This window comes from Catellatospora sp. NPDC049111, from assembly GCF_040648615.1.
Classification (GTDB): Bacteria; Actinomycetota; Actinomycetes; order Mycobacteriales; family Micromonosporaceae; genus Catellatospora; species Catellatospora aurea.
On the sequence record NZ_JBEZEB010000044.1, the window covers coordinates 1 to 57,470 of the forward strand.

General features: G+C 71.7%; 56 protein-coding genes and 1 pseudogene (1 of these 57 running past the window's edge). 51 read left to right on the forward strand and 6 right to left on the reverse strand.

Going from position 1 to position 57,470, the window contains the following annotated elements; genetic code table 11:
- Positions 1-97 precede the first annotated feature (97 nt).
- The 15 genes from AB0B66_RS36055 to aroQ all read left to right on the forward strand — a co-directional run bounded on the left by AB0B66_RS36055 (position 98) and on the right by aroQ (position 17,118).
- A complete protein-coding gene (locus AB0B66_RS36055) occupies positions 98-1,483 on the forward strand; it encodes a hypothetical protein (protein WP_360538546.1) in 1,386 nt (461 codons plus the stop codon).
- Between the two features lie 80 nt (positions 1,484-1,563).
- Positions 1,564-2,016, forward strand: coding sequence for a DUF948 domain-containing protein (locus AB0B66_RS36060; RefSeq protein ID WP_120320084.1), 453 nt, complete (start codon positions 1,564-1,566; stop codon positions 2,014-2,016).
- A 15-nt stretch (positions 2,017-2,031) separates the two neighbouring features.
- Positions 2,032-2,337, forward strand: a complete 306-nt coding sequence (locus tag AB0B66_RS36065; RefSeq protein ID WP_360538548.1) for a hypothetical protein — start codon at positions 2,032-2,034, stop codon at positions 2,335-2,337.
- Positions 2,334-5,012, forward strand: coding sequence for an alanine--tRNA ligase (gene alaS / locus AB0B66_RS36070; protein ID WP_360538550.1), 2,679 nt, complete (start codon positions 2,334-2,336; stop codon positions 5,010-5,012). The genes AB0B66_RS36065 and alaS overlap by 4 nt, the downstream gene beginning before the upstream one ends.
- 166 nt (positions 5,013-5,178) lie before the next feature.
- The gene (ruvX, locus tag AB0B66_RS36075; RefSeq protein WP_360538552.1) at positions 5,179-5,637 is read left to right on the forward strand and encodes a Holliday junction resolvase RuvX; all 459 of its coding nucleotides are present in this window, start codon (positions 5,179-5,181) and stop codon (positions 5,635-5,637) included.
- Positions 5,634-6,857 carry an endolytic transglycosylase MltG gene (mltG, locus tag AB0B66_RS36080; protein ID WP_360538554.1) on the forward strand — a complete coding sequence of 408 codons (1,224 nt, stop codon included), beginning with the start codon at positions 5,634-5,636 and terminating at the stop codon, positions 6,855-6,857. The genes ruvX and mltG (AB0B66_RS36080) overlap by 4 nt, the downstream gene beginning before the upstream one ends.
- Before the next feature lie 133 nt (positions 6,858-6,990).
- Entirely contained in the window at positions 6,991-8,235 is a 1,245-nt protein-coding gene (mltG, locus tag AB0B66_RS36085) for an endolytic transglycosylase MltG (protein ID WP_360538556.1), read from the forward strand.
- Positions 8,235-9,041: a shikimate dehydrogenase gene (locus tag AB0B66_RS36090; RefSeq protein ID WP_360538558.1), complete on the forward strand. Its 807-nt coding sequence runs from the start codon at positions 8,235-8,237 to the stop codon at positions 9,039-9,041. The genes mltG (AB0B66_RS36085) and AB0B66_RS36090 overlap by 1 nt, the downstream gene beginning before the upstream one ends.
- Before the next feature lie 37 nt (positions 9,042-9,078).
- Positions 9,079-10,293 carry an endolytic transglycosylase MltG gene (mltG, locus tag AB0B66_RS36095; RefSeq protein WP_360538560.1) on the forward strand — a complete coding sequence of 405 codons (1,215 nt, stop codon included), beginning with the start codon at positions 9,079-9,081 and terminating at the stop codon, positions 10,291-10,293.
- A 115-nt stretch (positions 10,294-10,408) separates the two neighbouring features.
- Positions 10,409-11,527, forward strand: a complete 1,119-nt coding sequence (locus tag AB0B66_RS36100; RefSeq protein ID WP_360538562.1) for a glycerophosphodiester phosphodiesterase — start codon at positions 10,409-10,411, stop codon at positions 11,525-11,527.
- Between the two features lie 142 nt (positions 11,528-11,669).
- The gene (locus AB0B66_RS36105) at positions 11,670-13,751 is read left to right on the forward strand and encodes a PQQ-dependent sugar dehydrogenase (protein WP_360538564.1); all 2,082 of its coding nucleotides are present in this window, start codon (positions 11,670-11,672) and stop codon (positions 13,749-13,751) included.
- A 115-nt stretch (positions 13,752-13,866) separates the two neighbouring features.
- Positions 13,867-15,045 carry a chorismate synthase gene (gene aroC, locus AB0B66_RS36110; RefSeq protein WP_360538566.1) on the forward strand — a complete coding sequence of 393 codons (1,179 nt, stop codon included), beginning with the start codon at positions 13,867-13,869 and terminating at the stop codon, positions 15,043-15,045.
- Between the two features lie 42 nt (positions 15,046-15,087).
- Entirely contained in the window at positions 15,088-15,594 is a 507-nt protein-coding gene (locus AB0B66_RS36115; RefSeq protein WP_360538568.1) for a shikimate kinase, read from the forward strand.
- A 1-nt stretch (position 15,595) separates the two neighbouring features.
- Positions 15,596-16,672, forward strand: coding sequence for a 3-dehydroquinate synthase (aroB, locus tag AB0B66_RS36120; protein WP_360538570.1), 1,077 nt, complete (start codon positions 15,596-15,598; stop codon positions 16,670-16,672).
- Positions 16,673-16,683: 11 nt separating this feature from the next.
- A complete protein-coding gene (gene aroQ / locus AB0B66_RS36125; RefSeq protein WP_360538572.1) occupies positions 16,684-17,118 on the forward strand; it encodes a type II 3-dehydroquinate dehydratase in 435 nt (144 codons plus the stop codon).
- 328 nt (positions 17,119-17,446) lie between these two features.
- Here the strand turns inward: aroQ and AB0B66_RS36130 are convergent, their stop codons facing one another.
- The gene (locus AB0B66_RS36130; protein ID WP_360538573.1) at positions 17,447-18,097 is read right to left on the reverse strand and encodes a hypothetical protein; all 651 of its coding nucleotides are present in this window, start codon (positions 18,095-18,097) and stop codon (positions 17,447-17,449) included.
- Positions 18,098-18,120: 23 nt separating this feature from the next.
- Positions 18,121-19,272: a branched-chain amino acid ABC transporter substrate-binding protein gene (locus tag AB0B66_RS36135; protein WP_360538577.1), complete on the reverse strand. Its 1,152-nt coding sequence runs from the start codon at positions 19,270-19,272 to the stop codon at positions 18,121-18,123.
- Positions 19,273-19,330: 58 nt separating this feature from the next.
- Here AB0B66_RS36135 and AB0B66_RS36140 point away from each other — a divergent pair, with 58 nt between their 5' ends.
- The gene (locus AB0B66_RS36140) at positions 19,331-19,849 is read left to right on the forward strand and encodes a hypothetical protein (RefSeq protein ID WP_360538580.1); all 519 of its coding nucleotides are present in this window, start codon (positions 19,331-19,333) and stop codon (positions 19,847-19,849) included.
- Positions 19,850-19,876: 27 nt separating this feature from the next.
- Here AB0B66_RS36140 and AB0B66_RS36145 read toward each other — a convergent pair whose 3' ends face one another.
- Both AB0B66_RS36145 and AB0B66_RS36150 read right to left on the reverse strand, forming a co-directional pair.
- Positions 19,877-21,148 (reverse strand): HAMP domain-containing sensor histidine kinase, encoded by a 1,272-nt coding sequence (locus AB0B66_RS36145; RefSeq protein ID WP_360538583.1) that lies wholly within the window; start codon positions 21,146-21,148, stop codon positions 19,877-19,879.
- A gap of 13 nt (positions 21,149-21,161) precedes the next feature.
- Entirely contained in the window at positions 21,162-21,830 is a 669-nt protein-coding gene (locus tag AB0B66_RS36150) for a response regulator transcription factor (RefSeq protein ID WP_360538586.1), read from the reverse strand.
- Positions 21,831-22,013: 183 nt separating this feature from the next.
- Here AB0B66_RS36150 and efp point away from each other — a divergent pair, with 183 nt between their 5' ends.
- Both efp and nusB read left to right on the forward strand, forming a co-directional pair.
- Complete coding sequence (efp, locus tag AB0B66_RS36155) at positions 22,014-22,571, forward strand: elongation factor P (RefSeq protein WP_360538589.1); 558 nt, start codon at positions 22,014-22,016, stop codon at positions 22,569-22,571.
- Positions 22,572-22,625: 54 nt separating this feature from the next.
- The gene (nusB, locus tag AB0B66_RS36160) at positions 22,626-23,039 is read left to right on the forward strand and encodes a transcription antitermination factor NusB (RefSeq protein ID WP_360538716.1); all 414 of its coding nucleotides are present in this window, start codon (positions 22,626-22,628) and stop codon (positions 23,037-23,039) included.
- A 72-nt stretch (positions 23,040-23,111) separates the two neighbouring features.
- Here nusB and AB0B66_RS36165 read toward each other — a convergent pair whose 3' ends face one another.
- A complete protein-coding gene (locus tag AB0B66_RS36165; protein ID WP_203689965.1) occupies positions 23,112-23,600 on the reverse strand; it encodes a transcriptional regulator in 489 nt (162 codons plus the stop codon).
- Positions 23,601-23,925: 325 nt separating this feature from the next.
- Between AB0B66_RS36165 and pyrR the strand changes: the two genes are divergently transcribed.
- The 24 genes and pseudogenes from pyrR to AB0B66_RS36285 all read left to right on the forward strand — a co-directional run bounded on the left by pyrR (position 23,926) and on the right by AB0B66_RS36285 (position 50,710).
- Positions 23,926-24,516 (forward strand): bifunctional pyr operon transcriptional regulator/uracil phosphoribosyltransferase PyrR, encoded by a 591-nt coding sequence (gene pyrR, locus AB0B66_RS36170; RefSeq protein WP_360538594.1) that lies wholly within the window; start codon positions 23,926-23,928, stop codon positions 24,514-24,516.
- Complete coding sequence (locus AB0B66_RS36175) at positions 24,513-25,421, forward strand: aspartate carbamoyltransferase catalytic subunit (RefSeq protein WP_360538597.1); 909 nt, start codon at positions 24,513-24,515, stop codon at positions 25,419-25,421. The genes pyrR and AB0B66_RS36175 overlap by 4 nt, the downstream gene beginning before the upstream one ends.
- Positions 25,418-26,713: a dihydroorotase gene (locus tag AB0B66_RS36180; RefSeq protein WP_360538600.1), complete on the forward strand. Its 1,296-nt coding sequence runs from the start codon at positions 25,418-25,420 to the stop codon at positions 26,711-26,713. Before AB0B66_RS36175 ends, AB0B66_RS36180 begins: the two co-directional genes overlap by 4 nt.
- Complete coding sequence (gene carA / locus AB0B66_RS36185) at positions 26,710-27,849, forward strand: glutamine-hydrolyzing carbamoyl-phosphate synthase small subunit (protein ID WP_360538603.1); 1,140 nt, start codon at positions 26,710-26,712, stop codon at positions 27,847-27,849. The genes AB0B66_RS36180 and carA overlap by 4 nt, the downstream gene beginning before the upstream one ends.
- A gap of 1 nt (position 27,850) precedes the next feature.
- On the forward strand, positions 27,851-31,189 hold the full coding sequence (carB, locus tag AB0B66_RS36190) for a carbamoyl-phosphate synthase large subunit (RefSeq protein WP_360538606.1): 3,339 nt from the start codon (positions 27,851-27,853) through the stop codon (positions 31,187-31,189).
- Positions 31,186-32,208: a quinone-dependent dihydroorotate dehydrogenase gene (locus AB0B66_RS36195; RefSeq protein ID WP_360538609.1), complete on the forward strand. Its 1,023-nt coding sequence runs from the start codon at positions 31,186-31,188 to the stop codon at positions 32,206-32,208. Before carB ends, AB0B66_RS36195 begins: the two co-directional genes overlap by 4 nt.
- Positions 32,209-32,282: 74 nt before the next feature.
- The gene (locus AB0B66_RS36200) at positions 32,283-33,542 is read left to right on the forward strand and encodes an adenosylmethionine--8-amino-7-oxononanoate transaminase (RefSeq protein ID WP_360538719.1); all 1,260 of its coding nucleotides are present in this window, start codon (positions 32,283-32,285) and stop codon (positions 33,540-33,542) included.
- Positions 33,543-33,616: 74 nt separating this feature from the next.
- Positions 33,617-34,462: an orotidine-5'-phosphate decarboxylase gene (gene pyrF, locus AB0B66_RS36205; RefSeq protein ID WP_360538612.1), complete on the forward strand. Its 846-nt coding sequence runs from the start codon at positions 33,617-33,619 to the stop codon at positions 34,460-34,462.
- A gap of 212 nt (positions 34,463-34,674) precedes the next feature.
- Positions 34,675-34,989 (forward strand): integration host factor, actinobacterial type, encoded by a 315-nt coding sequence (gene mihF, locus AB0B66_RS36210; RefSeq protein ID WP_120320109.1) that lies wholly within the window; start codon positions 34,675-34,677, stop codon positions 34,987-34,989.
- A 390-nt stretch (positions 34,990-35,379) separates the two neighbouring features.
- Positions 35,380-35,994, forward strand: a complete 615-nt coding sequence (gene gmk / locus AB0B66_RS36215; RefSeq protein WP_203689988.1) for a guanylate kinase — start codon at positions 35,380-35,382, stop codon at positions 35,992-35,994.
- Positions 35,995-36,028: 34 nt separating this feature from the next.
- Positions 36,029-36,295, forward strand: a complete 267-nt coding sequence (rpoZ, locus tag AB0B66_RS36220; protein WP_203689990.1) for a DNA-directed RNA polymerase subunit omega — start codon at positions 36,029-36,031, stop codon at positions 36,293-36,295.
- 10 nt (positions 36,296-36,305) lie between these two features.
- Positions 36,306-37,499: a bifunctional phosphopantothenoylcysteine decarboxylase/phosphopantothenate--cysteine ligase CoaBC gene (gene coaBC, locus AB0B66_RS36225; RefSeq protein ID WP_360538617.1), complete on the forward strand. Its 1,194-nt coding sequence runs from the start codon at positions 36,306-36,308 to the stop codon at positions 37,497-37,499.
- Positions 37,500-37,632: 133 nt separating this feature from the next.
- Positions 37,633-38,823 (forward strand): methionine adenosyltransferase, encoded by a 1,191-nt coding sequence (gene metK, locus AB0B66_RS36230; protein WP_155370367.1) that lies wholly within the window; start codon positions 37,633-37,635, stop codon positions 38,821-38,823.
- A gap of 224 nt (positions 38,824-39,047) precedes the next feature.
- On the forward strand, positions 39,048-40,946 hold the full coding sequence (locus AB0B66_RS36235; RefSeq protein ID WP_360538722.1) for a primosomal protein N': 1,899 nt from the start codon (positions 39,048-39,050) through the stop codon (positions 40,944-40,946).
- 228 nt (positions 40,947-41,174) lie between these two features.
- Positions 41,175-41,732, forward strand: a complete 558-nt coding sequence (gene def / locus AB0B66_RS36240; protein WP_360538621.1) for a peptide deformylase — start codon at positions 41,175-41,177, stop codon at positions 41,730-41,732.
- Positions 41,733-41,735: 3 nt separating this feature from the next.
- Entirely contained in the window at positions 41,736-42,662 is a 927-nt protein-coding gene (fmt, locus tag AB0B66_RS36245; protein ID WP_360538624.1) for a methionyl-tRNA formyltransferase, read from the forward strand.
- Positions 42,659-44,116 (forward strand): transcription antitermination factor NusB, encoded by a 1,458-nt coding sequence (locus AB0B66_RS36250; protein WP_360538627.1) that lies wholly within the window; start codon positions 42,659-42,661, stop codon positions 44,114-44,116. Before fmt ends, AB0B66_RS36250 begins: the two co-directional genes overlap by 4 nt.
- 210 nt (positions 44,117-44,326) lie before the next feature.
- Positions 44,327-45,034 carry a ribulose-phosphate 3-epimerase gene (rpe, locus tag AB0B66_RS36255; protein ID WP_360538630.1) on the forward strand — a complete coding sequence of 236 codons (708 nt, stop codon included), beginning with the start codon at positions 44,327-44,329 and terminating at the stop codon, positions 45,032-45,034.
- Positions 45,031-45,978, forward strand: a pseudogene (locus AB0B66_RS36260) (response regulator); the annotation flags it as partial. The gene rpe and the pseudogene AB0B66_RS36260, both read left to right, overlap by 4 nt.
- 268 nt (positions 45,979-46,246) lie before the next feature.
- Entirely contained in the window at positions 46,247-47,335 is a 1,089-nt protein-coding gene (gene ribD / locus AB0B66_RS36265) for a bifunctional diaminohydroxyphosphoribosylaminopyrimidine deaminase/5-amino-6-(5-phosphoribosylamino)uracil reductase RibD (protein WP_360538633.1), read from the forward strand.
- Positions 47,336-47,375: 40 nt separating this feature from the next.
- Positions 47,376-47,978, forward strand: coding sequence for a riboflavin synthase (locus tag AB0B66_RS36270; protein WP_360538636.1), 603 nt, complete (start codon positions 47,376-47,378; stop codon positions 47,976-47,978).
- Between the two features lie 2 nt (positions 47,979-47,980).
- Entirely contained in the window at positions 47,981-49,213 is a 1,233-nt protein-coding gene (locus AB0B66_RS36275) for a bifunctional 3,4-dihydroxy-2-butanone-4-phosphate synthase/GTP cyclohydrolase II (RefSeq protein WP_360538639.1), read from the forward strand.
- Positions 49,213-49,686, forward strand: coding sequence for a 6,7-dimethyl-8-ribityllumazine synthase (gene ribH, locus AB0B66_RS36280; RefSeq protein ID WP_203690014.1), 474 nt, complete (start codon positions 49,213-49,215; stop codon positions 49,684-49,686). Before AB0B66_RS36275 ends, ribH begins: the two co-directional genes overlap by 1 nt.
- Positions 49,687-49,801: 115 nt before the next feature.
- Complete coding sequence (locus AB0B66_RS36285) at positions 49,802-50,710, forward strand: GerMN domain-containing protein (protein WP_360538643.1); 909 nt, start codon at positions 49,802-49,804, stop codon at positions 50,708-50,710.
- Positions 50,711-50,745: 35 nt separating this feature from the next.
- Here AB0B66_RS36285 and AB0B66_RS36290 read toward each other — a convergent pair whose 3' ends face one another.
- A complete protein-coding gene (locus AB0B66_RS36290) occupies positions 50,746-51,693 on the reverse strand; it encodes an NADP-dependent oxidoreductase (RefSeq protein ID WP_360538646.1) in 948 nt (315 codons plus the stop codon).
- A gap of 85 nt (positions 51,694-51,778) precedes the next feature.
- Between AB0B66_RS36290 and AB0B66_RS36295 the strand changes: the two genes are divergently transcribed.
- The 9 genes from AB0B66_RS36295 to pheT all read left to right on the forward strand — a co-directional run.
- The gene (locus AB0B66_RS36295; protein ID WP_230690089.1) at positions 51,779-52,051 is read left to right on the forward strand and encodes a phosphoribosyl-ATP diphosphatase; all 273 of its coding nucleotides are present in this window, start codon (positions 51,779-51,781) and stop codon (positions 52,049-52,051) included.
- 108 nt (positions 52,052-52,159) lie between these two features.
- Entirely contained in the window at positions 52,160-53,005 is an 846-nt protein-coding gene (gene hisG / locus AB0B66_RS36300) for an ATP phosphoribosyltransferase (RefSeq protein WP_360538650.1), read from the forward strand.
- Positions 53,006-53,212: 207 nt separating this feature from the next.
- Positions 53,213-53,677, forward strand: coding sequence for a PH domain-containing protein (locus tag AB0B66_RS36305; RefSeq protein WP_360538653.1), 465 nt, complete (start codon positions 53,213-53,215; stop codon positions 53,675-53,677).
- A gap of 345 nt (positions 53,678-54,022) precedes the next feature.
- A complete protein-coding gene (gene infC / locus AB0B66_RS36310; protein WP_360538725.1) occupies positions 54,023-54,598 on the forward strand; it encodes a translation initiation factor IF-3 in 576 nt (191 codons plus the stop codon).
- Between the two features lie 70 nt (positions 54,599-54,668).
- Positions 54,669-54,863, forward strand: coding sequence for a 50S ribosomal protein L35 (gene rpmI / locus AB0B66_RS36315; protein WP_120320124.1), 195 nt, complete (start codon positions 54,669-54,671; stop codon positions 54,861-54,863).
- A 41-nt stretch (positions 54,864-54,904) separates the two neighbouring features.
- Positions 54,905-55,276 carry a 50S ribosomal protein L20 gene (gene rplT / locus AB0B66_RS36320; RefSeq protein WP_120320125.1) on the forward strand — a complete coding sequence of 124 codons (372 nt, stop codon included), beginning with the start codon at positions 54,905-54,907 and terminating at the stop codon, positions 55,274-55,276.
- Positions 55,277-55,284: 8 nt separating this feature from the next.
- A complete protein-coding gene (locus AB0B66_RS36325; RefSeq protein WP_360538656.1) occupies positions 55,285-56,097 on the forward strand; it encodes an RNA methyltransferase in 813 nt (270 codons plus the stop codon).
- A 228-nt stretch (positions 56,098-56,325) separates the two neighbouring features.
- Positions 56,326-57,417, forward strand: coding sequence for a phenylalanine--tRNA ligase subunit alpha (gene pheS, locus AB0B66_RS36330; protein ID WP_360538659.1), 1,092 nt, complete (start codon positions 56,326-56,328; stop codon positions 57,415-57,417).
- A 2-nt stretch (positions 57,418-57,419) separates the two neighbouring features.
- Positions 57,420-57,470 carry the start of a phenylalanine--tRNA ligase subunit beta gene (gene pheT, locus AB0B66_RS36335; RefSeq protein WP_360538662.1) on the forward strand. The gene runs 2,430 nt beyond the window's last position, so the window shows 51 of its 2,481 coding nt (coding positions 1-51); it begins with the start codon at positions 57,420-57,422; its stop codon lies off the right edge, out of view.

The window sequence follows — 57,470 nt, forward strand, 5'->3', positions numbered from 1 at the left end:
CCGGTGATCCGGGTCGAGGGAGCCGGTCGGCCGCCGTGCGGCGGAGGAGCCGCCAGGTCGCCGGGCCGCCGCCGACGACACCGGCAGCCGCCGCCACGTGGTGGACGAGCCCGCCGGCCGTCGTGCCGCGCGGCCGGAGCCGGAGGAGCCGCGCCGGGGCCGTCCCGAGCCCGCGCCGGTCGAGCCGCCGCCGGGCCGTGGCCGCCCGGAGCAGGCGCTGCGCAAGCCCGGCGGGGAGCCGCCGGTGGTGCGCCGCCGCGAGATGGACCCCACCCGTACCGGTGAGATGCCGCGCGCCGTCGGGAACCCGCCCGCCGCGGACGGCGGTCGCGGCCGTCCCGGCATGCCGGCCGGCCCGGTCGGCAAGCCCGTGACGCCGCCCGCCCGCCCGGAACCGCAGCGTGCGGGCTTCCCTGCCGTCGCCCCGGTCTCCCCGGCCCGCCCGAACCGCGGTGGCGTGCCCGTGCCGCCGGCCGGTCCGCCGCCGCAGGGCGGCCCCGCTCCGCTCGGCGGCATGCCGCCGCAGGCCGGTCCCCACGCGGGCCCCGGACCTGCCGTTCCGCACGCCGGACCCGCTCCCGCCGGCCCGATGCCCGGCCCGCACGCCGGTCCGGGCCCGAAGCCGGGCGGTCCCGCCGCGGGCCCCGGGCCCGCCGGTGGTGGCCGTCCGCCGGGCCGCCCCGAGCCGATCGCGGTGCGCCCGCCGGACCCGAACGCCGTGGTGCCGCCGGCCGGCGACCGCCGCGCCGGACTGGCCGCGGGTGTCGACGCCATCCGCGGCGCCCGGTCGGAGGTGCGCAAGCAGCTGCGCGAGCAGCAGCGGCTGCGCATGTGGACGCTGATCGCGCTGGTGGCCGTCGTCGTGGGCGCGCTGCCGTTCTACTTCGTGCTGCGCGCGGCGACCCGTGACCCGGTGCTGACCACGCTGGACGCGCTGGACGTGCCGTCGTGGGCGGTCACCTCGGGCAAGACCGAGGACAACATCTACGGCAGCCGCTGGTGCCTGATCGAGTGCCGCTATCGCGAGCGCTCGCTGGAGTCGCAGCGGGGGATCGACGAGACCACCGAGGCGTACACCAAGGCGCTCACCGACGCGGGCTGGTCCCGGTGGAACGTGGCCAGCTGCGTGCTGGACGAGGGCACCGAGGGCAAGTTCTCGTGCTGGCGGCGCGACGAGTTCACGCTGGACCTGTGGGTCCGTCCGATCACCACCCCGGAGTGCACGGACCTGCTGCGCAACCGGCCGACCGTCGGCCCGAGCCAGGGGCCGGCGCAGCCGAGCGCCGATCCGTCTGCGGCCCCGTCGGCCGCGCCGGCCGGTGATCCGGACGCCTGCAAGGGCTCCGCGGTGACGATCAAGGTGCTGAACACGGTCGCCGACGACCGCATCCGGTTCACCGCGGATCCGAACGGCGAGCAGGGCGCCGGCGGGGACGAGGAGACCGGTGAGGAGAGTCCTGCCCCGACACCGTCGGCGAGCTGAGCCCGGCTGCTGCGAGCGCCGTCCCGGCGGGCGGTAGGGTCTGCACGTCAGGACAAAGTGCGACGTGCGGAGGATGTGGCATGTCTGGAGGCGAGATCGCGGCGCTGATCGCGGCGGGTGCGTTCGCGATGCTGGTGCTGGTGCTTGCCGTGCCGATCCTGCGGCTGCGGCACACCGTCGACGCCGCCACGGTGACGTTGCGGCAGGTCAGCCAGCGTACGGGCCCGATCCTGGACAACGTGAACCTGACCGTCGACAACGTCAACACGGCGCTCGGCCAGACGCAGGTCACGCTGGACGGGGTGAACGTGCAGCTGGCGAAGGTCGACGTGATGACCCAGCACCTGGCGGCGACCACGGCTAACGTGTCGAACCTGGTGAGCGTCGTCACGGCGACCGCGGCCAGCCCGCTGGTGAAGGCGGCCGCGTTCACGTACGGCGTACGGCGTGCCACGGCGGCCCGCAAGGAGGCCGACGAGGCGAAGTCGGTGCGCGACGAGCTCAAGGCGCGCAAGCGCACCCGGCGGGGCTGAGCCATGATCCGCAGGTTGCTGTGGCTCGGTGTGGGCGTCGGCGTCGGCGTCGTGGTGGTGCGCCTGGTGACCCGCCAGGCGCGCAAGTTCACCCCGGCCGGGCTGGCCGGGACCGCCCAGGAATCCATTGGTCACGCCGCGGGCTCGGTGCGAAGCTTTATGGACGACGTCCGCGACGGCATGGCCGACCGCGAGGACCAGCTCTTCGCCGCCTTCTCCGACGGCGTGTCGATCGAGCCCGTAGACCTGCCCTGGGCGCACGGGGTCGGCAGCAAGTTCTATCAGTTCAAGCAGCAGCAGGAAGGCGAGCAGCAGCGATGAGGACCGCGGAAGTCAAGCGACGGTTTCTGGCGCACTTCGAGGCCAACGGGCACACCGTGGTTCCGAGCGCTCCACTGCCGGCCATCGACGATCCGAACCTGCTGTTCGTCAATGCCGGCATGGTGCAGTTCGTGCCCTACTTCCTGGGCCAGCAGACCCCGCCGTTCCGGCGCGCGGTCAGCGTGCAGAAGTGCATCCGGACGCCGGACATCGACGAGGTCGGCAAGACGTCCCGGCACGGCACGTTCTTCCAGATGAACGGCAATTTCTCCTTCGGTGACTATTTCAAGGAGGAGGCGATCCGCCTCTCCTGGGACCTGATCACCAAGCCGGTCGAGGCCGGTGGTTTCGGCATCGACCAGGAGAAGATCTGGGCGACGGTGTATCTCGACGACGACGAGTCGATCGGGTTCTGGCGCGCGGTCGGCCTGCCCGCGGAGCGCATCGTGCGCCGCGGCAAGGCGGACAACTTCTGGTCCATGGGCATCCCGGGGCCGTGCGGCCCGTGCTCGGAGATCTACGTCGACCGCGGGCCGGCGTACGGCCGCGAGGGCGGTCCGGAGGTCGACGAGGACCGCTACATGGAGATCTGGAACAACGTCTTCATGCAGTACGAGCGGGGTCCGGGCACCGACAAGGAGAACTACCCGATCCTGGGCGAGCTGCCGGCGCAGAACATCGACACCGGCATGGGCCTGGAGCGCATGGCGTCGATCATGCAGGGCGTCGACAACCTCTACGAGATCGACGAGGTCCGCCCGCTGATCGACAAGGCGTGCGAGCTGACCGGCAAGCGCTACAACGTCAGCCACACCACCACCGCGGCCGAGTCGCACCCCGACGACGTGCGCCTGCGCGTCATCGCCGACCACGTGCGCACCTCGCTGATGCTGATCGGCGACGGGGTGACCCCGTCGAACGAGGGCCGCGGCTACGTGCTGCGCCGGATCATGCGCCGGGCGATCCGGGCGATGCGCCTGCTCGGCTACGAGGACCCGGCGCTGCCGGAGCTGCTGCCGGTGGCGCGTGACAGCATGTCGCCGTCGTACCCGGAGATCGCGACCGAATTCGGCCGCATCTCGCAGTACGCGTACGCGGAGGAGGAGGCGTTCCGCAGCACGCTGCGCGCGGGCACCACGATCCTGGACGTGGCGGTCGCCGACACCAAGAAGTCCGGCGGCAAGACCCTGACCGGCGACAAGGCGTTCCAGCTGCACGACACGTACGGCTTCCCGATCGACCTGACCCTGGAGATCGCGGCCGAGCAGGGCCTGTCGGTGGACACCGACGGGTTCAAGCGGCTGATGGCCGAGCAGCGCAAGCGCGCCAAGGCCGACGCGCAGGCGCGCAAGACCGGTCACGCCGACCTGTCGGCGTACCGGGGCGCGCTCGACGCGGGCGGGGCGGTGGAGTTCACCGGCTACGCCGAGGTGTCGCGCGAGTCGAAGGTGCGCGCGCTGATCGGCAGCGGCGGCCTGATCACGTCGGCGGGCGAGGGCGAGCTGGTCGAGGTCGTGCTCGACGTCACCCCGTTCTACGCCGAGGGCGGCGGCCAGCTGCCCGACCTGGGTCTGATCACGGTCGGCGGCGGCAAGGTCGAGGTGCTCGACGTGCAGCAGCCGCTGCCCGGCCTGATCGTGCACAAGGCGCGGGTCGTCGAGGGCGAGGTCCGCTCCGGCGAGGCCGGCTACGCCCAGATCGACGTGGAGCGCCGCCGGGCGATCTCGCGCGCGCACACCGCGACGCACCTGGTGCACCAGACGATGCGCAACTTCCTCGGTGAGTCGGCGACCCAGGCGGGTTCGCTCAACGCGCCGGGCCGGCTGCGGTTCGACTTCAACACGCCGGGCGCGGTGCCGGCCAGCGTGCTGATCGACGTCGAGCAGCAGGTCAACGAGGTGCTGATGAGCGACCTGGAGGTGCGGGCGTTCGTCACCTCGCAGGCCGAGGCCAAGCGGCTGGGCGCGATGGCGCTGTTCGGCGAGAAGTACGGCGAGTACGTGCGTGTCGTCGAGGTCGGCGAGTACGCCCGTGAGCTGTGCGGCGGCACCCACGCGGCGCGCTCGGGCCAGCTGGGCCTGGTGAAGATCCTGTCGGAGGCGTCGATCGGCTCCGGCGTGCGCCGGGTCGACGCGCTGGTCGGCATGGACGCGTTCCGCCACCTGGCCAAGGAGCACCTGCTGGTGTCGCGCCTGGCCGAGCTGTACCGGGTGCCGCGCGAGGAGGTCGGCGACCGGGTCGAGCAGACCGTGTCGCAGCTGCGCGACGCCGAGCGTGAGCTGGAGAAGATGCGCGCGCAGCTGGTGCTCGGCGGGGCCGCGGCGCTGGCCGAGGGCGCGCTCGACCTGGGCGGCGTGGCGTACGTGGGCACCGAGGCGCCGGAGGGCGCGGCGGTCAACGACGTACGCACGCTGGCGCAGGAGGTGCGCGGCCGCTTCCCGGCGGACCGTCCCGCAGTCGTCGCGGTGGCCTCGCGGGCCAACGGCAAGGCGTCGCTGATCGTGGCGGTCAACGACGCGGCCAAGTCCCGCGGCCTGTCCGCGCAGGACCTGGTCAAGGGTGCCCTGTCGGGCCGCGGCGGCGGCAACGCCGACCTGGCCCAGGGCGGCGGCGTCCCCGCCGACCAGGCCCCCCACCTGCTGGCCTCGGTCCAGAACGCAGTACAAACCCGCTAAGGCGAAGGAAGGGCACCTTCTTATCGTTTTTCGATGTAGAAGGTGCCCTTCCCAACTGCCGGAGGCGGCGGTGACGGACATCCGGCGAGGGCACCTTCGCGACGCGCGCAGCGTCGCCGGGGGTGCCCTCGGTGTTTTGGTTTGCTGATCGGAAGGAGTGACGGCGATGACGTGGACCCGTGGGGTTCGGCTGGGGATCGACGTGGGCACGGTGCGGATCGGGGTGGCGGTGTGCGATCCGGACGGAATCCTGGCAACTCCGCTGGTCACCGTGGCTCGCCAGGCTAAAGCGGACGACTCTGACATTTCGGCTGATATGGTGGAGATCGCGCGCCTGGTGGCCGACCATGGCACGGTGGAGGTGGTGGTGGGACTGCCCATCAACCTCGCCGGGGTCGAGGGGCCGGCCGCCAAGCACGTGAGGGCATACGCCGACGCCCTGGCCGGTCTGATCGCGCCGGTGCCGGTGGTGCTCGCTGACGAGAGGATGTCCACCGTCACGGCCACCCGGCGGCTCGCCGACCGCGGTGTCCGGGGCAAGCGGCAGCGTGCCGTCGTCGACCAGGCGGCAGCGGTGGAGATCCTGCAGGGTTGGCTCGACGCGCAGCGAAGGCGAGCAGGATGATCGACGAACTGGACCGTGCTTTCGATGACGACCACGACGAAGATCCCCGGCAGCAACTGCCGCCGGGCGAGGCCAGTCGTCAACGCAGGCGGTTCGGTTGGATGCGGTCCGTGCTGGCCATGGGCCTGGCCCTGGTGCTGCTCGGGGCGCTCGGCATCGGCGCCGTGGTGGTGTACCAGAAGATCAGCGGCGCGCTGGGCACCTCCGACTGGGAGACCTCGGCCGACGGCACCGAGGTGCAGATCGAGATCAAGAGCGGCGACACGCAGGCCGAGATCGCTCGCACCCTGAAGGCGGCGGGCGTGATCGCCAGCGAGAAGGCCTTCATCGAGGCCGGCGAGCGCAACCCGGACGCGCTGCGCATCCAGCCCGGCTTCTACAAGATGCGCACCCACATGAGCGCCAAGGACGCGGTGCTGCGCCTGCTGGACCTGCGCAACCGCATCGTCAACGGGATCACGATCCCGGAGGGGCTCAGCTCGTTCCGGGTGTTCAAGCTGCTGTCGGCCAAGACCGGCATCCCCGAGGCCGAATTCAAGGCCGCCGCGAAGGACCCGATCGCGCTCGGCGTGCCCGACTGGTGGTTCAACCGCACCGACGACAAGAAGGTCGCGCCGTCGATCGAGGGCTTCCTGTTCCCCGACACCTACGAGTTCGCGCCCAACGCCACCGCCGAGAGCATGCTGCGGGTCATGGTCAACCGGTTCCTCACCGTCACCGGCAGCATGAACTTCGCCGAGACGGTCCCGGCGCAACTCGGCGGGATCGCACCGTACGAGGCGCTGATCGTGGCCTCGCTGGCCCAGGCGGAGGCGGGCAACGCCGACGACTTCGGCAAGGTGGCCCGGGTCGCCTACAACCGTGTGTACAAGCGGATCCCCGACCTGACGTGCGCCTGCTTCCAGTTCGACGTGACCGTGAACTACTCGCGCGAGCTGGCCGGCAAGGACCCCAAGCCGTCCAGCGGGCTCAGCCACGACGAGCTGACCGACGAGAAGAACCCCTACAACCGCAACGCCGAGGGGATGATCCCCACGCCGATCAACAACCCGGGCAAAGCGGCGCTGGACGGCGCGATGTCGCCGCCCAAGGGCGACTGGTACTACTTCGTGGCGACCGACAAGGAGGGCCACTCGGCCTTCTCGGAGACCTTCGAGGAGTTCTGCGAGGACAACGAGACGGCCGTGAAGAACAAGGTGCTCAAGCAGAGCTCTTGCTGAGCCGACCGTCTTGTCCGAATAAGCCCGTTAGATCCTGGGTGGCGGCTGAAAACCCACCGTCCGCCCGGGGGTGTGCAAAACCCTTCACGTGTAACGTAGCCGCCGATGGCGACCCGTACGTGAGAGGGCACCGATGACTGACGAGCTTTTCCTGTCGTTCGAGGAACATCCCGAGCGCGGCCAACAGCGGCGTCGGCACGGGGTGGACAACAACCGTGGCCGGAACAACAAGAAGAAGAAAAAGAAGAAGAAGCGCGGCCGCTCCTTCCTCGCCCTCTTCCTCACGCTGTTCCTGCTCGGCGGTCTGGCCGGCGGCGCGTACCTGGGCTACGACAAGATCAGGGACCTGCTGGTCACCCCCGACTACGTCAGCACGGCGACGTCCGCCGAGGTCGAGGTCGAGATCAAGCAGGGCTCCCTCGGCCTGGACATGGCCAAGGCGCTCAAGAACAAGGACGTGGTCAAGAGCGAGCAGGCGTTCATCGAGGCCTATGAGAACAACCCCGACGCCAAGAAGATCCAGCCCGGCCTGTACAAGCTGCGCGTGCAGATCAGCGCCGCCGACGCGATCACGATGCTGCTGGACACCAAGAACCGGCTGGTCAACGGCATTCTCATCGCCGAAGGCCTGTCGACCTTCAAGATCTACAAGCTGCTGTCGGAGAAGCTGGGCATCCCCGAGGCCGAGTTCAAGGCCGCGGCGAAGGACCCGATCGCGCTCGGCGTGCCGGCCTGGTGGTTCAAGCGGGAGGACGGCAAGAAGGAGAGCCGCTCGATCGAGGGCTTCCTGTTCCCGGACACCTACGAGTTCCCGAAGAACGTGACCGCCAAGTCGGCCCTGTCGATGATGGTCGAGCGGTTCATGAAGGTCACCGGGGACATGGGCTACGCCGACAAGGCCGCCGCGCTGAACATCTCGCCTTACCAGGCGCTGATCGTGGCGTCGCTGGCCCAGGCCGAGGCGGGCAACGCCGACGACCTCGGCAAGGTCGCCCGGGTGTCCTACAACCGGGTCTTCAGTGAGAAGGCCGTGGCCGAGATCGGCACCTGCCACTGCCTGCAGTTCGACGTCACCGTCAACTACTCGCGGGAGATGGCCGGCAAGAAGGCCGTGCACTCCAGCGACCTCACCCAGGCCGAGCTGACCGACCCGAAGAACCCGTACAACCGCAACGCCAAGGGTCTGCCGCCCACCCCGATCAACAACCCGGGCAAGAAGGCGCTCGAAGGGGCGGCCGATCCGCCGAAGGGTGACTGGATCTACTTCGTGGCCATCGACAAGGAGGGCCACTCGGCCTTCTCGTCGACCCACACCCAGTTCTGCAAGGACAACCAGACGGCTGTGAAGAACGGCGCGCTGGAGCGGAGCTCCTGCTGATGCGCGCAGCGGTCCTCGGCAAGCCGGTCAGCCACTCGCTGTCGCCCGTCCTGCACAACGCGGGCTACGCGGCGGCGGGACTGACCGGCTGGTCGTACACCGCGATCGAGTGCGCCGAGGCCGACCTGCCCGCCTTTGTGGCGGGCCTGGGGTCCGAGTGGGCGGGGCTGTCGCTGACCATGCCGCTCAAGGAGGTGGGGCTGACCGTCGCGACGGCGGTCAGCCCGGTCGCCGCCGCAGTCGGGGCCGCGAACACCCTGGTCCACCAGCCGGACGGCAGCTGGCACGCGGACAACACCGACGTGCCCGGCATGGTCGCCGCGCTGGGCGAAGCCGGGGTCAGCACGGCGGCGCGGGTCGCCGTGCTCGGCGCGGGCGGCACCGCACGGGCCGCGGTGGCGGCCGCGGCGCGGCTCGGGGCCGAGTGCCTCATCGTGTACGCCCGCCGTCCCGAGGCGATCGACGAGCTGCGCCCGGTGGCCGATGCGCTCGGCGTGCCGCTGACCGGCGCGGGCTGGGCGGCGGCGGAGGAGTGCGCCGCCGCCGACGTGGTGATCTCCACCGTGCCCAAGGGCGTCGCCGACCACCTGCAGGTGCCGTGGCGGCCCAAGACGGTGCTGTTCGACGCCCTCTACGATCCGTGGCCGACCCCGCTGGCCGGCTCGGCACAGCGCGCCGGTTGCCGCATCGTGTCCGGATTAGATCTTCTTTTGAACCAGGCTCTGGGCCAGTTCGAGCAGTTCACGGGGGTTGCCGCGCCGGTCGAGGCGATGCGCGGGGCACTGCGGGACGCCCGTCGCGGCTAGCCTGTCCGGGTCGGTGCGACCCTGGGGAGGCAGACCGGTGACGGAAGAGTTCTTCATCGCGTTCGGTGACGAGCCTGAGCAGCGCAGGCCACGCCGCCCGGCCGGCGGGCGAAGTCCCCGCAAACGCCGCAGGCGCCGCCGCAACCGCGCCGTGCTGGCCGGGATGCTCACCCTGTTCCTGCTCGCCGGTGCGGGAGCCGTGGTGTATCTCGGCTTCGACCGGGTGAAGGGCTGGTTCGGCACGCCGGACTACACCTCCGCCGACGGCACCGCCGAAGTGACCTTGGAGATTCCGGAGAAGGCGACCGGGGCGCGGATGGCCGAGGTGCTGAAGGCCAAGGACGTGATCGCCAGCGAGCAGGCCTTCCTCGACGCGTGGGAGGAGAACCCGAAAGCCGCGACGATCCAGCCGGGTCACTACCGGCTGCGGTTGCGGCTCAGCGCCGCCGATGCGATCACCATGCTGCTCGACCCGGCCCGGCGCATCGTGAAGGGTGTGACCGTCCGCGAAGGGCTGTCGTCGTTCAAGATCTACAAGCTGCTGTCGGAGAAGCTGGGCATCCCCGAGGCGGACTTCGCGGCCGCGGGCAAGGACCCGGTGAAGCTGGGCGTCCCGGAGTCGTGGTTCGACCGCGACGGCAGAAAGGTCACGAAGTCGGTCGAGGGCTTCCTGTTCCCGGACACCTACGAGTTCCCGCCGGACGTCACCGCGCGGTCCGCGCTGGAGACGATGGTGCGGCGGTTCCTGGCGGTCACCGGCGAGCTGAAGTTCACCGAATCGGTGCGCGGCGGGTTGAAGGTCGCCCCGTACGAGATGCTGATCGTCGCCTCGCTGGCCCAGGCGGAGTCGGGCACCGCGGCCGACCTGCCGAAGGTGGCCCGGGTCGCCTACAACCGCATCTTCCAGCCGAAGGCGGGTGTGTGCACCTGCCTGGAGTTCGATGTGACCATCAACTACTGGCGGGAGACGAAGGGGCTGGAGCCCATCGGGTCGGGGAAGATGACCAGCGCCGAACAGAACGACAAGAAGAACCCGTACAACCACAACGTGCTGCTGCTGCCCACGCCGATCAACAACCCCGGCCGAGCGGCGCTGGCCGGCGCGGCGAAACCGGCGAAGGGAGGCTGGTACTTCTTCGTCGCGATCGATCAGAAGGGCAACTCGGCCTTCTCCACGAACTACGAGCAGTTCTGCCGGGACAACGACATCGCCGTTCGCAACAAGAAGCTGGCCCGCAACTCCTGCGATTGACCGGATGCGGTGCGGTGACATCGCGCCGAATTCGCCCCGATGTCACCGCGCCGTCGATCACCGGCCGTCCGCGACCGCTGGACTCCTCCGCGTAGCACTCATGGAGGAGCAGACGATGGACCGACGTGACCTTTTCATCGCCGGGGCGCTGGGCGCCGCGGTGGCGACCCCCGCCCTGATCGGCGTGCCGGCGTGGGCGTCCGGCGAGGACCGCGACAATGAGCCGGTGCGTGCTCACGACCGCGACCGGACCCTGGTGGTCGGCCACCGGGGCGCCAGTGGCTACCGGCCCGAGCACACCCTCGCGTCGTACGAGCTGGCCGCCCGGATGGGCGCGGACTTCATCGAGCCCGACCTGGTCAGCACCCGCGACGGCGTGCTGGTGGCCCGGCACGAGAACGAGATCGCCGGCACCACCGACGTGGCCGCGCGGCCCGAGTTCGCGACCCGCCGGGTGACCAAGACGATCGACGGCGTGGCGGTGACCGGCTGGTTCACCGAGGACTTCACCCTCGCCGAGCTGAAGACGCTGCGCGCGGTGGAGCGGCTGCCCGCGGTGCGCCAGCGCAACATGGTCTACAACGGCCTGTTCGAGGTGCCGACCTTCACCGAGGTGCTCGAACTGCGCGAGCGGCTGTCCAAGGAGCTGCGCCGGGAGATCGGCGTCTACCCGGAGACCAAGCACCCGACGTACTTCCAGAACGCCGGGCTGCCGCTGGAGCGGCCGCTGGTGGCGACGCTGCGCCGGTTCGGGCTGGACCGCCGGGACGCGCCGGTGTTCGTGCAGTCCTTCGAGGCGGCGAACCTGCGCGAGCTGCGCTCGGCGTACCGGCTCAAGGCGCCGCTGGTGTTCCTGGCCGGGGCGGGCAGCCCGTTCGGCGACCCGCGCTCGTACGCCGAGTACCTGAGCCCGGCGGGCCTGCGCGAGCTGGCCGGTGTGATCAACGGGATCGGGCCGGACAAGGGTCTGGTCATCCCGCGGGCGGCCGACGGCTCGCTGGCCACGCCGACGTCGCTGGTCGCCGACGCGCACCGGGAGGGCCTCAAGGTGCACCCGTACACCTTCCGTGCGGAGAACCAGTTCCTGCCGGTGAACCTGCGCAACGGCGCGGTGCCCGCCGAGTACGGCCGGATCCTCGACGAGCTGGCGGCGTACCTGGCCGCGGGTGTGGACGGCTTCTTCACCGACAACCCGGACCTGGGCGTGCTGGCCCGCGCGCTGCACCGGGCCTGATCGACGGCGCACGGCCACCGGACCGCCGAGCGCCCGGTGCCGTGCGCATCTTAGCGATATCAGCGTGTTTAGTCCCTAATATCCGAATTTGCTCGATACTCTGGCGCGGTTGTCCGTTGCCGGAGCCGATCGGGAGTCGAGGATGAGCGCGCGCAAGGTCGCCATGGCCGGTGAGGTGGCGCTCGCCATCGTGGTGATCGCGGTCGCGGGGCTGCTGTCGTTCGTGAGCCCGGCGAGCCCGGCCGCGGTGGCGTCGATCCCGCCGCTCGCCCCGGAGATCAGCGAGCCGTCCTCGGACGGGCAGCTGCTCAACGGGGCCGACGTGCACATGGAGGCGCAGCCGTTCGCCGACGCGGATGTGCGCGACGAGCATGCCTGCAGCGACTGGGAGATCTGGTCGGCCGCCCCCGAGCCGGTCGAGCGGGTGTGGGCCGCCGAGTGTGTGCACGGCGCGTCCCGCCTGCACACCCACCTGGGCAACGGAAAGTTCACCGGCTCGCTGGCCGGGGCGGCCGAGCTGCCGCCGGGCCGCGCGTTCGAGGTGCGCGCCCGGTTCCGGTCGTCCTCGGCCGACCCGGGCACGCAGTGGAGCCCGTATTCGGTCCGCCCCTTCCGCACCGACGTGCAGCTCGAACCGCTGCCCGGAGCGCCGCAGTGGCGCACCATGCAGGACGGCTACGTGGTGGAGGAGGTCGCGTCCGGGTTCGCGCTGCCGGTCGGCATCGCCATGGCGGCCACCCCGCCCGCCTCGCCGGACGCCCCGCGCTTCTACGTCAACGAGCTCTATGGGCAGATCAAGGTGGTCCGCGGCGACTTCAGCGTCGCGACGTACGCCAAGGATCTGCTGAACTTCGACCCGACCGACAAGTTCCCCGGCGACGGCGAGATGGGCCTCGGCGGGATCGTGGTCGAACCGCAGACCGGCGACCTGTTCGCCGCCATGGTCTACAAGACGGGCAGCAAGCTCTACCCGAAGGTGGTCCGGCTGACCAGCTCCGAGGACGGGATGAGCGCGACCAAGGTCACCACGGTGCTGGACATGAAGGGCGAGGACATGGTGGCCTCGCACCAGATCTCCAACCTCACCATCGGGCCGGACGGCAAGCTGTACGTGCACGTCGCGGACGCGTTCGAGCCGAAGACGGCCCGGGACAAGGACTCCTTCCGCGGCAAGGTGCTGCGGATGAACCTGGACGGCAGCGCACCCGAGGACAACCCGTTCTACAAAGCCGGCAACGGCGACAAGGCCAGGGACTACGTCTACGCCCTGGGCCTGCGCAACCCGTTCGGCGGCGCGTGGCGGGCCGCCGACGGGCAGCACTACTCGGTGGAGAACGGACCCTCGGTGGACCGGTTCGCCCGGGTCACCCGGGGCGCGGACTTCGAGTGGTACGTCGGTGACAGCGCGATGAAGAAGAAGGCGCTCTACAACTGGACCGTGGCGCACGCGCCGGTCGGGGTGACCTTCGTGCAGGAGGAGAACAACCAGGGGGCGGGCTTCCCGAAGGAGCTGTACGGCAACGCGTACATCTCCGAGAGCGGCCCGACCTACGCCACCGGACCGCAGGTGCGCGGCAAGCGCATCGTGATGTTCGCCTTCGACGCCAAGGGCAAGGTCACCGGACCGAAAACCCTGGTGGAGTACAACGGCAACGGCAAGTCGACCATCGCCGGCATCGCCGCCGGGACGGACGGGCTGTACTTCAGCGCGCTCTACCCCGACGACGCCAAGGACGGCCCGTACGCGGCCAAGGCGAAGCTCTACCGCGTCCGCTTCGCCGACGCGGCCGGCGCGGCGCCCAAGGACGCCAAGGTGGACAAGAAGCTGTGCACCGACGACGAGTTGAAGATCACCGCGGCGCCCGCGAAGACGACTCTCGCCCGCAAGACCTCGCTCACCATCGGCCTGAAGGTGCAGAACACGTCGAAGCGCTCCTGCGTGCGCGACGTCGGCGCCGATCTGCAGGAGCTGCAGCTGCTGCGCGACGGGGAGAAGCTGTGGTCGTCCGACGACTGCGGGCCGGTGCGCGGCAGCCAGGTGGTCCGCTTCGCGCCGGGCCAGTCCCGCTCCTACAGCGCGACGTGGAACGGCAAGGCCAGCAACACCTGCGAGAAGAAGGGCCGCCGGGTGCCGGCCGGGGCGTCGCCCGCCGCGGGCACGTACGAGATCGTCGCCCGCGTCGGCAGCGACCGCAGCGAGCCCGTGACGATCACGCTGAAATGACCCGGCCCGCCTGGTGAGACCGGACCTGGCCAGCTCACGTGAGCTACGTCCCGTCTGGTGACACCGGCGGGGCGTGGCGGGCAGGCGGCCGGGCCGCCGTGACAGACTGGTGATCGTGTTGCGTTGGCTGACCGCAGGGGAGTCGCACGGGCAGGCGCTGGTCGCCGTGCTCGACGGCGTGCCCGCCGGAATCGAGATCACCAGTGACGAGATCGGCCACGAGCTGGCCCGCCGCCGCCTCGGCTACGGCCGCGGCGCGCGCATGGCCTTCGAGCGGGACGTGGTGACGATCCTCGGCGGCGTGCGCCACGGGCGCACCCTGGGCAGCCCGGTCGCGATCCAGGTCGGCAACTCCGAGTGGCCCAAGTGGCAGACCGTGATGTCGGCCGACCCGGTCGACCCGGACCTGCTGGCCGCGCAGGCCCGCAACGCGCCGCTGACCCGCCCCCGGCCCGGCCACGCCGACCTCGCCGGCATGCAGAAGTACGGCCACGACGACGCCCGGCCGATCCTGGAGCGCGCCAGCGCCCGGGAGACCGCCGCCCGCGTCGCCGTCGGCACCGTCGCCAAGGCCCTGATCAAGCAGGCGCTGGGCATGGACGTGCTGTCCCACGTGGTCGAGCTCGGTTCCGTGGTCGCCAAGTCCGGCCTGGTGCCGGTGCCGGGCGACACCGAGCGCATCGACGCCGATCCGCTGCGCTGCCTGGACCCGCAGGCCAGCGAGCGTATGGTCGCCGAGGTCGACGCGGCCAAGCGCGACGCCGACACCCTTGGCGGCATCGTCGAGGTCCTCGTCTACGGCGTGCCGCCGGGCCTGGGCACCCACACGCAGTGGGACCGCAAGCTCGACGCTCGCATCGCCACCGCGCTGATGTCCATCCAGGCCATCAAGGGCGTCGAGATCGGCGACGCGTTCACCCAGGCCCGCTCGCGGGGCTCGGTGGCGCACGACGAGATCGTGCCGACGCCCGACGGCGTGAAGCGGGTCACCGACCGGGCCGGCGGCCTGGAGGGCGGCATCACCTCCGGCGAGCCGCTGCGGGTGCGCGCCGCGATGAAGCCGATCTCGTCGCTGAACCGGGCACTGTCCACCGTGGACGTGACCACCGGCGAGGTCGCCACCGCCATCAACCAGCGCTCCGACGTGTGCGCGGTGCCCGCGGCGGCGGTCGTCGCCGAGTCGATGATGGCGCTGGTGCTGGCCGAGGCGGCGACGGAGAAGTTCGGCGGCGACTCGGTCACCGAGATCCGCCGCAACCTTGCCGGCTACCTGGACAACCTGCTGATCCGCTGACAGACCGCCGGGTCCGCGCCGCGGACCGGGGAGGGGAACACCGTGAGCAAGCCGTTGTGCGTCCTGGTCGGCGCGCCCGGGGCCGGCAAGTCGACCGTCGGGCAGCTGCTGGCGCAGGCGTTCGGGGTGCCGTTCCGCGACACCGACGCCGACGTGGAGGCCACCGCCGGCAAGCCCATCTCGGAGATCTTCATCGACGAGGGCGAGCCGCACTTCCGGGCCATGGAGACGGCCGCGGTCGCGGCGGCACTGGCCGAGCACTCCGGCGTGCTGGCGCTGGGCGGCGGCGCGGTGCTCGCTGAGGACAACCGGACGCTGCTGGCCGGGCACACCGTGGTCTACCTGAGCGTGGACCTGTCCGACGCGGTGTCCCGGGTCGGGCTGGGCCAGGGCCGCCCGCTGCTGAACTTCAACCCGCGGGCCACCCTGCGCTTCCTGCTCGACCAGCGGCGGCCGCTGTACGAGCAGGTCGCGACGCACACCGTGGTCACCGACGGGCGCACTCCGGAGGAGATCACCGCCGAGCTGGTCGAGCTGCTGAAGGGCTGAGATGTCGGAGCTGACCCGGATCGCCGTGGGCGGCGACCAGCCGTACGACGTGCTGGTCGGCCCCGGCGTGCTCGCCGAACTGCCCGCCCTGGTCTCCGGCGCCGACCGGGCCGCGGTGCTGTACGCGCCGCCGGTGCGGGCGTACGCCGAGCAGGCCGCCGCACACCTGGTCGACGCCCGTGTCCAGCCGGTGATGATCGAGGTGCCCGACGCCGAGGCCGGCAAGTCCATCGGCGTCGCCGAGCGCTGCTGGGACGAGCTGGGCCGGGCCTCGTTCACCCGCAACGACGTCGTGGTCGGCGTCGGCGGCGGCGCGGTCACCGACCTGGCCGGTTTCGTCGCGGCCTGCTGGCTGCGCGGCGTGCGCTGGGTGCCGGTCTCCACCAGCATCAACGGCATGGTCGACGCGGCCGTCGGCGGCAAGACCGGGGTGAACACGGCCGCCGGCAAGAACCTGGTCGGCGCGTTCTACCCGCCCGCCGGGGTGCTCTGCGCCACCGAGGCGCTGGCCACCCTGCCCACCGTGCAGCTGCTGGCGGGCATGGCCGAGGTGGTCAAAGGCGGCTTCATCGCCGACCCGGTGATCCTCGACCTGATCGAGCGCGACCCGCGGGCCGCCGTCGACCCGGCCGGCCCGGTGCTGCGCGAGCTGATCGAACGCAAGATCGCGGTGAAGGCCCGGGTGGTGAGCGAGGACCTGCGCGAATCGGGCCTGCGCGAGATCCTCAACTACGGCCACACGCTCGGCCACGCCATCGAGCGCCGGGAGGACTACCGCTGGTCGCACGGGCACGCGGTCAGCGTCGGCCTGGTGTACGCCGCCCGGCTGAGCGTGCTCACCGGCCGCCTCGACGAGGCCACCGCCGCCCGCCATGCCGCCGTCCTGCGCTCGCTGGACCTGCCGGTGTCCTATCCCGCCGACGCCTGGGACGAGCTGCGCGCCACGATGTCGGTGGACAAGAAGGCCCGCGGCAAGGCGCTGCGCTTCGTGCTGCTCAACGGCATCGCCGAGCCGGTCACCGTGCCCGTCGACGACGAGGCCCTGCTCGCCGAGGCCTACCTGTCCGTCGCCTCCTGAAGGAGACCGCCATGAAGGTGTACGTGCTCAACGGGGTCAACCTCGGCCGGCTCGGCACCCGCCAGGTCGACGTGTACGGCGTCACCACGTACGCGACGCTGGTGGAGCTGTGCGAGAAGACGGGCGCGCTGCTCGGCCTGGATGTCGAGTGCCGCCAAACCGACCTGGAGGGCGAGCTGGTGGGCTGGCTGCACCAGGCCGCCGACGAGCACGCCGCGGTGGTCCTGAACCCGGGCGCGTGGAGCCACTACTCCTACGCCGTCCGCGACGCCTGCGCGATGCTCAACGGCCCCCTGATCGAGGTCCACATCTCGAACATCCACAGCCGCGAGGAGTTCCGCCACCACTCGGTCGTCTCCGCCGTCGCCACCGGCGTCATCGCGGGCCTGGGCGTCGACGGCTACCGCCTGGCCCTGGAACACCTCTTCCACCGCGTCACCGACTGACCCGACCCCCACCCACTGCGCCGACCTAGCATGAATTGCTGGTGCGACGCGGGTGAAACGGGTGCCCGCGGCCGCTGGGCAACCATCCTGCACGCGACGGCAGCGTGCCGCGCAGACTCGGGACTACGTCCCGAGCGCATTTGCTCTGCACCCATTTGCTTGCTCTGCACCCACATACGCAACGGAGTGCGCGCCTGTTGCGCCGATGGGTGCAGAGCAAGGCTTTGGGTGCAGAGCAAATGCGCTCGGATGGTATGCCCGAGCCGGCGTGGACCAGGCGCGGTCACCGGGGCGACGGCTCGCGCGGGATCGTCGTGATCTCCGGGGGTCAGCGCTGGCCGGTGGCCTCGGTGAGCAGCTGGTAGACCTGGGCGCGGCCGGTGACGCGGACCGGGTGGCCGCCTTCGCGGGGGCGGTCGGCCACGGCGGGCATGCCGAGGATGGCGGCTGCCGTGACCAGGGACTGGGCCGCGGCGGGCGAGCCGGCCCGGACGGTGAGCTGGCCGGCGTGGGCGTCGACGCCACCGGTGAGCATCGCCATCCGCCACAGGCCGAGCGCCGCCTGGCGCGACTCCGGCACGGCGGGCGACGCCGCCAGCAGCTGGGTCCGGCTGCGCCAGGCCCCGGTCAGAGCCCGCACGATCCGGTTGTACGCCCCGGCGGACACCTCGACTCGCAACCCGTCACGTTCGGTGCGGACCACGTTGGCCCAGGTGAGCGTGGACAGCAGGCTGGCCAGCCGGGCCGCCGCCGCCGGCGAGGAGGTCGACGCGATGGCGGTCGCCGCCGCGGGGCGGTGCCACCCGGACGGGCGCAGCTCCTGCCAGCCGAACGCCGCTTCCAGCAGCGGGTACGCCCCCAGTGGAGCCTGGGACAGGGCGCGGTCCAGCGGGGCCATCTCGGCCCGGGAGGTGTCCGCGGGCGCGGCCTCCGCCGGGGCGGCGAGCGGGGGGAGGTCCGTGAGCAGGGTCGCTGACATGGGACGGTCTCCTCTCAGGCAGGTCAGGTGCGGGGGATCTCGCGGTCGGTCACGACGGCGCCGTCGGCGACTCGGTAGGCCCAGACCACGATGGCGTTGTCCACGAGCTCACCCTGTGGGGTGAACTGCAGCCGCCCGGTGACGCCGTCGTGGGCGTACGTGTCCACGAAGGCCTCCATGTCGGGGCGGGTGGTGCGGCCGGCCTCGAAGCCGGCCAGGAAGATCGACGCGGCGTCGTACCCCTCGGCGCTGTAGGTGCCGGCGTCCTTGCCGAACCCGGCCCGGTACTGCACCGGGAAGTCCCGAGACGCGCGCTCGGGCGGCAGGCAGGCGCAGGTGATGACGGCCCCCTCGGCGGCGCGCACCCCCGCGGCACGGATGAAGCCGGCGTCCTTGACTCCATCGCCGCCCACGAACGTGGCGGTCAGCCCCGCGTCGCGCATCGCCTTGAGCAGGGCGCCGCCGCTGGAGTAGTAGCCGCCGTAGAAGACGACGTCGGCCCCGGCGGAGCGGATCTGGCTGACCACCGAGGAGAAGTCCACCTGGCGGGGCGGCACCGCGGCCCGCTGCACCACCCTGCCGGACAGGGTCGCGGCGACCTCGTCGGCCAGGCCGCGGCCGTACGCCCCGGTGTCGTCGATGACGAACGCCTTGCGGGCGTGCAGCACGGTGTCGATGTAGCGGGCGGCCGCCGGGCCCTGCGCGGCGTCGTTGCCGATCACGCGATGGAACGTCGACCAGCCGCGCTGACTCAGGTTGGTGCGGGTCGCCGACGGGCTGACGATGGTGACGCGGCCCTGGTCGAGCAGCGGCAGGGCGGCCGCGGTCTCGCCGGAGAAGGCGGGCCCCACCACGCCGAGGATCGCGGGGTCGGCCACGATCTGCTGCGCCAGCGCGGTGGCCTGCTTCGGGTCGCTCTGCGAGTCGAAGTCCTGCAGTGTCACCGGGCAGTCGGGATGCCGCCCGTTGTGCTGCTCGACCGCCAGCGCGGCCCCGGAGCGGATGTTCGTGCCCAGGTCAGCCGAGGCACCGCTGAGCGGGCCGATGACGGCGATCTTCAACCCGCATGGCCGGGCGGGCGGGGCCGCGGTGCCCGCTGTCGCGTCGCAGCCGGGTGTCGCCGCCAGCGCGAGCAGCGCCAGCGTCGAGACAACCCGTGCGTACGGCCCTCGCAACAGCCGACCTCCTCGACGTAGGGTGCGCCTATCCTGCCCGGATGAGCGTGAGGATTGCATGAGTAACCCGGTGGAAACGGCGTGGCCGGCTGCCCGCAAGCGGGTGGCGGCCATGTTTGTGCTGGTCGCGACCCTACTGGGTGCCTGCAGCGGCGGCCAGGTGACCGCTCAGCCCACCCTGGCGCCCGCCCCCGGCCGTCCCTCTGACCTGCAGCCCGCCCTGTTCGGCATCAGCTCCGACACTCTCGGCTGGATAGTGATCGACGAGCGGGGCTACGTCCTCTACCGCAGCGAACTCGACGCCAACCGCCCCTCCCGCTCGGCGTGCACCGGCTCCTGCACCGAGCAGTGGCTCCCGGTCCCCGCCGCCGACCAGATCCGGATCGAGGGCATCGACCGCCAGCTCATCGGCACCCTCATCCGCCCCGACGGCACCCGGCAGCTGACCCTCGCCGGCTGGCCCCTCTACGGCTACACCGGCGACCGCATGCCCGGCGACACCAACGGCCACGGCCTGAGCGGCCACTGGTACGCCGTCACCCCCATCGGCACCCGCGCCGGCCCCACCCCCGCCTGACCAAGATCAACCTGGTCCTGGGGTGGGTCAGGGGGTGGGGAGGGTGAGGGTGGCTTCGGTGCCGCCGCCTTCGGCGGGGCGCAGGGTGAGGGAGCCGTCGTGGAGGTCGGCCACCCAGCGGGCGATGGCCAGGCCCAGGCCGGTGCCGTTGGGTGAGCCGGGGCGGAAGCGCTCGCCGTTGGCGGTGGGCAGGTCGGCGCCGGGGCCGGGGCCGGCGTCGCGGATGACGACGGAGCCCGGTGCGACGGTCAGGGTGATGGTGGCGGGGGCCTCGCCGTCGCGGCCGTGCTGCACCGCGTTGTGGATCAGGTTGCGCAGGGCGATGCGGACCAGCGTGGGGTCGCCGAGCGCGACCGCGGGCCGGGTGTACGCCGTCGCGGTGTGCGGCGGCTGCACCGTGTCGGCCAGCACCTCCTCGGCGAGCTGGTCCAGCCGGAACCGCTGGCGCTCCAGGTGGCGCAGGCCGGCGACGAGCCGGGCCCGGGTCAGCAGCGCGGCGACCGCGTCGGTCAGCCGGTCGGTGGCCGCGATGACCCGGCGCAGCGCGTCCGGCTGCCCGGCGGGGGAGTCCAGCGCCGACTCCGACACCGCCCGGATCACCGTCAGCGGCGTGCGCAGCTCGTGCGCCGCGTCGGCGACGAACCGCTCCTGCTGGGTGAGCGCGTCCGCGATGGGCTGGGTGCCGCGGCGGGCCAGCAGGTAGCCGCCGACACAGGTCATCACCGTGAACGCGGTGCCGCCGACGATCAGCGCGAGGGCCAGTCGCTGGTGAGCGGCCTGCCCCGGCCCCGGGTCGGCGACCGCGACGACGGTGCCCGCGATCGCCCCGGTCTCGGCGTGCCGGAACGGCACCGCGAGCAGGTGCACGACCTCCTGCCGCTCGTCGCGCACCGCCTCGATCAGCTCGCCGCCCGCGGAGCGCACCTGCCGGGCGGGCCCGAGCAGCGTCGGCGGCGCGATGACGGCCAGCCGCGCCGGATGCGCGAACACCAGGGTGACGTCGGTCCGGTCGGCCTCGTATACGTACACCGCCGTGGAGCCCTGCGCTATGGCGTTGTCATAGAGCTTGTCCAGCAGCAGGGCACCCGAGTCGTAGTACAGCAGCGCCACCGCCGTCCCGGCCGTGCGATGCAGATCGGCCGCGACCGCCTCGGCCCGCTGCCGCTCATCCACGACCAGCGCCACGGCCCCCATCCCCGCCAGCCCGATGATGTTCAGCGCCAGCAGCAACGCCGTCAACCGCATCCGCAGCCCCGCCAGCCGCTCCGCCGTCTGCAGCTGCCGCGTCTCCCGCCTCATGCCGCTGCCTTCATCAACGGCCGGCCAGGTCGACGCGGTAGCCGGTGCCGCGGACGGTGGTGATGACAGGGGGGTCGCCTAGTTTGCGGCGGAGTTGGCCTACGACGACGTCCACGACGTTCGAGGTGGGGTCGGCTTGTTCGTCCCAGCAGTGTTCGAAGAGGTCGGAACGGGTGACCACGGCGGGGCGGCGGACCAGGAGCATCTCCAGCACGGAGAACTCCTTGGGGGTGAGGGTGAGCAGGACGCCGTCGCGGCGGACCTCGCGGCGGGCGGTGTCGACCTCGACGTCGCCGGCTCTCATCACCGGGGGGAGCATGGTGCCGCGGCGGCGGCAGAGGGCGCGTACGCGGAGCACGAGTTCGGCGGCGATGAACGGTTTGACGACGTAGTCGTCGGCGCCGGCTTCGAAACCGGCGACGCGGTCGGTGACGTCGTCCAGGGCGGTCAGCATGAGGGCGGGCACGCCCAGGCCGGCCTCGCGGCGGCGGCGCAGCTGGCCGGCGGAGTCGCCCTCGGGCAGGATGCGGTCGAGGACCAGGCAGTCATAGTCGTTGACGCTCATGTTCACGTCGGCCTGGCTCCAGTCGGCCGCCTGGTCGACGGCGAACCCGACCGCGCGCAGGGCCGTCACGACCACCCCGCGCACCTCAGGGTCATCCTCCACCACCAGCACCCGCACGGCGGCGAGGCTAGCAACCAGAGTGCTCGTCCGGCTAGCGCGGCCGCTGGGAGCGGGTCACCGCGACCGGCGACGGTCACAGGGTGTCCCCGGCCACCCGCGCGCCCGGCCTGAGATCACGGGCCGGTAAAGTAGTCAGGTCTGTTCTTTGTCAAGTATCTGATCATGTACGGGAGCCTGGCTGTGGCTAGCACGAACGACCTCAAGAACGGCATGGTGCTCAACCTCGACAAGGAGCTCTGGGCCGTCGTCGAGTTCCAGCACGTGAAGCCCGGCAAGGGTCCGGCCTTCGTGCGGACGACCCTCAAGCACGTGCTCACGGGCAAGGTCGTCGACAAGACCTTCAACGCCGGCACCAAGGTCGAGACCGCGAACGTCGACAAGCGCACGATGCAGTACCTGTACGCCGACGGCGACGACTTCGTCTTCATGGACCTGGACACCTACGACCAGATCCACGTCAGCGGCGAGACCGTCGGCGACAACGTGAACTACCTGCTGCCCGAGGCCGAGGTCGTCGTGGCCACGCACGAGGGCGTGCCGCTGTACGTCGAACTGCCGACCTCGGTGATCGTCAAGGTCACCTACACCGAGCCGGGCCTGCAGGGCGACCGCTCGACCGGCGGCAACAAGCCGGCCACCATCGAGACCGGCGCGACCGTGCAGGTGCCGCTGTTCATCGTCACCGATGAGAAGATCAAGGTCGACACCCGCGACGGCCGTTACCTGGGCCGGGCCTGATGGGCTTCGTGCCCGTCGGGGGGACTGCTCGTGGCTGAGGGACCGAAGTCGCAGATGCCCGCGCGCCGCAAGGCACGCAAACGGGCACTCGACGTGCTTTACGAGGCGGATCTGCGCGACCTGCCGGTGCGCACGGTGCTGTCGGCATACCTGGAGCGGATGGAGTCGCCGCGCCCGGAGCACCTGCCTTATGCGGTGTCGCTCGCCGAGGGCGTCAACGAGCACCTGGACGACATCGACGAGACGATCGCCACCTTCGCCGAGGGCTGGACGATCGACCGGATGCCGGTGGTCGACCGCAACCTCGCCCGCATCGCGGTGTACGAGCTGCTCTACGTGCCCGAGATCGACGACCCGGTGGCCATCACCGAGGCCGTCGAGCTGGCCAAGGAGCTCTCCACCGACGATTCGCCGCGCTTCCTCAACGGCCTGCTCGGCCGTATCGCGGACTACGCGCCGCGCCACTGAGCACCACACCACGCGAAAGCGGCCTTCCACCCCGCCGGGGGTGAAAGGCCGCTTTCGTCGTGCGGGAGAGTGTCAGCTCGCGAAGAACGCGCGCGGGTCGGCGACGAGCACCCCGTGGTCGGCCAGCCGCTCGATCAGCTCGGAGGGGGTGCAGTCGTAGAAGACGGCCAGCGCCTGCAGGTCGACGGCGCGGATCGAGAGCACCCGGCCGTTGTAGTCGCCACGCTGCTGCTGGATGGCGCGCGCGTAGCGGGCGACGGAGGCGAGGTCCTCCTTGGCGCCGTCGTAGAGGCGCTCCAGGTCGAGGACGATCTTGCTCGTCGCCTCCTGGCGCGGGGCGGGGCCGTCGGGCAGCAGCTCGCCCACGGGCACGCGGTAGAAGTCGGCCAGCTCGGCCAGTCGGGACACCGTGACGGCACGGTCACCACGCTCGTACGAGCCGACGACCACTGCCTTCCAACGCCCGTTCGACTTCTCCTCCACGCCCTGCAGGGACAGGCCCTGCTGCTGGCGGATGGAGCGCAGTCGCGCACCGAGGGACTTGGCGTAATCAGACGGCATTCCGACACTCCCAGCTATTTGCCGGGGCGGGTTCCCCGACGATCGCTACGCAGCGTGACGGTACGGCGCGGAAGACACGCGGTCAAGTGCTCGTTGACCACCAAGTTGAGACAACCTCATCCGACTAGCTTGATCAACTGACCTGATCCGCCAGTGTCAACGGTATGACCTGCGGATTGACTCACCCCCGCGCGTCGAGGCCACCCGCCTCACTGCTAAGTTTACTGATCAGATGGTCGCCGGCCACGGCCGACGATCATGACCTTGACATCCTTTAACGACCCGTCCGGTGAGGCGGGGAAGGAGGTCTGCCTTGGCGCGCCCAATGACAGACGAGTCGCACCAGCAGCAGCCGGCCGGGCCGGCTCCCACGAAGACCGTTCTCTCCGCCGCGGACGTCTCCCGCGTGCTGGACCGCATCGCGCACCAGATCCTGGAGAAGACCTCCGGGGCCTCCGACGTGGTGCTGATGGGTATCGCCACCCGCGGCGTCCCGATCGCCCGCCGCCTCGCCGAGCGCATCCACGCCTTCGAGGGCGTGCAGCTCCCGGTCGGCATCCTCGACATCACGCTCTACCGCGACGACCTGCGCAGCAGCTCCGTCCGCGCGGTCGGGCGCACCGAGGAGCCCGCGGGCGGCGTGGACGGCCGCAAGGTCATCCTGGTCGACGACGTGCTCTTCTCCGGCCGCACCATCCGGGCCGCCCTCGACGCCCTGTCCGACCTGGGCCGCCCCGCCGCCGTGCAGCTGGCCGTGCTGGTCGACCGCGGCCACCGGCAGCTGCCGATCCGGGCCGACTATGTCGGCAAGAACATCCCCACCGCCCTGTCCGAGCAGGTCAAAGTGAAGCTGGTGGAGATCGACGGGAACGACGAGGTGGTCCTGGCCACCGGTGCGAAGGGCGGCATCCGATGAAGCACCTGCTGTCGACGGCCGACCTGGACGCGGCCACGGCGACCGAGATCCTCGACATCGCCACCGAGATGGCCAGCGTCTCCGGTCGCGAGATCAAGAAGCTGCCCACCCTGCGCGGTCGCACCGTGGTGAACCTCTTCTACGAGGACTCCACCCGCACCCGGATCTCCTTCGAGGCCGCTGCCAAGCGCCTGTCCGCCGATGTGATCAACTTCTCGGCCAAGGGCTCCAGCGTGGAGAAGGGCGAGAGCCTCAAGGACACCGCCTGGACGTTGCAGGCCATGGGCGCCGACGCGGTCGTCATCCGGCACCCCGCCTCGGGCGCGCCGCACCGGCTGGCCAACTGGGTCACCGGCAGCGTGCTCAACGCCGGCGACGGCACCCACGAGCACCCGACCCAGGCGCTGCTGGACGCGTACACGATGCGCTCGCGGATGGGCCGCATCGACGGCCTGCACGTGGCGATCGTCGGTGACGTGCTGCACAGCCGGGTGGCCCGGTCCAACGTGCTGCTGCTCAACACCCTCGGCGCGAAGGTGACCCTGGTCGGGCCGCCGACGCTGGTGCCGACCGACCTCAACGCCTCGGTCCAGGTCGCCTACGACCTCGACGCGGTGCTGCCGCAGGCCGACGTGGTGATGATGCTGCGAGTGCAGCGCGAGCGCATGACCGACTCCTACTTCCCCTCGGCGCGGGAGTACTCCCGCCGTTACGGCCTCGACGGCGCCCGGCTGCGCCGGATGCCCCCGCACGCGATCGTCATGCACCCCGGTCCGATGAACCGCGGCATGGAGATCACGCCCGAGGTCGCCGACTCGCCCCGCTCCACCATCGTCGAGCAGGTCACCAACGGCGTCTCCGTGCGCATGGCCTGCCTCTACCTCCTCCTCGGAGGAGCCCGATGACCGTCCGGAGGACGCCCGTGACCATCTTGATCCGCAACGCCCGCGTGCTGGGCGGCGAGCCGACCGACCTGCTGCTGCGTGATGGCGTGATCGCCGAGATCGGCGCGGGCCTGCGCGCCGACGGCGCCGAGGTCGTCGACGGCACCGGCCTGGTGGCCCTGCCCGGCCTGGTCGACCTGCACACCCACCTGCGCGAGCCGGGCCGCGAGGACGCCGAGACGGTGTACACCGGCTCGCGCGCCGCGGCGCTGGGCGGCTACACCGCCGTCTGCGCGATGGCGAACACCTCGCCGGTGGCCGACACCGCGGGCGTGGTCGAGCAGGTGTACCGGCTGGGTCAGGAGGCCGGGCTGGTCGACGTGCAGCCGATCGGCGCGGTGACCGTCGGGCTCGCCGGCGAGCGGCTGGCCGAGCTCGGCGCGATGGCCGACTCCGCGGCGAAGGTGCGGGTCTTCTCCGACGACGGCTTCTGCGTCGCCGACCCCCGGCTGATGCGCCGGGCGCTGGAGTACGTCAAGGCGTTCGACGGGGTCATCGCCCAGCACGCCGAGGAGCCCCGGCTCACCCAGGGCGCGCAGATGCACGAGGGCGACGTCTCCGCCCGGCTGGGCCTGACGGGCTGGCCCGCGGTCGCCGAGGAGTCGATCATCGCGCGGGACGTGCTGCTGGCCGGGCACGTGGGCGCGCGCCTGCACGTCTGCCACGTGTCCACCGCGGGCAGCGTCGAGATCATCCGCATGGCCAAGGCCCGGGGCGTGCGCGTCACCGCCGAGGTCACCCCGCACCACCTGCTGCTCACCCACGAGAAGGCGGAGTCCTACGATCCCGTCTACAAGGTGAACCCGCCGCTGCGCACCGACGCCGACGTCGAGGCGCTGCGCGAGGGCCTGCGCGACGGCACGATCGACATCGTGGCCACCGACCACGCCCCGCACGCCGCGGAGGACAAGGAGTGCGAGTGGGCGTACGCCCGCCCCGGCATGCTCGGCCTGGAGACCGCGCTGCCGATCGTGCTCGACGTGCTGGGTGAGGACTGGCCCCTGATCGCCGAGCGCATGTCGTACGCCCCGGCTCGCATCGCGGGCCTGGACGGGCACGGCAACGCGATCGCCGCGGGCGCGCCCGCGAACCTGACCCTGGTCGACCCCACGGTGCGGTGGAGCGTCGACCCGACCGGGCTGGCCAGTCTCAGCCACAACACGCCGTACGCCGGGATGACCGTGCCCGGCCGGATCGTCGCCACCTTCCTGCGGGGTGTGCCGACGGTGCTCGACGGAAAGGTGCAGAAGTGACAGAGGCGATTCTGGTCCTGGAGGACGGTCGCGTCTTCCGGGGCGAGTCCTACGGGGCCGTCGGCGAGACCTTCGGCGAGGCGGTCTTCACCACCGGCATGACCGGTTACCAGGAGACCCTCACCGACCCGTCGTACCACCGCCAGGTCGTGGTGCAGACCGCGCCGCACATCGGCAACACCGGCGTCAACGACGAGGACGACGAGTCCGACCGCATCTGGGTCGCCGGCTACGTGGTCCGCGACCCGGCCCGGACGCCGTCGAACTGGCGCTCGACCGAGGACCTCGGCACCCGGCTGGCCCGCTCCGGCGTGGTCGGCATCAGCGGCGTCGACACCCGGGCGCTGACCCGGCACCTGCGCGAGCGCGGCGCGATGCGCGTCGGCGTGTCCAGCGTCGAGCGCGACCCGCAGGCGCTGCTGGCCCGGGTGCTCCAGCAGCCGCAGATGACCGGGGCGGACCTGTCCGCCGAGGTCACCACGCCGGAGGCGTACACCGTCGACGCGATCGGCGAGCACCGCTTCACGGTGGCGGCGCTGGACCTGGGCATCAAGCGCAACGTGCCACGGCGGCTGGCCGCGCGCGGCGTGACCACGCACGTGCTGCCCGCCAACTCCACGCTCGGCGACCTGCTGTCGGTCGGCGCGGACGCGGTGTTCTTCTCGCCCGGCCCCGGTGACCCGGCCACCGCCGACCACGCGGTGATGCTGGCGCAGGAGGTCATGAAGCGCAGCCTGCCGCTGTTCGGCATCTGCTTCGGCAGCCAGATTCTGGGCCGCGCGCTCGGCTTCGGCACGTACAAGCTGGGTTATGGCCACCGCGGCATCAACCAGCCGGTGATGGACCGCAGCACCGGCAAGGTCGAGGTCACCTCGCACAACCACGGGTTCGCGGTCGACGCGCCGCTCGAAGGCGTGGCCGACACCGGCTTCGGCCGGGTCGAGGTGTCCCACGTGTGCCTGAACGACAACGTGGTGGAGGGCCTGCGCGCGCTGGACGTGCCCGCCTTCACCGTGCAGTACCACCCGGAGGCGGCAGCGGGGCCGCACGACGCCGACTACCTGTTCGACCGGTTCGTGGAGCTCGTGGAACGCCCCGGCCAGGTCCGTCAGCAGCTCATCAACGGAGGCAAGTGAGATGCCGAAGCGGACTGATCTCAAGCACGTGATGGTCATCGGCTCCGGGCCGATCGTCATCGGCCAGGCCTGCGAGTTCGACTACTCGGGCACCCAGGCGTGCCAGGTGCTGCGTAGCGAGGGCCTGCGCGTCAGCCTGGTCAACTCGAACCCGGCGACCATCATGACCGACCCGGAGTTCGCCGACGCCACCTACATCGAGCCGATCACGCCCGAGTTCGTGGAGAAGGTCATCGCGGCCGAGCGCCCCGACGCGCTGCTGCCCACCCTGGGCGGCCAGACCGCGCTGAACACCGCGGTCGCCCTGCACGAGTCCGGGGTGCTGGAGAAGTACGGCGTCGAGCTGATCGGCGCGGACATCGAGGCGATCCGGCGCGGCGAGGACCGGCAGCTGTTCAAGGACATCGTCGCCAAGGCCGGGGCCCGGCTCGGGCTGACCGGTGACCTGGTGCCGCGCAGCCGGGTCTGCCACTCCATGGCCGAGGTCCGCGACACCGTCGCCGAGCTGGGTCTGCCGGTCGTCATCCGGCCGTCGTTCACCATGGGCGGCCTCGGCTCGGGCATGGCGCACACCCCGGAGCAGCTCGACCTGATCGCGGGCAGCGGCCTGGCCGCCTCCCCGGTGACCGAGGTGCTCATCGAGGAGAGCGTGCTCGGCTGGAAGGAGTACGAGCTGGAGCTGATGCGCGACAAGCACGACAACGTCGTGGTCATCTGCTCGATCGAGAACATCGACCCGATGGGCGTGCACACCGGCGACTCGGTCACCGTGGCTCCGGCGATGACCCTGACCGACCGTGAGTACCAGGACATGCGCGACCTCGGCATCGCCGTGCTGCGCGAGGTCGGCGTCGACACCGGCGGCTGCAACATCCAGTTCGCGATCAACCCGGAGAACGGGCGCATCGTCGTCATCGAGATGAACCCGCGAGTGTCGCGCTCGTCGGCGCTGGCGTCCAAGGCGACCGGCTTCCCGATCGCGAAGATCGCGGCGAAGCTGGCCATCGGGTACACCCTCGACGAGATCCCGAACGACATCACGCTCAAGACCCCGGCCGCGTTCGAGCCGACGCTCGACTACGTCGTGGTGAAGATCCCGCGCTTCGCGTTCGAGAAGTTCCCCGGGGCCGACCCGGAGCTGACCACCACGATGAAGTCGGTCGGTGAGGCGATGAGCCTGGGCCGCAACTTCCCCGAGGCGCTGAACAAGGCGATGCGCTCGATGGAGACCAAGGCCGGCGGCTTCTGGACCGCGCCGGACCGCTTCGGCTCGGTCGAGGAGGCGCTCGACGCGCTGCGCACCCCGCACGACGGCCGCCTGTACGCCGTCGAGGAGGCGCTGCGCCACGGTGCGACCGTCGCCCAGGTGACCGAGGCCTCCGGCGGCATCGACCCGTGGTTCGTGGACCAGATCCTCGGCCTGGTCGAGCTGCGCGCCGAGATCCTCGACGCGCCCGTGGTCGATCTGGCGCTGCTGCGCAAGGCCAAGCGGGCCGGCCTGTCCGACCGCCAGCTCGCCGCGCTGCGCCCGGAGTTCGCGGGCGAGGACGGGGTGCGCATCCTGCGCCACCGCCTCGGCGTACGGCCGGTCTACAAGACCGTCGACACCTGCGCCGCCGAGTTCGCCGCCGCCACGCCGTACCACTACTCGTCCTACGACGAGGAGACCGAGGTCGCCCCGAGCGCCCGGCCCAAGGTGCTGATCCTGGGCAGCGGCCCGAACCGCATCGGCCAGGGCATCGAGTTCGACTACTCGTGCGTGCACGCGGTCATGGCGCTCAAAGGTCGCTACGAGACCGTCATGGTCAACTGCAACCCGGAGACGGTCTCGACCGACTACGACACGGCCGACCGCCTCTACTTCGAGCCGCTGACCTTCGAGGACGTGCTCGAAGTGGTGCACGCCGAGCACAGCTCGGGTGTGGCCGCGGGCGGCCCGGGTGTCATCGGCGTCATCGTGCAGCTGGGCGGGCAGACGCCGCTGGGCCTGGCGCAGCGGCTCAAGGACGCCGGGGTGCCGATCGTCGGCACCAGCCCCGAGTCGATCCACCTCGCCGAGGAGCGGGGCGCGTTCGGCCGGGTGCTGGCCGAGGCGGGGCTGCGCGCCCCGGCGCACGGCACCGCGACCAGCTTCGCCGACGCGAAGAAGATCGCCGACGAGGTCGGCTACCCGGTGCTGGTCCGGCCGTCGTACGTGCTCGGCGGCCGCGGCATGGAGATCGTCTACGACGACGCCACGCTGCGCGACTACATCGGCCGCGCCACCGACATCTCGCCGGAGCACCCGGTGCTGGTGGACCGGTTCCTCGACGACGCCATCGAGATCGACGTCGACGCGCTCTGCGACGCCGACGGCAACGTCTACATCGGCGGCGTGATGGAGCACATCGAGGAGGCCGGCATCCACTCCGGCGACTCGGCGTGCGCGCTGCCGCCGATCACCCTGGGCGGCCGGCACCTGGACGTGGTGCGCGAGTACACCGAGGCGATCGCCCGCGGCGTCGGCGTCAAGGGCCTGCTCAACGTGCAGTACGCCCTCAAGGACGACATGCTCTACGTGCTGGAGGCCAACCCGCGCGCCTCGCGTACCGTGCCGTTCGTCTCCAAGGCGACCGCGGTGCCGCTGGCCAAGGCGGCCGCCCGGATCATGCTCGGCGCGACGATCGCCGAACTGCGCGCCGAGGGCATGCTGCTCGCCGAGGGAGACGGCGGCCTGCTGCCGGAGAACTCGCCGGTCGCCGTCAAGGAGGCGGTGCTGCCGTTCAAGCGCTTCCGCACCCCCGCCGGCAAGGGCGTCGACACCCTGCTGTCGCCGGAGATGAAGTCCACCGGCGAGGTCATGGGCATCGACATGGCGTTCGGCCACTCGTTCGCCAAGTCCCAGGCCGCCGCGTACGGCACCCTGCCGACCAGCGGCAAGATCTTCGTCTCGGTCGCCAACCGCGACAAGCGCGGCATGATCTTCCCGGTCAAGCGCCTGGCCGACCTGGGCTTCGAGATCGTCGCCACCGTCGGCACCGGCGAGGTCCTGAGGCGCCACGGCATCGTCTGCGAGGTCGTCGGCAAGCACAGCGACGACGCCGACCGCGACGCGGTCAGCCTCATCGCCTCCGGTGAGGTCAAGATGGTCATCAACACCCCGCAGGGTTCGGGTGCCAAGGCCCGCTCCGACGGCTACGAGATCCGCTCCGCCGCCGTGGCCGCCGACATCCCCTGCTGCACCACGGTCCCCGGCGCGGCAGCAGCGGTGATGGGCATCGAAGCCCTGATCCGCGGCGACATGACGGTCCGCCCCCTGCAACACCTGCATGCCGTCATCCGCCCGGAGCTGTCCGCGTGACCCTGTTCGAGAAGGTGGTCCGCCCCCGGTTGTTCCGGATCGGGGGCGGGGACGCCGAGCACGCGCATGAGTGGACGCTGCGGAGGCTGGCCGGGATCTCCCGGCAGCCGGCGGTGCTGAGCCTGCTCCGGCGGCGTTATGCGGTCCAGCGGCCGGTGGACGTGTTCGGGGTGCGGTTTCCGAACGCGGTCGGGCTGGCGGCGGGCATGGACAAGAACGGGGTCGCGCTGAAGGCGTGGCCCGCGCTCGGGTTCGGGTTCGTCGAGGTCGGCACCGTGACCTCGCTGGGTCAGCCGGGCAACGACCGGCCGCGGCTGTTCCGGTTGCCGGACAGCAGGGCGATCATCAACCGGATGGGGTTCAACAACGAGGGCGCCGCCGCGCTCGCGGGGCGGCTGGCCGCGCTGGGGCCGCTGGGTGTGCCCCTGGGGATCTCGCTGGGCAAGTCCAAGGTGACTCCGCTGGGGGAGGCCGTCGCGGACTACCGGGCATCGTATGACGCGCTGAAGTCCTATGGTGACTACTTCGCCGTCAACGTCTCCTCGCCGAACACGCCCGGTCTGCGCAGCCTCCAGGACCGCGACCAGCTCGACGCGATCCTGGCGGCGTTGACGGGGGAGCGGCCGATCCTCGTGAAGATCGCGCCGGACCTGACCGACCACGCCATCGCCGAGCTGCTCGAAGTGTGCCTGGCGCGGGGCGTGGCCGGTCTGATCGCGACGAACACCACGCTCAGCCGGGACGGGGTCGCCCCGGCCGACCAGGCCACGGCGGCGCAGGCGGGCGGGCTGTCCGGCGCGCCGCTGACCGAGCGGGCGCACAAGGTCGTGTCGTTCGTGCACGGGGAGACGGGCGGCCGCCTGCCGATCATCGGCGTCGGCGGCCTGATGAGCGCCGACGACACCGCCCGCATGTTCGACGCGGGCGCGAGCCTGGTGCAGCTCTACACCGGATTCATCTACCACGGCCCCGCGCTCGTACGCGCCGCCGCGCGACGGGCCCCGGAGGCCACCCGGTGACCGACGAGGTTAAGAAGGGCACCTTCCACAACGCGGAGCGTGGTGAAGGTGCCCTTCCTTTCACCCAGGACGAGCTGCTGGAGCTGGACCGGGCACACGTGTGGCACCCGTACGGCCCCATGCCGGGCCGGCAGACGCCGTTCGTCGTGGCAGGCGCGCAGGGCACGAGGCTGACGCTGGCCGACGGGCGTGAGCTGATCGACGGCATGTCGAGCTGGTGGGCCGCGATCCACGGCTACCGGCACCCGGTGCTCGACGCCGCGGTCACCGACCAGCTCGGGCGGATGAGTCACGTCATGTTCGGCGGGCTCACCCACGAACCGGCGGTGCGGCTGGCCAGGAAGCTCGTCGACATCACCCCGTCGGGGTTGGAGCACGTGTTCCTGGCCGACTCGGGCTCGGTCAGCGTCGAGGTCGCGATCAAGATGTGCCTGCAGTACCAGGTGTCGCGGGGCCGCCCGGCCAAGCGGCGGCTGGCGACGTGGCGCGGCGGCTACCACGGCGACACGTGGCAGCCGATGAGCGTGTGCGATCCCGAGGGCGGCATGCACTCCCTCTGGGGCGGCGCGCTGCCCCGTCAGGTGTTCGTGGACGCGCCTCCGGCGCGGTACGACGAGTCCTATGTGACCGTGCTCAAGCAGGCGCTCGTCGCGCACGCGCACGAGCTGGCCGCGGTCGTCGTCGAGCCGGTGGTGCAGGGCGCGGGCGGCATGCGCTTCCACGACCCGCGCTACCTGCGCGCGCTGCGGGACCTGTGCGACGAGTTCGACGTGCTGCTGGTGTTCGACGAGATCGCCACCGGCTTCGGGCGCACCGGCGAGCTGTTCGCCGCCGACCACGCCGGGGTGACCCCCGACGTGATGTGCGTCGGCAAGGCGCTGACCGGCGGATATCTGACACTGGCCGCGGCGCTGTGCACCGCCGAGGTGGCCCGGGGCATCTCCGAGGGCGCGGTGCCGGTGCTCGCGCACGGGCCCACGTTCATGGGCAACCCGCTGGCCTGCGCGGTCGCCCACGCCAGCATCGAGTTGCTGCTGTCGGGTGACTGGCGGGCGCAGGTGCGCCGGATCGAGGCGGGGCTGCGGGCCGGCCTGGCGCCGGTGCGCGAGCTGCCCGGTGTGGCCGACGTGCGGGTGCTGGGCGCGATCGGCGTGGTGCAGCTCGACCACGACGTGGAGATGGCGGCCGCCACGGCCGCCGCGGTGGAGCACGGCGTGTGGCTGCGCCCGTTCCGCGACCTGATCTACACGATGCCGCCGTTCGTCAGCTCCGATGAGGATGTGTCGGCGATCACCCAAGCGATGTACGCGGCCGCGGCGGCCTGTTCGTCATGACCGCCGCCCGCGGGGTCGCCGGGCGCGACCGTGCGGGTGCGACGGTCACATCCGAGAGTGAGTGAGGAGATTTCATGGAGCCGTTCGGTGCGCGCCTGGCGCGGGCGATGGATGAGCGCGGCCCGCTGTGCGTCGGGATCGACCCGCACAGCTCGCTGCTGAAGGCGTGGGGCCTGCCCGACGACGCCGACGGGGTGGCCGCGTTCTGCCGGATCACGGTCGACGCGCTGGCCGGTCGGGTCGCCGTCGTCAAGCCGCAGTCGGCCTTTTTCGAGCGATTCGGGTCCCGCGGAGTGGAGATTCTTGAGTCAACTATCCGACAGTTTAGGCAGGCCGGAACCCTTGTGCTCCTCGATGTGAAGCGGGGCGACATCGGCTCGACGGCCGCCGCATACGCCGACGCATATCTGAATCCATCGAGGCCCATGTATGTAGACGCGATCACCGCGAGCCCCTTCCTGGGTCTGCGATCGCTCGCGCCGATGTTCGACATGGCGGCTGAGCACGGCGGGGGCGTCTTCGTTCTGGCTCTCACGTCCAACCCGGAGGGTCCGGCCGTGCAACACGCTCGGGGTATCGACGGCCGTACCGTCGCGCAGGCGATCATCGACGAGATTTCCCAGCTCAACAAGGGTGTGGAGCCGCTCGGCAGCCTCGGACTCGTGGTCGGAGCGACCATCGGCGAAACCGGTCACGACCTCTCCCAGGTGAACGGCCCGTTCCTCGTTCCGGGCCTCGGCGCGCAGGGCGGAACGGCCGACGATCTTCGCCGGATCTTCGCCGGGAACCTCGGCGCGGTGCTGCCGTCGTCGTCGCGCGAAGTGCTCGGCGCGGGCCCCGACGTGCACGCGCTGCGGGAGGCGGCATCTCGGACTCTCGATGCCTGCCGGGACGCATTGGGACGTCCGGGCCGGTCGTGACCTTTCCGTGATCATGCGCGGTGACGTTGCCGAAAACGCCGTCGACCGCTAGGTTTCCCCGCGCTGGGCTGATCTGCTCGCGTGGCCCACCAGTCACGCGGGTTTTCACCAGCAACGGGTGCCGAAGGTTAGCCACCGAGTCCGGTGGGGAACCCGACGCACCACACGCCGGCGATCCCGTCGGCGTGACCAAGAGGACCTGAGGAGAACTGGTGCCGCTCCCGTCACTGACCCCAGAGCAGCGCGCTGCCGCGCTGGAGAAGGCCGCGGAGGTCCGCAAGGCTCGGGCTGAGCTCAAGGAGCAGCTCAAGCAGGGCAAGACCACCCTGGCCGCCGTGCTTGACCGCGCCGAGGGCGACGATGTCGTCGGCAAGCTCAAGGTTTCGGCCGTGCTGCAGGCGCTCCCCGGCATCGGCAAGATCCGGGCCACGCAGATCATGGAGAAGCTGAAGATCGCCGACTCCCGCCGCCTGCGCGGGCTGGGCGACCAGCAGCGTAAGGCGCTGCTGGCCGAGTTCGCGGCCTGAGCCGACGAACCTCGTCAGCGGAAAGACCCCGGAACAACGCGTGTCCCGGCGCGCCGCCGCTCATAGCGGCGCGCCACGGTGCACGCCACGTTCCGCGCCGCGGGCGGACGCCCCGTCCGCGGTGAACGGGCAGCGGTGTGCCGAGGCTCCACCGCCTGCCCACCGCAACGACCTGCCACTTCGGCGTGAGTGACACTCACACCATCGGGTGAGCGGGACGTTGCGCAGATCGTCGCCCGGCGGCGCTGTCGAAACGGCAGCGCCGCTGGTTCGTTTATGCGGGCAGGAAGGCCCCATCCGGGCCGGAACCCCCTGTTAAGACTTGGTGACGTACTGCTCAAACAGGGGCCCGGCTCCCACCTCCGCTCCGCGATTGGGTAGAACTTGAGAATGGAAGACGACGTACCGCTCGCCGCCAGAGCGGCCGCGCCCGCCCGCCTTACCGTGCTCTCCGGTCCCTCCGGTGTCGGCAAGGATGCCGTCATCGAGGTCATCCGCAAGCGTTCGCCCTGGGTATGGCTGTCCGTCTCGGTCACCACCCGCAAGAAGCGTGACTACGAGATCGACGGCAAGCACTACACGTTCGTCAACCGCACCGAGTTCGAGCGCCTGGCCGACACCGGCATGCTGCTCGAGTGGGCCGAGTTCGCCGGCAACCTCTACGGCACGCCGCGCGCGGCGGTCGAGGGCCGGATCGCCGCCGGCATCCCCGCCCTGCTGAAGATCGACCTGCAGGGCGCCCGCCAGGTCCGGGAGACCTGGCCGGACGCCCAGCTCGTCTTCCTCGCCCCGCCCAGCCGGGAGGAGCTGCGCCGCCGGCTCATCGGCCGGGGCACCGAGAGCCCGGAGACCATCCGCCGCCGCCTGGCCCACGCCGACGAGGAACTGGCCGCGGAGTCCGAGTTCGACGTGACTGTCGTGAACGACTACCTCGAGCGCGCCGCGGACGAGTTGGTAGGATTGCTCGGTTCGCCGGCGCTCGCTGCCGCACGCCCGCGCGTTTAGCGCCCGGCACACTCTCTGAGACAAGGACTGGAACGTGGCTGGAACCGTCGCCCAACCCGAAGGCATCACCAATCCGCCCATCGACGAGCTGCTCGACAAGACCTCGTCGAAGTACTCGCTGGTGATCTTCGCGGCCAAGCGTGCCCGGCAGATCAACGCCTACTACAGCCAGCTCGGCGAGGGCCTGCTGGAGTACGTCGGCCCGCTGGTGGAGACCACCCCGCAGGAGAAGGCGCTGTCCATCTCCATGCGGGAGATCAACGCCGGGCTGCTCACCGCCGAACCGACCAACGAGGCCTGAGCCTCCTGACATGGCTCGCGTCGTCCTGGGTGTAGGCGGCGGCATCGCCGCCTACAAGGCCTGCGAGCTGCTGCGTCTGCTCACCGAGTCCGGTCACTCGGTGCGCGTCGTGCCCACCGCCTCCGCGCTGCGTTTCGTCGGCGCGCCGACCTGGGAGGCGCTGTCCGGCCAGCCGGCCGCCACCGAGGTCTGGTCGGACGTGCCGCAGGTGCCGCACGTCAAGCTCGGGCAGAGCGCCGACCTGGTGCTCGTCGTGCCCGCGACGGCCGACCTGCTGGCCAAGGCCGCCCACGGCATGGCAGACGACCTGCTCACCAACACCCTGCTCACCGCGCGCTGTCCGGTGGTGTTCGCCCCGGCCATGCACACCGAGATGTGGGAGCACCCGGCCACCGCCGACAACGTGGCCACCCTGCGCCGCCGCGGCGCGCTGGTCATCGAGCCCGCCGTCGGCCGGCTCACCGGCAAGGACACCGGCAAGGGCCGGCTGCCCGACCCGGAGCAGATCTTCGAGGTGGCGTTGCGGGTGCTGGCCCGCGGCGTCGAGCCGCGCGCCGACCTGGCCGGCCGCCACGTCGTGGTCACCGCCGGCGGGACCCGTGAGCCGCTGGACCCGGTGCGCTTCCTGGGCAACAGATCTTCCGGCAAGCAGGGGTACGCCTTCGCGCGCACCGCGATCGCCCGGGGTGCCCGGGTGACGCTCGTCGCCGCCAACGTGTCGCTGCCCACGCCCGCCGGAGCGGACCTGGTCCGGGTCGGCACCACGGCCGAGCTGCGCGACGCCGTGGTCGGCGCGGCGAAGGAGGCCGACGCCGTGATCATGGCTGCCGCCCCGGCCGACTTCCGCCCGGCGGCGTACGCCGACCAGAAGATCAAGAAGACCGACGACGGCGCGGCCCCGGTCATCGAGCTGGCTCTGAACCCGGACATCGCGGCCGAACTGGGTGCGAACAAGCGCCCTGGCCAGGTGCTGGTGGCCTTCGCCGCCGAGACCCACGACGCGCTGGAGCACGCCCGCGGCAAGCTGGTGCGCAAGCGCGCCGACCTGATCGTGGTCAACGAGGTCGGCGCGGACAAGGTCTTCGGGGCCGACCACAACGAGGCGGTCGTGCTCGGCGCGGACGGCTCGCGCCGCGATCTGCCGTCGCGGAGCAAGGACGATCTCGCCGACGCGGTCTGGGATCAGGTCGTCGCCCTGCTGTGACCACCGTCCCGTCCTGCGGACTCTCGGGCAGGGCTTGCGCCGTTGCGGCGTTGTAGGGAACTAGACTTTCGCCAGGACGCCGATGGCCTTACGGTCCATCCATCGTCATCAAGCGCTGTATTGGAGAAATCGAGTGGCACGTCGCCTGTTCACCTCGGAGTCGGTCACCGAGGGTCACCCGGACAAGATCGCTGACCAGATCAGCGACGGCATCCTGGACGCGCTGCTCGCCCGGGACCCGCGCAGCCGCGTCGCCGTGGAGACGCTGATCACCACCGGTCAGGTGCACGTCGCCGGCGAGGTGACCACCCAGGCGTACGCCGACATCCCGACCATCGTGCGCGACACGATCCTCGGCATCGGCTACGACTCCTCCAAGAAGGGCTTCGACGGCGCTTCCTGCGGCGTGAGCGTGTCGATCGGCTCGCAGTCGCCCGACATCGCGCAGGGCGTCGACAGCGCGCTGGAGCAGCGCTCCGGCGAGGGCGCCGACTCCCTCGACGCGCAGGGCGCGGGCGACCAGGGCATGATGTTCGGCTTCGCCTGCTCGGAGACGCCGGAGCTGATGCCGCTGCCGATCGCGCTCGCGCACCGGCTGGCCCGCCGCCTCACCGCGGCCCGCAAGGACGGCGCGATTCCTTACCTGCGCCCCGACGGCAAGACCCAGGTCACCATCGAGTACGACGGCTTCAAGCCGGTCCGGCTCAACACGGTCGTGGTCTCGTCGCAGCACGCGCCGGACATCTCGCTGGAGTCGCTGCTCACGCCGGACGTGCGCGAGCACGTCATCGCGCCCGAGCTCGACGGCCTCGGCCTGGACACCGAGGGCTACCGCCTGCTGGTCAACCCGACCGGCCGCTTCGAGATCGGCGGCCCGATGGGCGACGCGGGCCTGACCGGCCGCAAGATCATCGTCGACACGTACGGCGGCTACGCCCGCCACGGCGGCGGCGCGTTCTCCGGCAAGGACCCGTCGAAGGTCGACCGCTCGGCGGCGTACGCGATGCGCTGGGTGGCCAAGAACGTCGTCGCGGCCGGGCTGGCCGAGCGCTGCGAGGTCCAGGTGGCGTACGCCATCGGCAAGGCCAAGCCGGTGAGCCTGTTCGTGGAGACCTTCGGCACCGAGACGGTGTCGGTGGAGCGGATCGAGCGGGCGATCGGCGAGGTCTTCGACCTGCGTCCGGCCGCGATCATCCGGGACCTGGACCTGCTGCGCCCGATCTACCAGCAGACCGCCGCGTACGGCCACTTCGGCCGCGAGCTGCCGGACCTGACCTGGGAGCGCACCGACCGCGTCGCCGACCTCAAGTCCGCCGTCAGCTGACCCACCCGCACCCGCTCCCCGGGGCGCTTCCGCCCCGGCTTGTCATCGACGTTGGCCTATCACATCGAAAATCCGTGACCCGGGTTCGACGTGATAGGCCAACGTCTATTCAAGGCGGAGTGCGGGGTCGGGGAGTCGGACGGGTCTGCTAAGACTTCCTGGTGACCCCGCGCGTGAAACGTGATCGTGAGCCGGCCGAGCGCCTGCCCGTCGCGCGGGTGTGCGTGGACGTGCCCCTGCCGCACCTCGACCGCACGTTCGACTACCGCGTGCCCGCCGACCTCGACGTCACGGCGTGGCCCGGCACCCGGGTGAAGGTGCGCTTCAGCGGCCAGCTCGTCGACGGCTGGCTGCTCGACCGCGTCGAGGACACCGCCCACGAGGGCCGGCTGTCCTGGCTGGAGAAGGTCGTCTCGGCGGAGCCGGTGCTCGACCCGCAGGTCCTGCGCGCGGCCCGCGAGGTCGCCGACCGATACGCGGGCAGCCTCGCCGACGTGCTGCGTCTGGCCGTGCCGCCCCGGCAGGCGAAGGTCGAGGCCGAACCCGCCCAGCCCGCCCCCGACGGCCGGGTCCCGGAGCCGCCGCACGAGGGCTGGCAGCGCTATCCGGCGGGGGAGGCGTTCCTGCGGGCACTGGGCGCGGGGCGCGCGCCGCGGGCGGTGTGGTCGGCGCTGCCCGGCGAGCAGTGGCCGGACCGGATCGCCGAGGCCGTCGCCGCGACCCTGCACGCGGGCCGGGGCGCGGTGGTCGTCGTGGCCGACGCCCGCGACCTGGAGCGCCTGGACACCGCGCTGACCGCCCTGCTGGGGCCGGACCGGCACGTGGCGCTCGCCGCCGCGCTGGGCCCCACCGAGCGCTACCGCCGCTTCCTGCGGGCCCGGCGCGGCCAGGTCGCGGCGGTCGTCGGCACCCGGGCGGCCGCGTTCGCCCCGGTGGCGGACCTGGGCCTGGTGGCGATCTGGGACGACGGCGACGACCTGCACGCCGAGCCGCGCTCGCCGTATCCGCACGCGCGGCAGGTGCTGCTCACCCGCGCCCAGCAGCAGGACGCGGCGGTGCTGGTGGGCGGGTTCGCCCGGACCGCCGAGGCGCAGCTGCTGCTGGCCACCGGCTGGGCGAAGGAGATCGCCGCCGGCCGTGACCAGCTGCGGCGGTACGCGCCGGTGGTGCAGCCGGCCGACGACAACCAGCTGGCCCGTGATCCGGCCGCCGCTTCGGCCCGGCTGCCGAGCGCCGCCTGGCTGGCCGCCCGCGACGCCCTGGCGGCGGGCGCGCCGGTGCTGGTGCAGGTGCCGCGGCGCGGATACGTGCCGGCGGTGTCCTGCCAGGAGTGCCGGGAGCGGGCCCGGTGCGCGCACTGCGCCGGTCCGCTGGCGCTGGGCAGCGCCAACGCCGTCGCCACGTGCCGCTGGTGTGCCCGGCCGGCCGCGGGCTGGACCTGCCCGGCGTGCGGCGGGCGGCGGCTGCGGGCCGCCGTGACCGGCGTGCGGCGTACCGCGGAGGAGCTGGGCCGGGCGCTGCCCGGCGTGCCGGTGCGCACCTCGGGGCGGGACGCGGTGCTGGCCTCGGTGCCCGCAGAGGCGGCCCTGGTGCTGGCCACGCCGGGCGCGGAGCCGGTCGCCGAGGGCGGCTACGGCGCGGTGCTGCTGCTGGACGCCTGGGCGCTGCTGACCCGGGCCGACCTGCGGGCCACCGAGGAGGCGGCCCGGCGCTGGTTCAACGCGGCGGCACTGGCCCGCCCGGGTGGCCGGGGCGGCAAGGTGGTCGTGGTGGCCGACAGCGGCCTGGCCACGGTGCAGGCGCTGGTGCGCTGGGACCCGGCCTGGCTGGCCGAACGGGAGCTGGGGGAGCGGCGCGAGCTGGGCTTCCCGCCCGCCGCGCGGATGGCCACGCTGACCGGCCAGGCGGACGCCGTCAACGAGCTGCTCGACCTGGCCAAGCTGCCCGAGAACGTGCAGGTGCTGGGTCCGCTGCCGGTCGGCGACGAGGAGCGGATGCTGTTACGCACCGGCCGCGCCGGAGGCCCGGCCCTGGCCAAGGCCCTGCACGACGCCGCCGGCGTGCGCAGCCTCCGCAAGGCCCCCCACCCGGTCCGCATCCAACTCGACCCGCACGAGCTCTGATCGTCGGCAAAGATCGCTGTTTCAGGTCAAGTACTGCGGTGAGACCCACTCCGCGACCTGAAACGGCGATCATGCGCCGCGCGCGGCATCCGTGCGATCGGCGTGAGGTGTGATGTGCGGCGTCGATAAGCGGACAAACACCCCGCCGCGCGACCGATCGTGCAGGCAGGCACGGGCCACTCCGTAGACTGATCAGCACTGCCCTTCGTACTCGAGGAGACGACCCCTGTGACCGTCCAGCCCATCCGACTCTTCGGGGATCCGGTGCTGCGCACCCCCGCCGACGAGGTGGTCACCTTCGACAAGGAACTGCGCGGGCTCGTGCGCGACCTGACCGAGACCATGCGCGACGCCGGAGGCGTGGGACTGGCCGCGCCGCAGATCGGTGTCGGGCTGCGGGTGTTCAGCTTCGACGTGGACGATGTCGTCGGGCACCTGATCAACCCGGTGCTGCACTTCCCCGACGAAGAGGAGATGGACGGCGACGAGGGCTGCCTGTCCGTGCCGGGGCTGTACTACGACACCAAGCGCCGCAAGAACGTCATCGCCAAGGGCTTCAACGAGTCCGGCGACGCGCTGCAGATCGTCGGCACCGGCCTGATGTCGCGCTGCATCCAGCACGAGACCGACCACCTCGACGGTGTCATCTTCATCGAGCGGCTGGACGCGCAGGCGCGCAAGACCGCGCTGCGCGACATCCGCCGCGCCGACTGGTACGACCCGAGCCGGACGGTCGTGAAGGTCTCCCCGCACGCCGCGCCGAGCCCGTTCGGTCTGGGGAGGTAACCCGTGCGCCTGGTCTTCGCCGGCACGCCCGAGGTGGCGCTGCCCTCCCTGGACGCCATCGAGAAGTCCGGCCACGAACTGCTGGCCGTGGTCACCCGCCCCGACGCGCCCTCGGGCCGCGGGCGGCGGATGGTGCGCTCGCACGTGGCCGCCTGGGCCGACGAGCGCGGCATCGAGGTGCTCACCCCGGCCCGGCCCCGTGAGCCCGAGTTCCTGGACCGGCTGCGCGAGCTGGCCCCCGACTGCGTGCCGGTCGTCGCGTACGGCGCGCTGGTGCCCCCGGTGGCGCTGGAGATCCCCGTACACGGCTGGGTGAACCTGCACTTCTCGCTGCTGCCCGCGTGGCGTGGCGCGGCCCCGGTGCAGCACTCGGTCTGGCACGGAGACGAGTTCACCGGCGCGTCGGTGTTCCAGCTGGAGGCGGGCCTGGACACCGGGCCGGTGTTCGGCACGCTGACCGAGACGATCCGCTCCCGCGACACCTCCGGCGACCTGCTGGAGCGCCTCGCCGTGGACGGCGCGGGGCTGCTGGTGACGGTGCTCGACGCGATCGGCGCGGGCGCGGCGCGGGCCGTGGCGCAGCCGGCCGACGGCATCACCCTGGCTCCGAAGATCACCGTCGAGGACGCCGAGGTGCGCTGGGACGAGCCCGCGTTCGCGGTGGACCGGCGGGTGCGCGCCACCACGCCGGGGCCCGGCGCGTGGACGACGTTCCGCGGTGAGCGGGTCAAGCTCGGCCCTGTGCTGCCGGTGGCCGACGGTCCCGCGCTCAAGCCCGGCGACCTGCTGGTGGAGAAGCGCCGGGTGCTGGTCGGCACCGCGACGAGCCCGGTGGAGCTGGGCGAGGTACGTGCCGCGGGCAAGAAGCCCATGTCGGCGGTGGACTGGGCCCGCGGGGTCCGTGTCGAGGGTGAGGACAGCTTCTCGTGACATCGTTCCGCGGGGGCAGCAGCTCCGGTGCGGCCAAGCCGCGCCAGCACGACCGCGACGCCCGGGGCGGGCGCGGGCCACGGGCGGGGCGGCCCGCCCACGACCCGTCCCGGATGACGGCGTACCAGGCGCTGCTGGCGGTGCACCGCGACGACGCGTACGCGAACCTGGTGCTGCCGGGGCTGCTGCGCGAGGCCGGCCTGTTCGGGCGGGACGCGGCGTTCGCCACCGAGCTGACCTACGGCACGCTGCGCGCCCGAGGCACCCTCGACAAGATCATCGCTGTGGCGGCGGACCGCGACATCTCGCGCATCGACCCGCCGGCCCGCGACGCGCTGCGCCTGGGGGCGTACCAGGTGCTGCACACCCGCGTGCCCTCGCACGCCGCCGTCGCCTCCACGGTCGACCTGGTGCACTCGGTCGCGCCCGGCGCGGCCGGCTTCGCCAACGCGGTCATGCGCCGCATCGCCGAGCGCGACCTGGACACCTGGCTGGCCCAGGTGGCGCCGTCCGAACAGGACGACCCGGTCGGCCACCTCGCGGTGGTCGAGAACCATCCGGAGTGGATCGTGCGGGCGTTCCGGGAGGCGCTCGGCGGCGACCTCGCCGAGACCGCCCAGTTGCTCAGCGCCGACAACGACCGGCCCGAGGTGCACCTGTGCGCGCGGCCCGGCCGTGCCGACGCGGTCGAGCTGGCCGACGCCGTCGGCGGGCAGCCCGGCGCGTTCTCCCCGTACGCGGTCTACCTCGGCGGCGGCTCGCCCGGCGAGCTGGTCGAGATCAAGACCGGCCGGGCGCACGTGCAGGACGAGGGCAGCCAGCTGGTCGCGAGTGCGCTGATCGAGGCCCCGCTGGAGGGCTCCGACGAGCGCTGGCTGGACCTGTGCGCGGGCCCCGGCGGCAAGGCGGGCCTGCTGGCGGCGCTGGCCGCCCAGCGCGGCGCGCACCTCACCGCGGTCGAGGTCACCGAGCACCGCGCGAACATGGTCGCCAACGCGGTGCGCGGCCTGCCCGCCACGGTGGTCTGCACCGACGGGCGCAGCGTCGGCTCCGACCGGGACCTGCCCGAGGGCGGCTTCGACCGGGTGCTCGTCGACGCGCCGTGCACCGGGCTGGGCTCGCTGCGGCGGCGGCCGGAGTCGCGCTGGCGGCGCCAGCCCTCGGATCTGCCGCCGCTGACCAAGCTGCAGCGCGAGCTGATCGCAGCGGCGCTGCGCGCCGTCCGCCCCGGTGGCCTGGTCGCCTACGTGACCTGCTCCCCGCACCTGGTGGAGACTCAGGTCAGCGTGACCGAGGCCGTGCGCCGCTCCGGAATGGACGTCGAGTTCGTCGACGCCCGCCAGTCGCTGCCCGCCGGTATGCCGGGCCTGGGCGACGGGCCGACGGTGCAGCTGTGGCCGCACCGGCACGGCACCGACGCGATGTTCCTGGCCCTGCTGCGCCGCAAGTCCTGAAGGCCGCTCCGCGGGGCAGGTCCGGATGGCCGTTCCGCGATCCTGGCTCGGCTGCGACCGGGTTGGCGCCGGTGCGGCCGAGCCGGTGACAACAGGGTCGCGGAGGTCACTGCCGCAACGGCCGAACGCCTGAGAAGCCCCTCCCGTCGTGTGACGGCGGGAGGGGGACGCGGCGAGCGAATCCCGCTTCACGCTCCGTAAGCTGATCGTGTGACGCCCGACATCATCATCGCCCCCAGCATCCTCGCCGCGGACTTCGCGAACCTCGCCGCCGAGGCGAAAGCGGTCGAGGGCGCGGCTGACTGGTTGCACGTCGACGTGATGGACAACCACTTCGTGCCGAACCTGACGATCGGCCCGCCCGTGGTGGAGAGCCTGCGCCGGGCCACCGGCATCCCCTTCGACTGCCATCTGATGATCGAGGACCCGAAACGCTGGGCTCCGGCGTACGCACAGCTCGGGGCATACAACGTGACGTTCCACGCGGAGGCGTGCGACGACCCGGTGGCGCTGGCCAAGGACCTGCGCGCGGCCGGCACGCTGGCCGGGCTGGCGGTGGACCGCGACACCCCGATCGAGCCGTACCTGGAACTGCTGCCGCACTTCGACACGATCCTCGTGATGACCATCAAGGCGGGCTTCGGCGGCCAGGCGTTCATGCCGGAGCTGCTGGACAAGGTGCGCGCCGCGCGCCGCCACGCCAAGGCAGGCCACCTGGACATCCGCATCGAAGTCGACGGCGGCATCGCCGCGGACACCATCGAGGCGGCTGCGCTGGCGGGCGCGGACGCGTTCGTCGCCGGAACCGCGGTGTACGGAGCCCACGATCCCGCCGAAGCCTGTCGTAAACTGCGTGCTCTGGCGCAGGCGGCCGTCGCCCGTCAGACCACATCGGACAGTGGGGGCACGACAGTTTGACCACCGAGCCGCAGGCAGCCGGCCAGGCCGAGGTGATCCTGGTCGTCGACGACGACCCCGACATCGTGCGCGTGGTCGAGGTCAACCTGCGCCTGCACGGGTTCGACGTGATGAGCGCGCACAGCGGGCCGGAGGCGCTGGCGCTGCTGGAGCACCGCCGGCCCGATCTGGCCCTGGTCGACCTGATGATGCCGGAGATGGACGGGCTGGAGCTGACCCGGCGGCTGCGCGCCGACCCGATGGTCACCGCGCTGCCCATCATCGTGCTCACCGCCAAGGCGCTGACCTCCGACAAGGTGGCCGGCCTGGCGGCGGGCGCGGACGACTACATCGTCAAGCCGTTCGACACCTCGGAGTTGATCGCCCGGGTGCGCGCGACGCTGCGGCGCAACCAGGAGGCACGGGAGGTCTCCCCGCTGACCGGGCTGGCCGGCAACACCCGCATTCTGCGGGAGATCGCCGACCGGCTGAAGGCGGGCGACGACTACGCGGTCTGCTACGTCGACATCGACCGGTTCAAGAGCGTCAACGACGTGTACGGCTTCGGCCGCGGCGACCAGTTCATCAGCGCGCTGGCCCGGTCCATGCGGCGGGCGACGGTGTCGGTGGGCCTGCCCCCGGCGTTCCTGGGCCACGTCGGCGGCGACGACTTCGTGGTGGTCTGCCACCCCTCCCAGGTGCAGGAGATCACCAGCTACGCCATCTACGACTTCCAGCGGGCCGCCGACGCCCTCTACGACCCCGTCGACTCGGCCCGCGGCTACCTGGAGGTGGTCGACCGGCGCGGCAAGGTCTTCGAGGTCAACCTCGTCACACTGTCGATCGGGGTGGCCGTGTCGACGAGCCGGGTGTTCCGCCACCCGGGCGAGGTGGTCGCCGTCGCCTCGGAGATGAAGGCCGCGGCCAAGAAGCACTACGGCAACTGGGTGGCTCTCGACCAGCGCTCGGACCGCCCGGCCGAGCCGCAGGACCCGGCCGGGCCCCTGCCTCGGCGGCGGCCCGCGGCGGACCCGTCGCCCGCGCTGCCGCAGCAGCGCGTCACAGAGAGCGACACCGCCGCCGAAACCGGCCCGCACGCGTGACACACTGGCGTGCCGGTCAGGCACACGTCGCCTGCTGGAGCAGCCGTTCGGCGCCGTCCGCAGCGAGGCGGGGGGCCCAGGCCGGTCACGGCTGCAGGCGAGCACGACATCTGCAGGGAGGTACGAGCGGATGGGGCAGCTACCCACGGTGAGCCCGGCCGAGGACAAGGCCATGGCGCGGGCGATCGAGCTGGCGGCGCGCGGACTGGGCACCACCAGCCCGAACCCGGTCGTCGGCTGCGTGCTGCTGGACTCCGCCGGACACGTCGTCGGCGAGGGCTTCCACGCGTACGCGGGCGGACCGCACGCCGAGATCGTGGCGCTCGCCCAGGCGGGGGAGAAGGCGCGCGGCGGCACCGCCGTCGTCACCCTGGAGCCCTGCAACCACACGGGCCGCACCGGCCCGTGCGTCCAGGCGCTGATCCGCGCGGGCGTGTCCCGCGTCGTGATCGCCGTGGACGACCCCAACCCCCTGGCCGCCGGTGGCGAGGCGACCCTGCGTGACGCCGGGGTCGAGGTGCTGACCGGGGTGCGCACCGCCGAGGCCGAGGAGGGCAACATCGCGTGGCTCACCTCGGTGCGCCGAGGACGGCCCTACGTGATCTGGAAGACCGCCGCCACGCTCGACGGGCGCTCCGCGGCCGCCGACGGCACCAGCATGTGGATCACCTCCGAGGCGGCCCGCATGGACGTGCACCGGCTGCGCGGCACCGTGGACGCGATCATGGTCGGGGTCGGCACGGTGCTCGCCGACGATCCCCGCCTGACCACCCGTGACCTGCGCACCGGCAGCCTGGCCATCCGGCAGCCGCTGCGCGTGGTGATCGACTCGCAGGGGCGTACGCCCGCCGGCGCCCGAGTGCGCGACGGCGCCGCGCCGACCCTGATCGCCACCACCGCGCTGCTCGGCGGCGACGCCGAGGGCCGGGTGGACCTGCGCGCGGTGCTCAGTGAACTGCACCACCGCGGCATCCGCAGCGTGCTGCTCGAAGGCGGCCCCCGGCTGGCCGGAGCGTTCCTGGCCGCGGGCCTCGTCGACCTGATCATCTCGTACGTCGCGCCGAAGCTGCTGGGTGACGGCCCGGCCGCACTCGTCGGCGCGGGGGTGACAACCATCACGGACGCCATCGACCTCGAGGTGCTAGATGTTGACCGTGTCGGGCCAGATCTGCGCCTGACCGCCCGGCCGCGCGTGAGCGCGGACAGCGGCACTTTGTGACACGGCCGGACGCCAGTCGCCGGCACGCGAGGAGGAACGAGTGTTCACCGGCATCGTGGAAGAGCTCGGCGAGGTCGTGAGCCTGGCCTGGGAGGGCGACGGGGCCACGGTCACCGTACGCGGCCCGCTGGTCGTGTCCGACGCCAAGCACGGGGACTCGATCGCGGTCAACGGCGTCTGCCTGACCGTCATCTCCACCTCGGGCGACACCTTCGAGACCGAGGTCATGAAGGAGACGTTCGACCGCAGTTCGCTCGGTTCCATCGCCCCCGGCGAGCGGGTGAACCTGGAGCGCGCGGTCACCGCGGCGACCCGGCTGGGCGGGCACATCGTGCAGGGCCACGTCGACGGCGTGGGCACGATCGCCTCGAAGAAACCCGGCGGCGGCTGGGAAGATGTCCGGATCCTGCTCCCGGAGGGCATGTCGCGGTACATCGTGGAGAAGGGGTCGATCACCGTGGACGGCATCTCGTTGACCGTGGTCGCGGTCGACGACGAGTCCTTCACGGTGAGCCTGATCCCGACCACGCTGGAGCTCACCACGCTCGGCCGCAAGCAGCCCGGCGCGCTGGTGAACCTGGAAGTCGATGTCATCGCCAAATACGTCGAGAAGCTGGTCGCAGCGCAGCGGGGAGCGAAGTGAACATGGGCCTGAACACGATTGAAGACGCCATCGCGGCGATCAAGGCGGGCAAGCCCGTCATCGTGGTCGACGACGAGGACCGCGAGAACGAGGGCGATCTGATCTTCGCCGCCGAGCTGGCCACTCCGGAGCTGGTCGCCTTCACGGTGCGCTACACCTCGGGCTACATCTGCGTGGCGATCACCGAGGAGGAGGCCGACCGCCTCGAACTGCCACCGATGTACTACACGAACCAGGACCGCCGCGGCACCGCGTACTGCGTGACCGTCGACGCCCGCGAGGGCGTGACGACCGGCATCTCCGCCGCGGATCGCGCCCGCACCCTGCGCCTGCTCGGCGAGGCCGCCACCAAGCCCACCGACCTGGCCCGGCCCGGCCACGTGGTGCCGCTGCGCGCCAAGACCGGCGGCGTGCTGCGCCGCCCCGGGCACACCGAGTCCGGCGTCGACCTCGCCCAGCTCGCCGGCCTGCACCCGGCCGCCGCGATGTGCGAGATGGTCAACGACGACGGCACCATGATGCGCCTGCCCGACCTGCAGCGCTTCGCGGCCGAGCACGAGCTGGTGCTGGTCAGCATCGCCGACCTGATCGCCTACCGCCGCCGCACCGAGCAGCTGGTCAGCCGGGTCGTCGAGGCCCGCCTGCCCACCGAGTACGGCGACTTCACCGCCGTCGGCTACCACGCCACGCACGACAACGCCGAGCACGTGGCGCTGGTCTACGGCGAGATCGGCGAGGGCGAGGACGTGCTGGTCCGGGTGCACTCGGAGTGCCTGACCGGCGACGTGTTCGGCTCGGTGCGCTGCGACTGCGGCCCGCAGCTGCAGGCGGCGCTGCGCAAGGTGGCCGAGGAGGGCCGCGGTGTGGTGCTGTACGTGCGCGGGCACGAGGGCCGCGGCATCGGCCTGCTGCACAAGCTCCAGGCATACCAGCTGCAGGACGCCGGCCGGGACACCGTCGACGCGAACCTGGACCTGGGCCTGCCCGCCGACGCCCGCGACTACGGCACCGGCGCGCAGATCCTCTACGACCTGGGCGTGCGCACCATGCGCCTGCTCACCAACAACCCGGCCAAGCGCGCCGGGCTGGACGGGTACGGGCTGAAGGTGACCGGCCGCGAGTCGCTGCCGATCCGGCCGCACCCGGAGAACCTGCGCTACCTGCGTACCAAGCGCGACCGGATGGGCCACGAGCTGGACCTGTCCGACCTGGACGACCTGGAAGGGCTGAGCTGATGGCCGGTCACGGCGCCCCCGAACTCTCGACCGTGGACGCGACCGGGCTCAGCCTCGGCATCGTCGCCACCCGCTGGCACGCCGACCTGGTCGAGCAGATGCTCGACCGGGCGCAGGCCGCGGCCAAGGCGTGCGGCGTGGCCGACGTGCAGGTCGCCCACGTCGCGGGCTCGGTCGAGCTGCCCGTGGTGGCCCAGGCCCTGGCCCGCCGGCACGACGCGGTGGTGGCCCTCGGCGTGGTGATCCGCGGCGAGACCGCCCACTTCGAGTACGTCAGCTCCTCGGTCACCGAGGGCCTGACCCGCATCGCGCTCGACGAGTCCACCCCCGTCGCCCACGGCGTCCTCACGGTGGACACCGTCGAGCAGGCCCGCGACCGCGCCGGCCTGCCCGAGTCCAGCGAGGACAAGGGCTGGGGCGCGGTCGTCGCCGCCCTCGACGCCGCCGTCACCCTCCGCCACCTCACCCGCTGACCGCAAAGCAAGCAAGGGCACCTTCTACACGGACGTTCGTCAAGAAGGTGCCCTTGCTTTGCTTTCGCCTTAACGGTGGGTGGTGGAGGTGGCGGGGGAGTCGTACACCTGAGGTATGTCTGCGTTGAGGTTCCGCGTGCTGTCGTCGGTGGCGCTCGTCGCGCTCACGGCGGCGTGCACCCCCACCACACCCTCACCGGACCCCACGGGGTCAGCGGCGCCGTCGGCCTCGGCCGCGCCGGGCACCACCGCACCCTCGCCCAGCGCGCCCACCTCCACCGAGGAACCCGCCCCACCCGCGGGCACCAGCGGGGCGCTGGCCGTGTACTACCTGGCCAACGACCGGGGTGAGCCGAAGCTGGTCCGCGAGTTTCACCGGCTGTCCACCGGCGACGGCTCGGCCGCGGCGAAGGTCAAGGCCGCGGTCACCGAGATGCTCGACGGCCGCACCGCGTACGACCCCGACTACTCCAGCATGTGGCCGGCCAGTGCCCGGGTGCGCGGGGTGTCCGTCAGCGGCGACACCGTCACGGTCGACCTGTCCGGGGCGCGGATCAACGGCGACGCCGGCTCGTTCGCCGCGCACCAGGCCGTGCAGCAGCTCGTGTGGACGGCGACGGCGGTCAGCGGCAAACCCAAGGTGCGCATCCACCTCGACGGCAAACCCGTCGACGAGCTGTGGGGCCACGTCGGCACCAAGGATCCGCTGCGCCGGGCCCCGGCCGCGACCACACTTCTGCCGGTGTGGCTGATCGACCCGCAGGAGGGCGCGACCGTGCCCCAGGACTTCACCCTGCACGTCGCCGGCATGGTCTTCGAGGCCACGATGAACTACGAGGTCCGCCGGGGGAGCACCGTGGTGCGCGAGGGCTTCATCACCCTCGACGCCGGCGGCCCGGCCCAGGGCGAGGCGAAACTGCGGCTGTCGCTGCCCACCGGCACGTACGTGATCGAGGTCTTCGACATCTCGGAGAACGACGGCGCGAAGATGTTCGTCGACAACCACACCGTCACGGTGAAGTGAGCGAACCGGCGGGGTCGCGTGGCGGCCCCGCCGGCTCAGTCGACGGTCAGCACGATCTTGCCGGTGGTCTGCCCGGTCTCGCCCAGCTGGTGCGCCTGCGCCGCCTCCGCTAGCGGGAACGTCGCCGCGACCAGCGGGCGCAGCCGGCCCGCCTCGATCAGCGCGGCGACCTCCTCCAGCCCGGTGTGGTCGGGTTCGACCAGCATGCCGGTGCCGCGTACGCCGAGCGCCTGCGCCTTGCGGGCGGTCTCGGCGGCGCTGCCCGCGTTCAGGATGCCGACGAGGATGCCGCCGGGGCGCAGCGCGTGCAGGGAGCGGTCCTCGTAGTCGCCGCCGATCGTGTCGAGCACCACGTCGACGTCCTTGGCGACCTGGACGAAGTCGTACGCCGTGTAGTCGATCGGCTCGTCCACGCCCAGCTCGCGCAGCAGTTCGTGTTTCGCGGCGCGTGCGGTGCCGAGCACGTAGGCGCCCCTGGCCTTGGCGATCTGCACCGCGAGATGGCCGACCCCGCCCGCGGCGGCGTGCACCAGCACCCGCTGGCCCTCGGTCACCTGGGCAGTGTCGACCAGCGCCTGCCAGGCGGTGAGCGCGGCCAGCGGCAGCGCCGCGGCGTGCACGTGGTCCAGCCCGGCGGGTTTGCGGGCCAGGTGGCGCGACGGGGAGGTGACGTACTGCGCGTAGGCGTTCGCGGCCTGCGGGAAGCGCGGCATGCCGAACACCTCGTCGCCCACCGCGAACCGGGTCACCCCCGCCCCGATCTCCGTGACCTCGCCGGAGACGTCCCAGCCCACCGTGAACGGCGGGTCGCCGAAGGTGCCGCCGCGGGTGCGCACCTTCCAGTCCACCGGGTTGACCCCGGCGGCGCGGACCCGCACCAGGACCTCGGTCGGGCCCGGCGACGGGCGGTCCACCTCGGCCAGCCGGAGCACCTCCGGCCCGCCCAGGCTGTCCTGGCGTACGGCGAGCATGCGTTCGGTCATACCCCCATGATCCTCGTTCGGGGGTCGTCCCAGCATGTGCCGCGCGGGCCGGGCGCTGCGGGGGTCGGCACCGGGATCGGGCAGAATGACCCGCGTGAAGACGTTCGAGGAGCTGTTCGAGGAGCTGCAGGCCAAGGTGGCCGCGGGTGACCCGGCCTCCGGCACCGTCAAGGCGGTCACCGCCGGGGTGCACGCGGTCGGCAAGAAGGTGGTCGAGGAAGCGGCGGAGTCCTGGATGGCCGCCGAGCATGAGGGCCCCGAGCGGGCCGCCGAAGAGATCTCCCAGCTTCTCTACCAGACCCAGGTCCTGATGCTCGCGTCAAACCTCACCCTCAAGGACGTCTACCGACATCTGTGATCCCGCCCTTTCTCGGGTCGATCATGAACTTAAGGCAGGGCTCGACGGTGTGTCGCTGCCCTAACTTCATGATCGACAAAGGTTGATCACAGAATCGAGTTCACAGAGATGCTTCGCATTGCCGTGCCCAACAAGGGCACCCTGTCCAAACCCGCCTCCGACATGCTCCGGGAAGCCGGCTACCGCCAGCGCGGCGACGACCGCGACCTGGTCTGCGTGGACGCCGACAACGGGGTCGAGTTCTTCTATCTGCGGCCGCGCGACATCGCGGTGTACGTCGGCTCCGGCGACCTCGACCTGGGAATCACCGGGCAGGACCTGCTGGTCGACTCCGGCGCGCCGGTCAGCGAGCTGCTGCCGCTGGGGTTCGCGCCGGCCACGTTCCGGTTCGCCGCGCCCCCCGAGACCGTCCGTGACCTGCCCGACCTCGCCGGGCGGCGGGTCGCCACGGCCTACCCGGGAGTGGTCGAGCGGTACCTGGCCGACCACGAGATCAAGGCCGACGTCGTCAAGCTCGACGGCGCGGTGGAGAACGCGGTGCGCCTCGGCGTCGCCGACGTGATCGCCGACGTCGTCGCCACCGGGGGCACGCTGCGCCAGGCCGGGCTGGTCCCGGTCGGCGAGCCGATCCTGGTCTCGGAGGCGGTGCTGGTCGGCCGGCCCGAGGGGGAGCGCAACGGGGCGGTCAGCCAGCTGCTGCGCCGGCTGCAGGGCGTGCTGGTCGCCCGGCGGTACGTGATGCTCGCCTACGACGTGCGCGCCGACCGGCTGGAGGGCGCGGTGGCGCTCACCCCGGGCATCGAGTCGCCGACGGTGTCACCGCTGCACCGCGAGGGCTGGGTCGCCGTGCAGGCGATGGTCCAGCGCACCGAGGTGCACCGGATCATGGACGAGCTGTACGACCTGGGCGCCCGCGCCATCCTGGTCACCGACATCCACGCCTGCCGCCTGTAGCGGGCGGTGACCCGGGGCGCGAGCGATTCCACCCCTGCCCCGGGTCACCCGACTCACCGTGGCCGCCCTGTACGCGGTGCCGCGACGCCATATACGTTGGCCTATCACATCGACTCCGAGGGCCGAAAAGTCGATGAGATAGGCCAACGTATATGGAAAACCGTGGCGGTGGGAGCCGCCGACGGGGCGCGTGGCAGACTCGGCGGGGTGAGCAGCGAGGGACAGCGCGTCAGTTTCCGGCCCCAGCGCACCCGGAAGGTCTGCATCGCCGCCGCGATCGCGGTGCTGGTGCTCTTCACCTTCATCGGCACCGCCCTGACCGAGGTCGGCGAGGGCGTGTTTCGCACGGGTGACCAGTACGCCATGATCGGCCTGGGCATCGTCTTCGCGCTGGCCATCATGGCCGTGGCCCGGCCGCGGGTCGACGCCGACGCCGACGGCGTGCGGGTCCGCAACATCATCGGCGGGTACGAGCTGCCGTGGGGCGCCGTGCGCGCGATCAACATCGAGCGCAACCAGCCCTGGATGAGCCTGGAGCTGGAGAACGACGACACCGTCTCGGTGCTCGCCGTGCAGGCCGTGGACCGGGCGTACGCGCTGCAGGCGGTGCAGTCCCTGCGCGCGCTGCGCGCCGCCGCCCGCGCGGAGCAGCCCGCACCGGCCGTGAGCTGAGCCATACCCTCCCCGGCCCGGGGGCGCAATCCCGGGTTGTGGTAATCTTTGTCAGTCGACCTTTCCGGTTGCCCGTGATCATGCCCAGGTGTGGTCCGGCACTCCGGAGGCAAGCGGAGCGCCTGCTCCCACCCGTTCGCCACCGAGCGAGCCGGGTCCGGTCACCTGATGAGGGACGTTTCCCGTCCTGATCTCAGGTCGTGCACTTGGCGTGCACCCAGACCGGTCGAGCGGGCCCAGGCTGTCGCCTGGGCCTTCTGCTTTCGGTCAGACGCCAAGCGCATCGCCGCGAATCCGGCGGTGCGGAACACGATTGAGGGAGGCCACATCAGCGTCGAGCCACGCATCAACGATCAGATCAGGGCACGTGAGGTCCGACTGGTCGGCCCCGAGGGCGAGCAGGTGGGCATCGTCCCGCTGGAGCGCGCCCTGCAGTTGGCCGCCGATGTCGATCTGGATCTGGTCGAGGTTGCGCCCATGGCACGCCCGCCGGTCTGCAAGCTCATGGACTTCGGCAAGTTCAAGTACGAGAGCGCGCTCAAGGCCAGGGAAGCCCGGCGTAACCAGCAGCAGACGGTCATCAAGGAGATGAAGCTCCGGCCGAAGATCGACTCGCACGACTACGAGACCAAGAAGGGTCACGTCGTGCGGTTCCTGAAGGCCGGGGACAAGGTCAAGGTGACCATCATGTTCCGCGGTCGCGAGCAGAGCCGCCCGGAACTCGGCTTCCGCCTCCTGCGCAAGCTGGAGGAAGAGGTCGCGGAGGTCGGTTTCGTCGAGTCGTCGGCGAAGCAGGACGGGCGAAACATGATCATGGTGCTCGCGCCGCACCGCAGCGCGAAGATCGCCGCCCGCAAGGGCGACGAAGGCACCGGTGCGGAGGCCGAGGAGGCAGTGGCCGAGACCTCGGCGCAGGCCTGACGACGCTCGATGGGCACCTGCCGCACAGCCCCCGCTGTGCGGCGAGATTTGTGACAGGGAGAACTTCCTAATGCCGAAGATGAAGAAGCACAGCGGCATGGCCAAGCGGGTCAAGGTGACCGGCTCTGGCAAGATCATGCGCGAGCAGACCGGTCTGCGTCACCGCCTGGAGGTCAAGTCCTCCAAGGAGACCCGTAGCCTGAGCGGCACGGTCCCGGTGGCCAAGGCCGACGAGAAGCGCATCAAGAAGATGCTCGGCCGCTGACGCGCGCCTTTTAGCCAAGAACTTTTGAAGGAGAAGCTGATATGGCACGCGTCAAGCGGGCGGTCAACGCCCAGAAGAAGCGCCGTACCCTGCTCGAGGCCGCCAGCGGTTACCGCGGCCAGCGCTCCCGCCTGTACCGCAAGGCGAAGGAGCAGATCCTCCACTCGATGCAGTACGCCTACCGCGACCGCAAGGACCGCAAGGGCGACTTCCGGCAGCTGTGGATCACCCGCATCAACGCGGGCGCTCGTGCCAACGGCATGACGTACAACCGCCTCATCCAGGGCCTCAAGCTCGCGGGTGTCGAGGTGGACCGCAAGATCCTGGCCGACCTGGCCGTCAACGACGAGGCCGCGTTCGCCGGCATCGTCGCGGTGGCCAAGAAGGCCGTCGCCGAGGCTCAGGCCGCCTGAGCTCGTCGGTGACGCAGCACTTCCAGCGACCCGGGGACCCGCTGTTCACACAGCGGACTCCCCGGGTCGTTGCCGCTACCAAGCTCCACCGCCGCCGCGACCGCGAGAAGGCCGGCCGTTTCCTGGCCGAGGGCCCGCAGGCGGTCCGCGAGGCCCTCGAAGCCGGCGCGGTCCGCGAGATCTTCGTGACCGAGGACGGCCGCGCCCGCCACCGCACGCTGCTGCGCGGCGCGAACTTCTCCGTGGTCACCGACGAGGCCATGCAGTCGCTGGCCGACACGGTCACCCCGCAGGGCGTCATCGCCGTCTGCGACCTGCTGGACGTGCCGCTGGAAACCGCCCTCGCCTCCGCGCCGCGGCTGGTCGCGGTCGCCGTCGAGATCCGCGACCCGGGCAACGCCGGCACGGTGCTGCGCACCGCCGACGCCGCGGGCGCCACCGCCGTGATCTTCGCCGGCGACGCCGTGGACCCTTTCAACCCCAAGTGTGTACGCGCCTCCGCCGGCAGCCTGTTCCACCTCGACGTGGTACGCGCCCCCGACGCCGCCGCGACCCTGGCCGCCCTGCGTGAAGCGGGTCTGCGCACCCTGGCGACCTCCGGCTACGGCGCGACCGACCTCGACGACCTCGCCGACGACGGCTCCCTGGCCCGGCCCACCGCGTGGCTGTTCGGGTCCGAGGCCCACGGCCTGCCCGACGAGCTGCGCGACGCCGCCGACGCCGCGGTCCGGGTGCCCATCCACGGCCGTGCCGAGAGCCTCAACCTCGCCGCCGCCGCCGCGGTCTGCCTCTACGCATCGGCCCGCGCCCAGCGCCGGTAACGGGCGCGCGGAGCGAGCGCGCCGCGCGGTATGCTCCGGGGCGAGACGATGTCCGAGAGGGAGCCGAGAATGACGCGCCGTTCCTTTAGCCAGCCCGCCGGTGGCGGGCGGCGGAACTGACTGCGCTCAGCTCTTCCTCTCAGGTCGCACCGGTGGGCGGCGGCGAAGCCGCGCGTGCCCGTCCTGGCCCTACGCCTAGACTGATCCGGTTGCCGATCTGGAGTTCTGATGACATACCGTCACGATCCGTACGACCCCAAGCAGGCCGCGATGCTCGATCCGGCCGCCCTCGACGACGCCGTCGCGGCGGCGGACAAGGCCTTCGCGGACGCCACCGACCTTGACGCGCTGGCCGTGCAGAAGGCCGCGCACCTGGGTGACCGCTCCGCGGTGTCGCTGGCCCGCCGCGAGATCGGCGCGCTGCCGCCGGCCGCGAAGTCCGACGCCGGCAAGCGCGTCAACGAGGCCCGCACCGCGATCCAGGCCGCGTACGACGCGCGCCACGTGATCCTCGAAGCCGAGCAGGCGCAGCGGGTGCTGGAGACCGAGGCCGTCGACGTCACCCTGCCCTGGGACCGCCGCCCCCGCGGCGCCCGCCACCCGCTGACCACGCTGATGGAGCGGGTCGGCGACCTGTTCGTCGGCATGGGCTACGAGATCGCCGAGGGCCCCGAGGTAGAGCTGGAGTGGGCGAACTTCGACGCCCTGAACATCTCGCCCGACCACCCGGCCCGCGGCCTGATGGACACGTTCTGGGTGAAGGCCGCCGAGTCGGCGACCGGCGCGACCGAGTCGGGCCTGGTGCTGCGTACCCACACCTCGCCGGTGCAGGCGCGCACGATGCTCAGCCGCAAGCCCCCGATCTACGTCGTGGTGCCGGGCAAGGTGTACCGCACCGACGAGCTCGACGCGACCCACTCGCCGGTCTTCCACCAGGTCGAGGGCCTGGTCGTGGACAAGGGCATCACCATGGCGCACCTGAAGGGCACGCTGGACCACTTCGCCCGCGCGATGTTCGGCCCGGACGCGCGCACCCGCTGGCGGCCGCACTACTTCCCGTTCACCGAGCCGTCGGCCGAGTTCGACGTGTGGTTCGCCGAGCACCGTGACGGCCCGCGCTGGGTCGAGTGGGGCGGCTGCGGGATGGTGAACCCGAACGTGCTGCGGGCGTGCGGCATCGACCCGGAGGTGTACTCCGGCTTCGCGTTCGGCATGGGCATCGAGCGGACCCTGATGTTCCGCAACGGCCTGAGCGACATGCGAGAAATGATCGAAGGCGATGTGCGGTTCACCCGCGCGTTCGGCATGGAGGTGCACTGACCATGAAGGTCGGACTGTCATGGCTGCGTGAGCATGTCGAGCTGCCCGCGGAC

Coding starts and splice junctions, on each gene's coding strand:
- AB0B66_RS36100 (WP_360538562.1), top strand. CDS start 10,409: ATGGACCGACGTGACCTTTTCATCGCCGGGGCGCTGGGCGCCGCGGTG.
- AB0B66_RS36290 (WP_360538646.1), bottom strand. CDS start 51,693: ATGACCGAACGCATGCTCGCCGTACGCCAGGACAGCCTGGGCGGGCCG.
- rplT (WP_120320125.1), top strand. CDS start 54,905: ATGGCACGCGTCAAGCGGGCGGTCAACGCCCAGAAGAAGCGCCGTACC.
- AB0B66_RS36130 (WP_360538573.1), bottom strand. CDS start 18,097: ATGTCAGCGACCCTGCTCACGGACCTCCCCCCGCTCGCCGCCCCGGCG.
- ruvX (WP_360538552.1), top strand. CDS start 5,179: ATGACGTGGACCCGTGGGGTTCGGCTGGGGATCGACGTGGGCACGGTG.
- AB0B66_RS36275 (WP_360538639.1), top strand. CDS start 47,981: ATGGGCCTGAACACGATTGAAGACGCCATCGCGGCGATCAAGGCGGGC.
- AB0B66_RS36175 (WP_360538597.1), top strand. CDS start 24,513: ATGAAGCACCTGCTGTCGACGGCCGACCTGGACGCGGCCACGGCGACC.
- rpmI (WP_120320124.1), top strand. CDS start 54,669: ATGCCGAAGATGAAGAAGCACAGCGGCATGGCCAAGCGGGTCAAGGTG.
- AB0B66_RS36105 (WP_360538564.1), top strand. CDS start 11,670: ATGAGCGCGCGCAAGGTCGCCATGGCCGGTGAGGTGGCGCTCGCCATC.
- AB0B66_RS36090 (WP_360538558.1), top strand. CDS start 8,235: ATGCGCGCAGCGGTCCTCGGCAAGCCGGTCAGCCACTCGCTGTCGCCC.
- alaS (WP_360538550.1), top strand. CDS start 2,334: ATGAGGACCGCGGAAGTCAAGCGACGGTTTCTGGCGCACTTCGAGGCC.
- aroQ (WP_360538572.1), top strand. CDS start 16,684: ATGAAGGTGTACGTGCTCAACGGGGTCAACCTCGGCCGGCTCGGCACC.
- ribD (WP_360538633.1), top strand. CDS start 46,247: ATGGGGCAGCTACCCACGGTGAGCCCGGCCGAGGACAAGGCCATGGCG.
- AB0B66_RS36285 (WP_360538643.1), top strand. CDS start 49,802: ATGTCTGCGTTGAGGTTCCGCGTGCTGTCGTCGGTGGCGCTCGTCGCG.
- AB0B66_RS36295 (WP_230690089.1), top strand. CDS start 51,779: ATGACCCGCGTGAAGACGTTCGAGGAGCTGTTCGAGGAGCTGCAGGCC.
- coaBC (WP_360538617.1), top strand. CDS start 36,306: ATGGCTCGCGTCGTCCTGGGTGTAGGCGGCGGCATCGCCGCCTACAAG.
- mltG (WP_360538556.1), top strand. CDS start 6,991: ATGACTGACGAGCTTTTCCTGTCGTTCGAGGAACATCCCGAGCGCGGC.
- AB0B66_RS36060 (WP_120320084.1), top strand. CDS start 1,564: ATGTCTGGAGGCGAGATCGCGGCGCTGATCGCGGCGGGTGCGTTCGCG.
- AB0B66_RS36140 (WP_360538580.1), top strand. CDS start 19,331: ATGAGTAACCCGGTGGAAACGGCGTGGCCGGCTGCCCGCAAGCGGGTG.
- mltG (WP_360538554.1), top strand. CDS start 5,634: ATGATCGACGAACTGGACCGTGCTTTCGATGACGACCACGACGAAGAT.
- gmk (WP_203689988.1), top strand. CDS start 35,380: ATGGAAGACGACGTACCGCTCGCCGCCAGAGCGGCCGCGCCCGCCCGC.
- aroB (WP_360538570.1), top strand. CDS start 15,596: ATGTCGGAGCTGACCCGGATCGCCGTGGGCGGCGACCAGCCGTACGAC.
- pyrF (WP_360538612.1), top strand. CDS start 33,617: ATGGAGCCGTTCGGTGCGCGCCTGGCGCGGGCGATGGATGAGCGCGGC.
- pyrR (WP_360538594.1), top strand. CDS start 23,926: ATGACAGACGAGTCGCACCAGCAGCAGCCGGCCGGGCCGGCTCCCACG.
- hisG (WP_360538650.1), top strand. CDS start 52,160: ATGCTTCGCATTGCCGTGCCCAACAAGGGCACCCTGTCCAAACCCGCC.
- AB0B66_RS36165 (WP_203689965.1), bottom strand. CDS start 23,600: ATGCCGTCTGATTACGCCAAGTCCCTCGGTGCGCGACTGCGCTCCATC.
- carB (WP_360538606.1), top strand. CDS start 27,851: ATGCCGAAGCGGACTGATCTCAAGCACGTGATGGTCATCGGCTCCGGG.
- pheS (WP_360538659.1), top strand. CDS start 56,326: ATGACATACCGTCACGATCCGTACGACCCCAAGCAGGCCGCGATGCTC.
- AB0B66_RS36180 (WP_360538600.1), top strand. CDS start 25,418: ATGACCGTCCGGAGGACGCCCGTGACCATCTTGATCCGCAACGCCCGC.
- AB0B66_RS36145 (WP_360538583.1), bottom strand. CDS start 21,148: ATGAGGCGGGAGACGCGGCAGCTGCAGACGGCGGAGCGGCTGGCGGGG.
- nusB (WP_360538716.1), top strand. CDS start 22,626: ATGCCCGCGCGCCGCAAGGCACGCAAACGGGCACTCGACGTGCTTTAC.
- ribH (WP_203690014.1), top strand. CDS start 49,213: ATGGCCGGTCACGGCGCCCCCGAACTCTCGACCGTGGACGCGACCGGG.